General features: G+C 67.0%; 55 protein-coding genes (1 of these 55 cut by a window edge). 38 read left to right on the top strand and 17 right to left on the bottom strand.

Annotation, left to right across the window (positions count from 1 at the left end):
• Positions 1–285 precede the first annotated feature (285 nt).
• From ASF34_RS03575 to ASF34_RS03585, 3 genes are all read left to right on the top strand, one after another.
• Positions 286–1113, top strand: a complete 828-nt coding sequence (locus ASF34_RS03575) for a UDP-2,3-diacylglucosamine diphosphatase (protein ID WP_026175685.1) — start codon at positions 286–288, stop codon at positions 1111–1113.
• Positions 1110–2180, top strand: a complete 1071-nt coding sequence (locus ASF34_RS03580; protein WP_026175684.1) for a glycosyltransferase family 4 protein — start codon at positions 1110–1112, stop codon at positions 2178–2180. Before ASF34_RS03575 ends, ASF34_RS03580 begins: the two co-directional genes overlap by 4 nt.
• A gap of 119 nt (positions 2181–2299) precedes the next feature.
• Positions 2300–2926: a ribonuclease HII gene (locus ASF34_RS03585; RefSeq protein WP_056158649.1), complete on the top strand. Its 627-nt coding sequence runs from the start codon at positions 2300–2302 to the stop codon at positions 2924–2926.
• Here ASF34_RS03585 and ASF34_RS03590 read toward each other — a convergent pair.
• Together ASF34_RS03590 and ASF34_RS03595 are read right to left on the bottom strand one after the other, a co-directional pair.
• A complete protein-coding gene (locus ASF34_RS03590) occupies positions 2913–4046 on the bottom strand; it encodes a PA0069 family radical SAM protein (protein ID WP_056158975.1) in 1134 nt (377 codons plus the stop codon). The two genes, ASF34_RS03585 and ASF34_RS03590, sit on opposite strands and share 14 nt — an antisense overlap.
• Positions 4043–4378, bottom strand: a complete 336-nt coding sequence (locus tag ASF34_RS03595) for a VOC family protein (RefSeq protein WP_056158651.1) — start codon at positions 4376–4378, stop codon at positions 4043–4045. Before ASF34_RS03595 ends, ASF34_RS03590 begins: the two co-directional genes overlap by 4 nt.
• A 215-nt stretch (positions 4379–4593) precedes the next feature.
• On the opposite strand from ASF34_RS03595, the gene ASF34_RS03600 reads away from it, so the two are divergent.
• On the top strand, positions 4594–5115 hold the full coding sequence (locus ASF34_RS03600; RefSeq protein WP_018042389.1) for a hypothetical protein: 522 nt from the start codon (positions 4594–4596) through the stop codon (positions 5113–5115).
• On the opposite strand, the gene moaB is transcribed toward ASF34_RS03600, so the two are convergent.
• The 3 genes from moaB to ASF34_RS03615 form a co-directional block, all read right to left on the bottom strand.
• Positions 5116–5673: a molybdenum cofactor biosynthesis protein B gene (moaB, locus tag ASF34_RS03605; RefSeq protein ID WP_056158654.1), complete on the bottom strand. Its 558-nt coding sequence runs from the start codon at positions 5671–5673 to the stop codon at positions 5116–5118.
• A gap of 173 nt (positions 5674–5846) precedes the next feature.
• Entirely contained in the window at positions 5847–6755 is a 909-nt protein-coding gene (ypfJ, locus tag ASF34_RS03610; protein ID WP_018042387.1) for a KPN_02809 family neutral zinc metallopeptidase, read from the bottom strand.
• A 131-nt stretch (positions 6756–6886) separates the two neighbouring features.
• A complete protein-coding gene (locus ASF34_RS03615) occupies positions 6887–7816 on the bottom strand; it encodes a uracil-DNA glycosylase (RefSeq protein WP_056158657.1) in 930 nt (309 codons plus the stop codon).
• Positions 7817–8036: 220 nt separating this feature from the next.
• On the opposite strand from ASF34_RS03615, the gene ASF34_RS03620 reads away from it, so the two are divergent.
• The 3 genes from ASF34_RS03620 (at position 8037) to ASF34_RS03630 (ending at position 12638) form a co-directional block, all read left to right on the top strand.
• Positions 8037–9689 (top strand): electron transfer flavoprotein-ubiquinone oxidoreductase, encoded by a 1653-nt coding sequence (locus tag ASF34_RS03620; RefSeq protein WP_056158659.1) that lies wholly within the window; start codon positions 8037–8039, stop codon positions 9687–9689.
• 126 nt (positions 9690–9815) lie between these two features.
• Entirely contained in the window at positions 9816–11672 is a 1857-nt protein-coding gene (locus ASF34_RS03625; RefSeq protein WP_018042384.1) for a tetratricopeptide repeat protein, read from the top strand.
• Between the two features lie 90 nt (positions 11673–11762).
• Positions 11763–12638 carry a 4-(cytidine 5'-diphospho)-2-C-methyl-D-erythritol kinase gene (locus tag ASF34_RS03630; protein WP_056158662.1) on the top strand — a complete coding sequence of 292 codons (876 nt, stop codon included), beginning with the start codon at positions 11763–11765 and terminating at the stop codon, positions 12636–12638.
• A gap of 51 nt (positions 12639–12689) precedes the next feature.
• Here ASF34_RS03630 and ASF34_RS03635 read toward each other — a convergent pair whose 3' ends face one another.
• On the bottom strand, positions 12690–13712 hold the full coding sequence (locus tag ASF34_RS03635; protein ID WP_056158663.1) for a polyprenyl synthetase family protein: 1023 nt from the start codon (positions 13710–13712) through the stop codon (positions 12690–12692).
• A gap of 206 nt (positions 13713–13918) precedes the next feature.
• On the opposite strand from ASF34_RS03635, the gene ASF34_RS03640 reads away from it, so the two are divergent.
• Both ASF34_RS03640 and ASF34_RS03645 read left to right on the top strand, forming a co-directional pair.
• A complete protein-coding gene (locus ASF34_RS03640; RefSeq protein ID WP_018042381.1) occupies positions 13919–14143 on the top strand; it encodes a putative signal transducing protein in 225 nt (74 codons plus the stop codon).
• Positions 14136–14915 carry a tRNA1(Val) (adenine(37)-N6)-methyltransferase gene (locus ASF34_RS03645; RefSeq protein WP_056158666.1) on the top strand — a complete coding sequence of 260 codons (780 nt, stop codon included), beginning with the start codon at positions 14136–14138 and terminating at the stop codon, positions 14913–14915. The genes ASF34_RS03640 and ASF34_RS03645 overlap by 8 nt, the downstream gene beginning before the upstream one ends.
• A gap of 59 nt (positions 14916–14974) precedes the next feature.
• Here ASF34_RS03645 and ASF34_RS22015 read toward each other — a convergent pair whose 3' ends face one another.
• On the bottom strand, positions 14975–15343 hold the full coding sequence (locus tag ASF34_RS22015; RefSeq protein ID WP_081612617.1) for a hypothetical protein: 369 nt from the start codon (positions 15341–15343) through the stop codon (positions 14975–14977).
• A 199-nt stretch (positions 15344–15542) separates the two neighbouring features.
• Here ASF34_RS22015 and ASF34_RS03650 point away from each other — a divergent pair, with 199 nt between their 5' ends.
• Positions 15543–16421, top strand: a complete 879-nt coding sequence (locus ASF34_RS03650) for a S49 family peptidase (protein ID WP_056158668.1) — start codon at positions 15543–15545, stop codon at positions 16419–16421.
• Positions 16422–16425: 4 nt separating this feature from the next.
• Here ASF34_RS03650 and ASF34_RS03655 read toward each other — a convergent pair whose 3' ends face one another.
• A complete protein-coding gene (locus tag ASF34_RS03655) occupies positions 16426–16680 on the bottom strand; it encodes a hypothetical protein (protein WP_056158671.1) in 255 nt (84 codons plus the stop codon).
• 216 nt (positions 16681–16896) lie between these two features.
• Here ASF34_RS03655 and ASF34_RS03660 point away from each other — a divergent pair, with 216 nt between their 5' ends.
• The 3 genes from ASF34_RS03660 to ASF34_RS03670 all read left to right on the top strand — a co-directional run bounded on the left by ASF34_RS03660 (position 16897) and on the right by ASF34_RS03670 (position 20502).
• Positions 16897–17844: a glycine--tRNA ligase subunit alpha gene (locus tag ASF34_RS03660; RefSeq protein ID WP_018042376.1), complete on the top strand. Its 948-nt coding sequence runs from the start codon at positions 16897–16899 to the stop codon at positions 17842–17844.
• Positions 17845–17980: 136 nt separating this feature from the next.
• A complete protein-coding gene (glyS, locus tag ASF34_RS03665; protein WP_056158673.1) occupies positions 17981–20158 on the top strand; it encodes a glycine--tRNA ligase subunit beta in 2178 nt (725 codons plus the stop codon).
• 104 nt (positions 20159–20262) lie between these two features.
• Positions 20263–20502: a hypothetical protein gene (locus tag ASF34_RS03670; RefSeq protein ID WP_026175680.1), complete on the top strand. Its 240-nt coding sequence runs from the start codon at positions 20263–20265 to the stop codon at positions 20500–20502.
• Positions 20503–20626: 124 nt separating this feature from the next.
• Here ASF34_RS03670 and ASF34_RS03675 read toward each other — a convergent pair whose 3' ends face one another.
• Positions 20627–21115, bottom strand: coding sequence for a GNAT family N-acetyltransferase (locus ASF34_RS03675; RefSeq protein WP_056158676.1), 489 nt, complete (start codon positions 21113–21115; stop codon positions 20627–20629).
• Entirely contained in the window at positions 21112–22680 is a 1569-nt protein-coding gene (locus tag ASF34_RS03680; RefSeq protein ID WP_056158679.1) for a glucan biosynthesis protein, read from the bottom strand. The genes ASF34_RS03675 and ASF34_RS03680 overlap by 4 nt, the downstream gene beginning before the upstream one ends.
• 844 nt (positions 22681–23524) lie before the next feature.
• Between ASF34_RS03680 and ASF34_RS03685 the strand changes: the two genes are divergently transcribed.
• Both ASF34_RS03685 and ASF34_RS03690 read left to right on the top strand, forming a co-directional pair.
• Entirely contained in the window at positions 23525–24691 is a 1167-nt protein-coding gene (locus tag ASF34_RS03685) for a type III PLP-dependent enzyme (RefSeq protein ID WP_018042371.1), read from the top strand.
• A gap of 140 nt (positions 24692–24831) precedes the next feature.
• A complete protein-coding gene (locus ASF34_RS03690; protein ID WP_056158978.1) occupies positions 24832–25377 on the top strand; it encodes a GNAT family N-acetyltransferase in 546 nt (181 codons plus the stop codon).
• Positions 25378–25380: 3 nt separating this feature from the next.
• Here the strand turns inward: ASF34_RS03690 and ASF34_RS23055 are convergent, their stop codons facing one another.
• Positions 25381–25548 (bottom strand): hypothetical protein, encoded by a 168-nt coding sequence (locus tag ASF34_RS23055; RefSeq protein ID WP_187273294.1) that lies wholly within the window; start codon positions 25546–25548, stop codon positions 25381–25383.
• Between the two features lie 329 nt (positions 25549–25877).
• Here ASF34_RS23055 and ASF34_RS03695 point away from each other — a divergent pair, with 329 nt between their 5' ends.
• The 5 genes from ASF34_RS03695 (at position 25878) to ASF34_RS03715 (ending at position 31509) form a co-directional block, all read left to right on the top strand.
• A complete protein-coding gene (locus tag ASF34_RS03695; protein WP_056158682.1) occupies positions 25878–27323 on the top strand; it encodes a homospermidine synthase in 1446 nt (481 codons plus the stop codon).
• Positions 27324–27548: 225 nt separating this feature from the next.
• A complete protein-coding gene (locus ASF34_RS03700) occupies positions 27549–28115 on the top strand; it encodes a Uma2 family endonuclease (RefSeq protein WP_056158685.1) in 567 nt (188 codons plus the stop codon).
• Between the two features lie 35 nt (positions 28116–28150).
• Entirely contained in the window at positions 28151–28492 is a 342-nt protein-coding gene (locus ASF34_RS03705) for a hypothetical protein (protein WP_056158688.1), read from the top strand.
• 125 nt (positions 28493–28617) lie between these two features.
• On the top strand, positions 28618–29466 hold the full coding sequence (locus ASF34_RS03710; RefSeq protein ID WP_443136516.1) for a DUF1206 domain-containing protein: 849 nt from the start codon (positions 28618–28620) through the stop codon (positions 29464–29466).
• A 75-nt stretch (positions 29467–29541) separates the two neighbouring features.
• Entirely contained in the window at positions 29542–31509 is a 1968-nt protein-coding gene (locus tag ASF34_RS03715; RefSeq protein WP_056158690.1) for an SDR family NAD(P)-dependent oxidoreductase, read from the top strand.
• Here the strand turns inward: ASF34_RS03715 and ASF34_RS03720 are convergent.
• The 3 genes from ASF34_RS03720 to ASF34_RS03730 all read right to left on the bottom strand — a co-directional run bounded on the left by ASF34_RS03720 (position 31506) and on the right by ASF34_RS03730 (position 35654).
• Positions 31506–32435 (bottom strand): NAD-dependent epimerase/dehydratase family protein, encoded by a 930-nt coding sequence (locus tag ASF34_RS03720; protein WP_056145937.1) that lies wholly within the window; start codon positions 32433–32435, stop codon positions 31506–31508. The two genes, ASF34_RS03715 and ASF34_RS03720, sit on opposite strands and share 4 nt — an antisense overlap.
• On the bottom strand, positions 32432–33442 hold the full coding sequence (locus ASF34_RS03725) for an MraY family glycosyltransferase (protein ID WP_056158693.1): 1011 nt from the start codon (positions 33440–33442) through the stop codon (positions 32432–32434). The genes ASF34_RS03720 and ASF34_RS03725 overlap by 4 nt, the downstream gene beginning before the upstream one ends.
• A gap of 151 nt (positions 33443–33593) precedes the next feature.
• A complete protein-coding gene (locus ASF34_RS03730) occupies positions 33594–35654 on the bottom strand; it encodes a protein meaA (protein ID WP_056158695.1) in 2061 nt (686 codons plus the stop codon).
• A gap of 394 nt (positions 35655–36048) precedes the next feature.
• Here ASF34_RS03730 and ccrA point away from each other — a divergent pair, with 394 nt between their 5' ends.
• The gene (gene ccrA / locus ASF34_RS03735; protein ID WP_018042359.1) at positions 36049–37332 is read left to right on the top strand and encodes a crotonyl-CoA carboxylase/reductase; all 1284 of its coding nucleotides are present in this window, start codon (positions 36049–36051) and stop codon (positions 37330–37332) included.
• 15 nt (positions 37333–37347) lie between these two features.
• Here the strand turns inward: ccrA and ASF34_RS23060 are convergent, their stop codons facing one another.
• Complete coding sequence (locus tag ASF34_RS23060; RefSeq protein ID WP_187273293.1) at positions 37348–37518, bottom strand: hypothetical protein; 171 nt, start codon at positions 37516–37518, stop codon at positions 37348–37350.
• Positions 37519–37730: 212 nt separating this feature from the next.
• On the opposite strand from ASF34_RS23060, the gene leuD reads away from it, so the two are divergent.
• The 3 genes from leuD (at position 37731) to ASF34_RS03755 (ending at position 40358) form a co-directional block, all read left to right on the top strand.
• Positions 37731–38333, top strand: a complete 603-nt coding sequence (gene leuD, locus ASF34_RS03745) for a 3-isopropylmalate dehydratase small subunit (RefSeq protein ID WP_056158701.1) — start codon at positions 37731–37733, stop codon at positions 38331–38333.
• An 80-nt stretch (positions 38334–38413) separates the two neighbouring features.
• Positions 38414–39604, top strand: coding sequence for a lytic murein transglycosylase (locus ASF34_RS03750; RefSeq protein ID WP_018042356.1), 1191 nt, complete (start codon positions 38414–38416; stop codon positions 39602–39604).
• 499 nt (positions 39605–40103) lie between these two features.
• Entirely contained in the window at positions 40104–40358 is a 255-nt protein-coding gene (locus tag ASF34_RS03755) for a hypothetical protein (RefSeq protein ID WP_056158704.1), read from the top strand.
• Positions 40359–40505: 147 nt separating this feature from the next.
• Here the strand turns inward: ASF34_RS03755 and rplS are convergent, their stop codons facing one another.
• Positions 40506–40961, bottom strand: coding sequence for a 50S ribosomal protein L19 (gene rplS / locus ASF34_RS03760; RefSeq protein WP_018042354.1), 456 nt, complete (start codon positions 40959–40961; stop codon positions 40506–40508).
• Positions 40962–41238: 277 nt separating this feature from the next.
• On the opposite strand from rplS, the gene ASF34_RS03765 reads away from it, so the two are divergent.
• The 10 genes from ASF34_RS03765 (at position 41239) to ASF34_RS03810 (ending at position 51504) form a co-directional block, all read left to right on the top strand.
• Complete coding sequence (locus ASF34_RS03765) at positions 41239–41805, top strand: NifU family protein (protein ID WP_056158707.1); 567 nt, start codon at positions 41239–41241, stop codon at positions 41803–41805.
• Positions 41806–41928: 123 nt separating this feature from the next.
• The gene (gene tsaB, locus ASF34_RS03770) at positions 41929–42609 is read left to right on the top strand and encodes a tRNA (adenosine(37)-N6)-threonylcarbamoyltransferase complex dimerization subunit type 1 TsaB (RefSeq protein WP_056158984.1); all 681 of its coding nucleotides are present in this window, start codon (positions 41929–41931) and stop codon (positions 42607–42609) included.
• The gene (locus ASF34_RS03775; protein ID WP_018042351.1) at positions 42606–43127 is read left to right on the top strand and encodes a GNAT family N-acetyltransferase; all 522 of its coding nucleotides are present in this window, start codon (positions 42606–42608) and stop codon (positions 43125–43127) included. Before tsaB ends, ASF34_RS03775 begins: the two co-directional genes overlap by 4 nt.
• Positions 43128–43154: 27 nt before the next feature.
• Complete coding sequence (locus tag ASF34_RS03780) at positions 43155–44027, top strand: lysophospholipid acyltransferase family protein (RefSeq protein WP_056158711.1); 873 nt, start codon at positions 43155–43157, stop codon at positions 44025–44027.
• Between the two features lie 264 nt (positions 44028–44291).
• A complete protein-coding gene (miaB, locus tag ASF34_RS03785) occupies positions 44292–45632 on the top strand; it encodes a tRNA (N6-isopentenyl adenosine(37)-C2)-methylthiotransferase MiaB (RefSeq protein WP_056158715.1) in 1341 nt (446 codons plus the stop codon).
• Between the two features lie 111 nt (positions 45633–45743).
• Positions 45744–46853 (top strand): PhoH family protein, encoded by a 1110-nt coding sequence (locus tag ASF34_RS03790; protein ID WP_156465613.1) that lies wholly within the window; start codon positions 45744–45746, stop codon positions 46851–46853.
• 5 nt (positions 46854–46858) lie between these two features.
• Positions 46859–47350 carry an rRNA maturation RNase YbeY gene (ybeY, locus tag ASF34_RS03795; RefSeq protein WP_056158717.1) on the top strand — a complete coding sequence of 164 codons (492 nt, stop codon included), beginning with the start codon at positions 46859–46861 and terminating at the stop codon, positions 47348–47350.
• Positions 47351–47386: 36 nt separating this feature from the next.
• The gene (locus ASF34_RS03800) at positions 47387–48511 is read left to right on the top strand and encodes a hemolysin family protein (RefSeq protein ID WP_056158720.1); all 1125 of its coding nucleotides are present in this window, start codon (positions 47387–47389) and stop codon (positions 48509–48511) included.
• A 117-nt stretch (positions 48512–48628) separates the two neighbouring features.
• Positions 48629–50320, top strand: a complete 1692-nt coding sequence (lnt, locus tag ASF34_RS03805; RefSeq protein ID WP_156465614.1) for an apolipoprotein N-acyltransferase — start codon at positions 48629–48631, stop codon at positions 50318–50320.
• Entirely contained in the window at positions 50317–51504 is a 1188-nt protein-coding gene (locus ASF34_RS03810) for a CynX/NimT family MFS transporter (RefSeq protein WP_244478874.1), read from the top strand. Before lnt ends, ASF34_RS03810 begins: the two co-directional genes overlap by 4 nt.
• Positions 51505–51572: 68 nt before the next feature.
• On the opposite strand, the gene ASF34_RS03815 is transcribed toward ASF34_RS03810, so the two are convergent.
• A complete protein-coding gene (locus tag ASF34_RS03815; protein WP_056158726.1) occupies positions 51573–53162 on the bottom strand; it encodes a catalase in 1590 nt (529 codons plus the stop codon).
• 148 nt (positions 53163–53310) lie between these two features.
• On the opposite strand from ASF34_RS03815, the gene ASF34_RS03820 reads away from it, so the two are divergent.
• The 4 genes from ASF34_RS03820 to ilvA all read left to right on the top strand — a co-directional run.
• Entirely contained in the window at positions 53311–54270 is a 960-nt protein-coding gene (locus ASF34_RS03820; RefSeq protein WP_056158729.1) for a LysR substrate-binding domain-containing protein, read from the top strand.
• 30 nt (positions 54271–54300) lie between these two features.
• Positions 54301–55350 carry an AbrB family transcriptional regulator gene (locus ASF34_RS03825; protein ID WP_018042341.1) on the top strand — a complete coding sequence of 350 codons (1050 nt, stop codon included), beginning with the start codon at positions 54301–54303 and terminating at the stop codon, positions 55348–55350.
• A gap of 4 nt (positions 55351–55354) precedes the next feature.
• Positions 55355–55702: a diacylglycerol kinase gene (locus ASF34_RS03830; RefSeq protein ID WP_056158732.1), complete on the top strand. Its 348-nt coding sequence runs from the start codon at positions 55355–55357 to the stop codon at positions 55700–55702.
• 145 nt (positions 55703–55847) lie between these two features.
• Positions 55848–56900, top strand: partial view of a threonine ammonia-lyase, biosynthetic gene (gene ilvA, locus ASF34_RS03835; RefSeq protein ID WP_056158735.1) — the 5' portion only. It continues 513 nt past the right edge of the window; 1053 of the gene's 1566 nt are visible here — the first part of the coding sequence; the start codon lies at positions 55848–55850; the stop codon falls past the right edge of the window.

Here is a 56900-nt window from a genome sequence, read left to right on the forward strand (position 1 = left end):
ACCTCGTCGGCAACCTTGATTCCGCCTCGCATGGGCTCCGGACACGCGCTTTCCAGCGCGATCCGGTGGGTCACCTTGATCGGGACTATGCCGGGGTTCGCCACCGAAGGAAAACGCAAAAAACTTCCCGGCCACTCAAAAAATTTGTCGCGCAGTGCAACATCCGCGCGATGCGGTTGAAGTAGTCGCATTGCAAGGCGAGCCACGGGGCGAGACAGCGCACGTCATCAAACTGATACGGGAATCCGGTTTGGCTCAATGCACCGAAGCCGTTCGGAGTGGGTCGTGGGCGAAGATACAGAGAAGACGATCCGCGTGAGGACGCTCTTCCTGTCCGATATGCATCTGGGCACGAAGGGCTGTCAGGCAGGATTGTTGCTGGAATTCCTGCGGGATTACGATGCCGACGAGATCTACCTCGTCGGCGACATCGTGGACGGGTGGCAGCTCAAATCGGGCTGGTTCTGGCCGCAGAGCCACAACGACGTGGTGCAGAAACTGCTGCGCAAAGTGCGCAAGGGCTCGACGCTGATCTACATCCCCGGCAACCACGACGAGTTCCTGCGCGATTATCTCGGCATGACGTTCGGCGGGATCGAGGTGGTGGACGACCGGATCCACGTCGCCGCGGACGGCAAGCGCTACCTCGTCATCCATGGCGACCAGTTCGACATGGTCGTGCGGCATGCCAAATGGATCGCCTTCCTGGGCGACGGGGCCTACACGTTCGCGCTCTTCATCAACACGCATCTGAACACGATCCGGCGTCGCCTCGGCCTCGCCTATTGGTCGCTGTCGGCCTGGGCGAAGCTGAAGGTGAAGAACGCCGTCAATTTCATCGGAAAGTTCGAGGAGTTGCTCAGCGCGGAGGCCAAGCGCGTGGGCGCGGACGGTGTCATCTGTGGACACATCCACCATGCCGCGCACCGGCAGATCGCCGGGCTGACCTATCTGAACACCGGGGATTGGGTGGAATCCTGCACCGCCATCGTCGAGCATTACGACGGCACCATGGAGGTGCTGCATTACCCGAGCGTGTTGCGGGCGCGGGCCGCCGCGGAAGAAGCGGAGCGCAGCGCGGTCACCGTCGGTCCGGCGCGGGCTGTCGCGTGAGGCTGTTGATCGCCACCGATGCGTGGCACCCGCAGGTCAACGGGGTCGTCCGCTCTCTCGAGAACATGGCGGCGGCGGGCCAGGAGCTCGGCTTCGAGACCGTGTTCCTGACCCATCAGGACTTCGCCTCGGTGCCGCTTCCGGGATATCCGGAGATTCGGCTGTCTTATGCGACCAAGGGCAAAATCGCGCGCCTATGGTCGGATCTCGCCCCGACTCATGTCCATGTGGCCACCGAGGGGACCGTCGGTTACGCGACCCGGCGCTATTGTCTCGCCCATGGTCGCCCTTTCACCACAAGCTATCACACGCGCTTTCCCGAATACCTCGCCGCCCGTGCGCCCGTTCCCGAAAGCTGGAGCTACGCCTGGCTGCGGCGCTTTCACGGCGCGGCGAGCGGGACGATGGTCTCGACCCCTTCCCTCGAGCGTGACCTCGCCTCACGCGGATTCGGCAACCTGATGCGCTGGACGCGGGGGGTCGATACGGACCTCTTTCGCCCCGCTGGGCCGGATGACGTCCCGCCCGATGCCCTGGTCGGATTGTCCGGACCGTTCTTTCTCTTCGTCGGCCGGCTGGCGGTGGAGAAGAACGTCTCGGCCTTCCTCGATCTCGACCTGCCGGGTACCAAAATCGTGGTCGGAGACGGCCCTGACCGGGCACGCCTCGCCGGCCTGTATCCAAAGGCCCGCTTCCTCGGCACCCTGACCGGCGCGGCGCTCGCCCGCATCTACGCGGCAGCGGACGTCTTCGTGTTCCCGAGCCTCACCGACACGTTCGGCATCGTCCTGCTCGAAGCCCTCGCCTGCGGCGTTCCCGTGGCGGCCTATCCGGTCACAGGCCCCCTCGACGTCATCGGCGGAACCGGTGCCGGAATCCTCGGACCCGACCTGCGCGAGGCGGCGCTCGCCGCCCTGTCGATCCCCCGCGAGCGCTGCCGCGCAGAGGCCCTGCGCTACACCTGGGGCGAGAGCGCGCGCCAGTTCTTCACCAACATTTCGCTGGCTCACGGCACAGGTCTTCCCACGCCCCGGCGCCGGGCGTTCCGGGCGGCAGCTGCGGTGTAGCCCGAAGCCGTGGCGATGACCTTCCGGCCTCCTCGTCCAGAGAGTTCGGCCACGCTCACACACGTTTCTCACCCAAATCCCAGTGACCGGTCTTTGGGTGAGGTATATCCAATGGTCCAATGACCAAACCATTCGCCGACCCCGTCGCCAGCACCCTCCCCGCGCTCATCGGCTGCGACGAGGTCGGGCGCGGTGCCCTGTGCGGCCCCGTGGTCGTGGCGGCGGTCTGGTTCAATCCTGCCGTGTTCCCGGCCTCCGTGCTGGCCTGCCTCGACGACAGCAAGAAGCTCGACCGGGCAACGCGCGAGCGCCTGACGCCTCTGATTCGCGAACATGCCGAGGTGGCGGTGGCGGCCGGGTCACGGCAACTCGTGGACCGGATCAACGTCCGCGCGGCGACCCTCGACGCCATGCGGCGAGCGGTGGAGAAGCTCGGCCTCGAAGCGCCCGTGGCCGTGGATGGGCGCGATGCCATCCCCGGCCTGTCCCTGCCGTGCCGGGCGGTGATCGGCGGCGATCGGCTGGTGCCCCAGATCGCGGCGGCCTCCATCGTCGCCAAGACCTTGCGGGACGATCTCATGCGGGTTCTGGCCGGCCGTCATCCGGCCTATGCCTGGGATCGCAATGTTGGCTATGGCACCGCGGCTCATCTCGCCGGTTTGGCGAGCCTCGGCCGCTCCGCGCATCACCGGGTGAGCTTCACCAAGCGTTTCGCTTCCTTCCCCGCTGTCGTCACAACAGGCTGAGCTGTGCCCCGGACGCCGCTGTAGGATCGAAGAGATCCGTGCGCAGGGAGATGCGCTCATCGGCATAGCGGAGGCGTTGCTTCGCCAGCCGCATGCGCTGGGCGATGAGATCGGCATAGGCGCCGCTGCCGGTCATCCGCCGGCCGAAGGTCGCATCGTAGGCCTTGCCGCCACGGGCCTCGCGCACGAGCGACATCACGTGCCGCCGGCGCCCCGGATAATGCTCGGCGAACCAGTCGTTCACGAGGTCGTCGAGTTCGAGCGGCAGCCGCAGCAGGACATGGCGGGCCTCGACGGCACCGCATTCCCGCGCCCGCTCCAGCACCGCTTCGATCTCGTGGTCGTTCAGCGATGGGATGACCGGGGCCATCATCACCATGACCGGGATGCCCGCGCGGCTGAGCTGACGGATCGCTTCGAGGCGCCGGTCGGGATGGGGAGCGCGCGGCTCCATCCGGCGGGCCAGGACAGGGTCGAGGGTCGTCACCGACATCGCCACCTTGACGAGACCGAGCTCCGCCATCGGCGCCAGGATGTCGATGTCCCGGGCGACAAGGTTCGATTTCGTGACGATCCCCACGGGATGGCGGAAGCGCGCCAAGACGCCGAGCACGGCGCGGGTGATACCATGGTCTCGCTCGATCGGCTGATACGGGTCCGTGGCCGTCCCGAGGGCGATCGTCTGCGGGACGTAGCCCTTCGCGGAGAGCTCGCGCTCCAGCAACTCGGCCGCGTTGGCCTTGTGGAACAGCTTCGTCTCGAAATCGAGGCCGGGGGACAAGCCGACATAGGCGTGGTTGGGCCGGGCGAAACAGTAGACGCATCCGTGCTCGCAGCCGCGATAGGGATTGATCGAGCGATCGAACGGCAGGTCCGGTGACGTATTCCGCGTCAGGATGGTGCGTGCGTGCTCGGGCCGGTCTTCGGTGCGCAGGCGCTGGGCGGCATCATCCGAAACCCAACCGTCGTCGAAGGCCTCCCGCCGGGCCGGTTCGTAGCGACCGCAGGGATTGGCCGTGGCCCCCCGCCCCTTTCTCGCATCCGCCGACAGGGTGCTCCCCCCAAGCCGCCGGTCGCGCGTGTCGAACGCCTCGTCACCCCCGTGCCCACCGGCCTTCACCGCTCGGACCACACAGCCAGTTCCGTTCCCGCCGGGTCCTTGAAATGGAAGCGGCGACCGCCGGGAAAAGCGAAGATCGGCGCCACGATCGTGCCCCCCGCCGCCTCGACCCGTGCCTGCATCGCTTCGAGATCTTGCGCATAGAGTACGGGCAAGGGCACCGCCTTCGCCGCGTCGGCATCGAACCCGCCATCGAGTCCCTCGTCAAAGGCGGCATAGCGCGGCCCGTAATCGACGAACCTCCAGCCGAAAGCGTTCCCGTAGAAGGCTTTCACCCGGTCGATTTCACCGCCCGGCAACTCGAGGTAATCGATCTTGCCATCCTGCCGCATGCCTTGCTCCCCATCCGTTTCGACGACGTGACGCAGGGACGCCCGGCGCGTCGCGCGATACCCCTCCGTTCGGGTCGCGAACATATCAGGAACATTCAGGATGTCCCTGCCCTTTTTTAGAGCAATCGACGGGTTATGCCTGCGAGGCGCGGGTTCTCGTCGTTGTTTCGGCGCCATCCGGCTTTCTCCGGGCCGAAAATACGGTATGCGCGCGCATGATTTCGGCTCTGATCCATGTAGCGATGCCGGTCGGCCCCGATGCGGTCGACCAGCTCGCCGATACTCTGGGGGCTCTCGTCGAGGGTGTTGCCGCCGGGCTCGTCGGCGACGCGGTCATCATCGCCCCCGCCCATGATGCTGCGATCGATGCCGTGGCCGAGGCCACGGGCGCGACCTTCGTCGTCCGTTCGGGCGGTACGCCGCCCTGGTCGGAGGGGGCGAGGGCCGCGCGGCGGGAATGGGTCCTGTGCCTCGAGGCCGGTGACGTGCCGGCCGAGGGCTGGATCCGCACCATCGATCGGTTCATCGGCACCGCCCGGCCGGAGATGGTCCTCGGGCGGCTGCGCCGACCCCATGCGGGGTTGCCGTCGCGCCTTGCGGCACAGGGCGAGTCCGTCATCGGCGTGCGCACGCCGCGCGCCGGAGACCTCGTACGCCGGGACCGCCTCATCGCGAGCGCCGTCTTCTCGACCCGCCTGCATCCCCGGCGGGTGAACGTGCGGCTGAACCGAGGGTAATCAGACCGGGATCGAGGCGCCGCGCCGCAGGTGTTCGTCCAGGCGCGGCATGATCTCGACGAAGTTGCAGGGCCGGTGCCGATAGTCGAGTTGCGCGGCGAGGATGCCGTCCCACGCATCGCGGCACGCGCCCGGTGAACCGGGCAGGACGAACACGAAGGTGGCGTTCGCGAGCCCCGCCGTGGCTCGTGACTGCAGGGTTGACGTCCCGATCTTGTCGTAGGAGATGCGGTGGAAGACCGCCGAGAATCCGTCCATCCGCTTCTCGAACAGCGGCTCGATCGCTTCGGGTGTCACATCGCGTCCGGTGAATCCCGTGCCGCCCGTGGTGATCACCACGTCGACAGCCGGGTCCCGCGTCCAGGATTCCACCTGAGCGCGGATCGCGGCGACCTCGTCGGGGACAATGGCGCGGCCGGCGAGGCTATGCCCGGCTGCGACGAGCCGTTCGCACAGCGTGTCGCCGGAACGATCGTCCTCGGCGACACGGGTGTCCGAGACGGTCAGCACCGCGATGGAGAGCGGGATGAAGCTACGGGTCTTGTCTGCGGCGACCATGGCTGACGGCTCTCGGCTCGGCGGTACCGACCGGTTCTAGCCGCGAATGGGGCGGCAGGTCGATCCCGCCACCCCTTGGGTGCTCCACCGCTCCGGCTGACGCGCGATGGCCTCTTTCCGAAGTCGGTCGGGAGGGACGCGATGCCGCGACAGGTTGCTTTACCGGCGCTGGGTCAGTTCCGGGCCGCCCTGAAAGTGTCGCAGGACTTGGTCTGGCCGCTCTTGTAACCTGTCATGAACCACCGCATCCGCTGGTCGGACGAACCGTGCGTGAAGGAATCCGGCACGGCGTAGCCCTGGGACTGCTTCTGAAGTTTGTCGTCGCCGATGGCGCTGGCCGCCTGCATGGCTTCCTCGATGTCGCCCGGCTCCAGGGAGTTGTACTTGTCGTTCGAGTTCTTGGCCCAGACGCCCGCCAGGCAATCGGCCATCAGCTCGACGCGAACGGAGAGCTGGTTCGACTCGACCTTGCTGGATGCCGCCTGCTGGCGACCCTGGACCTTGCCCAGGATGCCGAGCTCGTCCTGGACGTGGTGGCCGACCTCATGGGCGATGACATAGGCATAGGCGAAATCGCCCTTCACCCCGAACTTCTGCTCCATCTCCTTGAAGAACGACGTGTCGAGGTAAATCTTCTTGTCGAGCGGGCAATAGAATGGCCCCATGGCCGCCTGCGCCGAGCCGCAGCCGCTGCGCGTACCGCCTTTATAGAGCACCATGCCGGTGGGGCGGTACTGCTTACCGGTCTGGTTGGGCAGAATCTCCTTCCACACATCCTCGGTGTTGCCGAGGATCGCGGCCGCGAAGCGTCCGCTTTCGTCCGTAGGTTTGGTGTTGCGCTGCGCCTGTGTCTGCGGGTCGACCCGTTCCTGGCGCGGCTGTCCGCCGCCGCTCATCTGCTCGGCGCCGCCGATCAGGATGGCGGGGTTGATGCCGGTGACCCAGCCGATGATGCAGAGGATGACGATCGTGCCGATGCCGAGCCCGCCGGCGCCGCCACCGGGAAAGCCGCCACCGCCTCCGCCGCCCTCTCCCCGGCGGTCCTCGACATTGTCCGAAGAGCGGAAATCTTCCCAGCGCATGATCTCGTCACCCTTCGTGGCGTGGACTCAACCCGAAGCCGGCCGCCCAACGCATCTCTGTCTTGAGCCTCGTGTGCCCGAACTAATCCGGCGGTGAAAGATACAGTTCCGCTTCCGCCCCGCCTTTCGCCCTACGCCTTGCCGTCCAGTGTCGCCCGCAACAGGCGGAAATCGCGCCAGGCCAAGCGCTTCTGCAGGGGCTGGCGCAGGAGATAGGCCGGGTGCAGGGTAGCCAGGGTCTTCACCTCCCGGTCGCCCACCCGATAGGGATAGAACCGTCCGCGCGCCTTCAGAATGCCGTCCTTCGTGCCGGTGATCGCCTGCGTCGCCGGACTGCCGAGGCAGACGATGACGTCCGGGTCGGCGAGTTCGATCTGGCGCTCGATGAACGGCTTGCAGATCGACACCTCCTGCGGGGTCGGATTGCGGTTTCCCGGCGGCCGCCACGGCACGATGTTGGTCACGTAGGCTTTCGTCCGGTCGAGGCCGATCGCCGCCATCATCCGGTCTAGAAGCTGGCCCGAGCGGCCCATGAACGGCTTGCCGACGCGGTCCTCGTCGGCGCCAGGGGCCTCGCCGATGAACATCAGTTTCGATGCCGGGTTGCCGTCGGCGAAGACGAGGTTCTTGGCTGTGAACTTCAGCGGGCATCCGTCGAAATCGGCGAGCAGCGCTTCCAGCTCTTCGAGGGTCCCGACATCCCTGGCCCTCGCCCTGGCATCGCCCGCGGCCTCGCCTGGCTTGGACGCCGCGGATTGCCCGTAGGTTCGTGCGGGCGATGTGGCGGGCCCCTCGCCGCGCGGCGGCAATTCACGACGGGGGGGCACGGGATCCGCCTGCGGTCGCTCCCGAGGGGCGGAGATTTGCGAGGGACGATCAAGGTGGGGCAGGTCGTGCGTCGGTAAGCCGTGCCGCGCCGGTGCCGGGCGCCAGGGTGACGCCTCCTCGACTTCGGAGAAGCGGTCGTGCGGCCGTTCGTCGAGACAGAGATCGACGCCGGCTTCCACGTGGAAGTCCAGTTCGGCGATCACGTCGCGCTGATGGTCGGGACCTTGGCTCATGGTTCTCGATGTGGATCCTGACTGGCCTGTGGACAACACTTCGCCGGACACGTTACGCGGCCATTGGTACGGCGGCGAGACGGCTCAGACCATGCTGAGACCATTGGCAGGCTTGCGTTCCCAGCTTGGAGTCGGTTGAGAGTGTTCGCAATCATAACATCGCGCACGCGCTGACCGGTCTCGATCGGTCCAGGCTGGGGCGGCAGGAGGAGTTCACAGGATGGCGTTGCCGGAACGCGAGGGTATGGATTTCGACGTGGTGATCGTCGGCGCGGGGCCCGCCGGCCTCGCCGCTGCGATCCGCCTCAAGCAGATCGCCGCCGATCTTGCCGTCGTGGTGGTGGAGAAGGGGTCCGAAGTCGGCGCGCACATCCTCTCCGGCGCGGTGATCGATCCGCTCGGGCTGGACCGCCTGCTTCCCGAGTGGCGCCAGGACGAAGCCCGGCCGCTCAAGACCGAGGTCGAGCGTGACGAGTTCCTGTTCCTCACCAAGAACAGCGGCATCTCGCTGCCGAACTTCGCCTTCCCGAAATTCATGTCGAACCACGGCAATTTCGTCGGCTCGCTCTCGAACGTGACGAAGTATCTCGGTGCCAAGGCCGAGGCGCTCGGCGTCGAGATCTATCCCGGTTTCCCGGCCTCGGAAGTGCTCTACGACGATGCCGGCACGGTCATCGGCGTGGCCACCGGCGATCTCGGCATCGGAAAATCCGGTGAGCCGCGTGACGATTACACCCGCGGCATGGAGTTGCGCGGAAAGTACACGATCTTCGGCGAGGGAGCGCGCGGCTCGCTCACCAAGACGCTGATCGACCGCTTCCAGCTCAACCGGGACAGCGACCACCAGAAATACGGATTGGGCGTCAAGGAGCTCTGGCAGCTGAAGCCCGAGACGTTCGAGCCCGGTCTCGTGCGCCATACCATGGGCTGGCCGCTCTCCAACAAGACCGGCGGCGGTTCCTGGCTCTATCATTTCGACGACCACCTGCTCTCGGTCGGCTTCGTCACGCACCTGAACTACGAGAACCCGACCCTGTCGCCGTTCGAGGAATTCCAACGTTTCAAGACCCACCCGATGATCCGCGACGTGTTCGAGGGCGCCAAGCGCATCGGCTACGGCGCACGCGCCATCATGGAGGGCGGCTGGCAATCGGTGCCGAAGCTCGTCTTCCCCGGCGGCTGCCTCGTCGGCTGCTCGGCCGGCTTCGTCAACGTGCCGCGCATCAAGGGGTCGCACAACGCCGTTCTCTCCGGCATGCAGGCGGCCGAGGCCATCGCGGCTGCCCTCACCGCCGGCCGGCAGGGCGACGAGCTCACCGATTACGAGGCCGGTTGGCGCGACAGCGACATCGGTCGCGACCTCAAGCGCGTGCGTAACGTCAAGCCGCTCTGGTCGAAATACGGCACGCTCGTGGGTGTGGGTCTGGGCGGCCTCGACATGTGGTCGCAGACGATCCTCGACGCCTCGCCCTTCGGCACGCTCAATCACGGCAAGCCGGATCACGCCGCCACGAAGCCGATCTCGGAGGTGACGCCGATCGTCTATCCGAAGCCCGACGGCAAATTGACCTTCGACCGGCTCTCCTCGGTCTATCTTTCGAACACCAATCACGAGGAGGACCAGCCGCCGCATCTCAACGTCAAGGACGCGGCGCTCCAGAAGTCCTCGGAGCACGACATCTATGGCGGCCCCTCGGCGCGGTACTGCCCGGCGGGCGTCTACGAATGGGTGCAGGAGGGCAACGGCGTCCGCTACCAGATCAACGCGCAGAACTGCGTCCACTGCAAGACCTGCGATATCAAGGACCCCAACCAGAACATCAACTGGGTGACGCCGGAGGGTCCGGGCGGGCCGAACTACCCCAACATGTGAGGACGCACCGGACCCTAAGTGCCCGCCATCCTTTCGCCTTGCGAGGATGGCGGGAAGAGTTCAGTGTCCCCGCCCGATCGGCATCGGTCCCTGACGGACGATGCGCTACAAACGCGACTGGTGCCCATGAACGGAAACGCCGCGACCCGCCGGACCCTCTCGGCTCTCGCCCTGTGCCTCGCCGCCTCAGTGGCGACGTCGGTCACGGCCCTGGCCGCCCAGCCTCGGGAATCCGCCCCGGTGACGGAATACGAGCCGGCCGAGTCGCTGGAAGGCAACTTCCTCTCCGCTTATATCGCCGGCGCCTCCAAGGACACCTCCGCCGCGGCGAGCTTCTACCGCGAGGCGGTGAAGGCCGACCCACGCAATGCCGAATTGCTCGAGCGCGCCTTCGTGTCGCTGCTCGCCGACGGCGCTCTGCCCGACGCCTTCCGTGCGGCCGAGCGCCTCACCGCCCGCGACGGATCGAACGGCCTCGCCCAGCTCAGCCTCGGAGTCCGCCAGATCAAGGCCGGCCAGTTCGCGCAGGCCCGCCAGAACTTCGCCCGCAGCGGACGGGGTGCTGCTGCCGATCTCACCAGCACCCTCCTGACCGCCTGGGCCTATGCCGGTGCCAATGACGGCAAGCGCGCCCTCGAAGTGGTGAACAAGCTGAAGGGCGAGCGCTCCTACAACACTTTCCGCGACTTCCATGCCGGGTTGATCGCCAACCTCGTCGGCGATCAGGCGGAGGCGGAGCGCCGGCTCAAGGCTGCGTACGACGCGGACCCGAACACGCTGCGCATCGTCGATGCCTATGCCCGGTTCGAAGCGCAGGCCGGTCGGACGGACCTGGCGATCCAGGCCTACACAACCTTCGATCAACTGCTGCCGCGTCACCCGATCGTGCGTGACGCCCTCGACAAGCTCAAGGCCGGCAAGCCCCTGACCCGCCTGGTCAACACGGCACAGGAAGGCGCCGGCGAGGTGCTCTACGGGCTCGGCTCGGCCGGATCGACCCAGGGCGACGAGTTGCCCGCCGTGGTCTATCTGCGCCTTGCCCTCTATCTCGCCCCCGAACACGCCCTCGCCCGCCTCACCCTCGCCGATACGCTCGACCGGATGAAGCAGACCGAGCGCGCCAACGACGCCTATGCGCAGATGCCGGCAACCTCGCCGCTGAAGCTCAACGCCGACATCCAGATCGGCCTCAATCTCGAGCAGCTCGGCAAGGGCGAGGAGGCGATCCAGCTCCTCGACGCCGCCATGAAGGAGCATCCCGACAGCATCGACGTCGTGACCGCCCTCGGCAACGTGCAGCGCTCGCGCAAGAAATACGAGGAGGCGGCGGCCACCTACAGCCGCGCCATCGAACTCATCGGCAAGCAGCCGGCCTCCAATTACTGGACGACGTTCTACTTCCGCGGCACCGCCTACGAGCGGGCCAAGCAATGGCCGAAGGCCGAGGCGGACCTGAAGAAGGCGCTGGAACTGGTTCCGCCGAACCAGCCGGCGGCGCGGGCGCAGGTGCTCAACTACCTCGCCTATTCCTGGGTCGACCAGAACATGAATATCGACGAGGCCTTCACCATGCTGAAGCAGGCCGTCGATGCGAGCCCGCGAGACGGCATGATCATCGACAGCCTCGGCTGGGCCTATTTCCGCCTCGGCCGCTACGATGATGCCGTGCGCGAGTTGGAGAAGGCCATCGAGCTCAAGCCCGGCGACCCGACCATCAACGACCATCTCGGCGATGCTTACTGGCGTTCGGGACGGCGGCTCGAAGGCAAGTTCCAGTGGCAGCACGCCAAGGACCTGAACCCGGAGCCGGACGATCTCGTCAAGATCAACGCCAAGCTCAAGGACGGCCTGCCGGAACTCGAGAAGCCCGCCGCCACCGCCGAGAATCCTCCCGAGGCGGAGAAGGTGAATCCCGATCTGCCGAAGGGCGCTCCGGCTCCGAGCGAGCCCCCTGGCGCGGCCGACAAGAAGACCGGCGGCTGAGACCCGGCTTGACGGGCGGGGGATCGCGGGGCCAGACCGGCCGCGCATTCCCGCGGTCGACAGACCCGCCCCTCTCCGACAGAGCAAGCCGTGCCCAGCCTCGTCACCCGCGCTCCGGCGAAGATCAATCTGACCCTCCACGTCCTCGGCCGTCGTGAGGGGGATGGCTATCACGAGCTAGAAAGCCTCGTGGCCTTCACCGGTTCGGGGGATACGCTGAGTCTGATGCCCGGCGGTGAGCTGACCCTCGACGTTTCAGGATCCACCGCCGGACCGGCCGGTCCCCTCGACGACAACCTCGTGATCCGCGCCGCCAGAGGGCTGGCCAAGGCGATCCCCGGTCTACGTCTCGGCCGCTTTCACCTGGTCAAGCGTCTTCCCGTGGCGGCGGGGATCGGCGGCGGTTCGTCGGATGCGGCCGCAGCCCTGCGGCTGCTGGCGCGCCTCAACGACCTTTCCCTCGATCACCCCGCTGTCGTCCAGGCCGCCCGCGCCACCGGGGCGGACGTTCCCGTCTGCCTCGATCCACGCGGCCGGATGATGCGCGGTGCCGGCGAGGATGTCGGGCCGGCGCTGGGTTTCGCGCCTTTGCCGGCCGTGCTGATTAATCCTGGCGTGCCGGTCGCCACCGCACCGGTCTTCAAGGCGCTGGGGCTGACGGTGGGACAGCGCCATGCAGGCGAGGCCCACCCGCTCCTCGCGCGAGGTCTCGGCTTCGGCGAGATCCTGGCGGCGGTGACGCCGGCTCGCAACGATCTGGAAGCGCCGGCGCTCACGGTCGCCCCCGTCATCGCCGATTCGCTCACGGCCCTGCGCGACCAGCCGGGATGCCGGCTCGCCCGCATGTCCGGCTCCGGCGCGACGGTGTTCGGCTTGTTCGCCACCCGATCCGATGCGGTTCATGCCGCGGTCGCTATCCGGTCAGCACAGCCTTCCTGGTGGGTTCGGGCAGCCTTGCTACGGTGACGGCCCACCCCGGCTCGCGAAACGAACCGGGGTGGGCGAGGCGCTGTCGGCTCAGTGAGCCCGGGCGATGCAGAAATCCACCACCTGCAGCAGGGCCAACTTCATCGGCCCGTTGGGGAACAGCGCCAGGGCATCGCGGGCGATAGCGCCGTAATGGCGCGCCCGGTCGATCGTGTCCTCCAGGGCCCGGTGTTTCCGCAGGATGGCGAGGGCCGTGTCGAGATCGGACTCTTCGACCCGACCGTCTTGGAGTGTACGACGCCAGAAGGTCCGCTCCTCTTCGCTGCCCCGCCGGAAGGCCAGGACGATCGGCAGGGTGATCTTCCCCTCGCGAAAGTCGTCGCCGACATTCTTCCCCATGGAGGCACTGGTGCCGCCGTAGTCGAGAACGTCGTCGATCAACTGGAAGGCGATCCCGAGATTCATGCCATAGGAGCGGCACGCCGCCTGCTCCGCCCTCGGGCGGTCGGCGATCACCGGGCCGACCTCGCAGGCGGCGGCAAACAATTCCGCGGTCTTGGCGCGGATGACCGCGAGGTACTCGTCCTCGGAGGTCTCGGTGTTCTTGGCGGCAGTGAGCTGCATCACCTCGCCCTCGGCGATGACGGTCGCGGCGGCCGAGAGAATATCGAGGGCGCGTAGCGAACCGACCTCCACCATCATGCGGAAGGCCTGGCCGAGGAGGAAATCACCGACGAGCACGCTCGCCTCGTTGCCCCACTTGATCCGCGCCGCGACGCGGCCGCGCCGCATATCGCTCTCGTCAACCACGTCGTCATGCAGAAGGGTCGCCGTGTGCATGAACTCGACGCTGGCGGCGAGCTTCACCGCGCCATCTCCGGCCCCGTATCCGCAGAGATCGGCGGTGGCGAGGGTGAGGATGGGGCGCAGGCGCTTGCCCCCGGAGGCGATCAGGTGATTGGCCACCTCCGGAATCATCGCGACGTCGGACCCGGTCCGCGACAGGATGGTCGCGTTCACGCGTTCCATCCCCTTGGCGACCAGGGCCACAAGATCGTTCAGGCTCGACTCCGGATCGGAGCGGCCCTCATCGAAGGAAACGACGACACCCAAACGCGATGCCTCCCGAGCTTTTTACACCGGGCAGATTCCGGCGGCGTACCCGCCGCTCGGGCCGATCCGCTCGACCGGGCAATCTCCCGTGACCAACATCCACGCGGGCACCCCTTCGCATGCGCGCCGAGGCGCTGCAACATCCCGCGTTTCTCCCTGTATACAAAGGGCGGCGGCGGGAAGCCGCCGATGAGGCGGGTGGACGCATGAGAGAGCTGATCCGGAGCAACGACATCGTCCTCATGGGCTTTGCCGAGTCGCTGCTGCAGGGGGCGGATATCCCGGTCCTGATCGCCGACACACATATGAGCCTGCTCGAAGGCTCGATCGGCGCGTTCGCCCGCCGTCTGCTCGTGCCCGACGATCATGCGTCCGATGCGCGACGTCTGCTGGAGGACGCCGGTCTGGCGCACGAACTGCGCGATGCGTGATGTGAGCATCGAGGAAGCGGTCCCCGAGGCCGTGACCGCCGATCTGTGGCTCGGCGGCCGTCTTTGCCTGTATCAGCCGCCGCGCGGGGACCATCGCGCCGGCACGGATGCCGTGCTCCTGAGCCGAATCGTGCGACCGCCACCGGGGGCGGTCGTCATCGATGTCGGCGCGGCCACCGGGGCGGTGGGGCTGGCGGTGGCCACCTACCAGGCGGCGGCGAAGGTCATCCTGGTTGAGCGTGATCCGGACCTCGTCGGCCTCGCGGCGAGGAACATCCACGGGAACGGTCTCGATGGCCGGGTCGGGGTAACCGCCGCCGACATTCTCTCGGTCGAGAGCCGGAGGGCAGCCGGCCTATCGTCGAACATGGCGGATCTGGTCCTGACCAACCCGCCCTTTTTCGAACCCCGGCGTCACAGGCCATCGCCGATCCCGGGAAAGGCCTCGGCCCATACGTTTTCCGACGGTGATCTCGAAGCCTGGATCAAAGCCTGTCTCGACCTCCTGAAGCCGGGCGGGACGCTCGGCCTCGTGCATCGCGCCGATGCCCTGCCGGATTGCCTCGCCGCCTTGCAGAGGCGCTTCGGAGGGATCGTCGCGAGGCCGGTCCAGGCTCGAATCGAGCGGCCCGCGATCCGGGTATTGATGACGGGAATCAAGGGAAGCCGCGCGCCGTTCACTCTGGCGCCCCCCCTCATCCTGCAGGAAGCCGACGGTGCGATGACACCGGAGGCGGATGCACTTCACCGCGGGCTGTCCTGGCCACCCTGATGATCTTCGCGGCGAGGAAGGACTTCCTCGCCGCGAACCGCTTGTTTCAGAGCATCTGCTCAGTAGAAACGGCGCCAGTGATGATGGCGGCGGTGCCAGTGATGGCGATGCCAGTGATGACGCCGGTGCCAATAAGGCCGGCGCCATCCATAGGCCGGACGGTGGTAGCCATAGATCGGGCGGTAGTAGCGCGGCCGCCAGTAGTGCCGGCGGTAGCCGTAATGCGGACGGTGCCAGTAATGGCGCCGGTGCCAGTGATGCCGGCGGTGCCAGTGGTGCCGACGCCAATGCGCCTTCTCCACGAGTTCCGTTCCGGCGGCTCCCGCGACGGCTGCGATGGGTAGCGGCGCCGCGCGGGCCTGGGACAGGGACCCGTAGGCCCCTCCCAGCACCCCGACCAGAACGATCATCCACGTCACGATACGCATGATGGTCAGTCTCCCTGTTTCAGCGGTCCGCATCTCGGTGGCCGTCGGCCTGCGGCCGAGTGCTGCGATACCGGACGAGTGAAACAGCGAAGCCTGTAAAATGGTTCGATCGTCTCCATTTCGTGGTGTCTGGACCGGAAGCGAGGGCCGTCCCACGCTTCCATGCCGACGACCTCCCCGTTCAACCGAGACGAGACCGATGCCTCTGGCCCTACCGCGCTTCCTTCACCCGCTCGTCCCGAAGGCATGGCGTGGCCGCAAGCCCATGGTTGCGGTCATCCGCCTCAGCGGTGTCATCGGCGCTGCGTCACCCCTGCGGTCCGGCCTCTCCATGGCGACGGTGGCGTCCAGCCTGGAAAACGGCTTCGGAATGGCGGGCGTGTCCGCAGTGGCGCTCGTCATCAACTCGCCCGGTGGCTCGCCAGCGCAATCCCACCTCATCCACCGGCGCATCCGCGCGCTCGCCGTGGAGAAGAAGCTGCCCGTCTATGCCTTTGTCGAGGATGTGGCCGCCTCCGGCGGGTACATGATCGCCTGCGCGGCTGACGAGATCATCGCCGATCCGACGTCGCTGATCGGATCGATCGGGGTGGTCTCGGCCGGTTTCGGCTTCGACAAGCTCATCGAACGGATCGGCATCGAGCGCCGTGTCCATACCCAGGGCGAGGCCAAGGCCATGCTCGATCCGTTCCGCCCTGAGAATCCCGAGGACATCGTGCGCCTCAAGGCGATCCAGGCCGACGTGCAAGATCTCTTCACCTCGCTCGTCAGCGAGCGAAGGCCCGCCGTGAGGGCGGGTGGCGAGAACCTTTTCACCGGTGCCGTCTGGACGGGGCGCCAGGCATTGCCCCTGGGGCTGGTCGATTCGTTGGGAGACGTGCGAACCACGCTGAGGGCCAGATTCGGAGACGATGTCGTCCTGAAGTTGATCGCCGAGAAGCAGGGCTCGTTCATTGGCCGGCTGCTGCGCCGGGCCGTGCCGGGCTCGACCATCACCGGACTCACCGGCAACGGTCTTGCCGCCGACGCCCTCGCCGTGATCGAGGAGCGCGCCGCCTGGGCGCGCTACGGGCTGTGAGCACTCAGCGGAGCGCGACCGTGCAGGCCGAAGGCGGTGCACCGTAGCCGGAGTAGACCACCCGGACCTTGCGGGTGCAGGTCTCGGTCGCAGCGGGGGCCGGCACGGAGGACACCTCGATCGCCGTCACGGGCGCCGGCATGGCGACGATGTCGGCCTTGTCGGTGGTCGCGAGGGCGTTCGAGGCTCCGACGACGAAGGGCGTAGCGGCCAAGGATGCTGCGAAGAGTGCGGCGAATACAGTGATCGACTTGCGCATGGTCCGACTTCCGCAATGCTCGCCGCTCTTTGCGAGCCGGCTGATCCCTTGATTTGTGCTAAGAACCAGCGACAAGCGAGACAGTTCCGGCGATAAACCCGATCGTGGCGAAAATGTGTGCCGCCGCGCACCCGCATTCGCGGAACGGCTCGGCTTGACTCCGCAAGCCCGCCTCTTAAACGCTGCCGCCCTTTCCCGCTGACCGGAAGCTTCCCCATGTCGAGCGCACAAGCCCTGCCGAGCGCTGTCGATCTCGCACCCAGGACCTCGTTCCAGGGTCTGATCCTGACGCTGCAGAATTTCTGGGCCGCGCAGGGCTGCGTGATCCTCCAGCCCTACGACATGGAAGTGGGGGCCGGCACGTTCCATCCCGCCACCACCCTGCGGGCGCTCGGCCCCAAGCCCTGGAAGGCGGCCTATGTCCAGCCCTCGCGACGCCCGAAGGACGGCCGCTACGGCGAGAACCCCAATCGGCTGCAGCACTATTACCAGTTCCAGGTGATCCTGAAGCCGAACCCGCCGAACCTGCAGGAACTCTACCTCGCTTCCCTCGACGCCATCGGCGTCGACCTCAAGCTCCACGACATCCGCTTCGTCGAGGACGATTGGGAGAGCCCGACCTTGGGGGCCTGGGGGCTCGGCTGGGAATGCTGGTGTGACGGCATGGAGGTGAGCCAGTTTACCTATTTCCAGCAGGTCGCCGGGATCGAGTGCGCGCCGGTCGCGGGCGAACTCACCTACGGTCTCGAGCGCCTCGCCATGTACGTCCAGGGCGTCGAGAACGTCTACGACCTGAACTTCAACGGCGGCACGGGCGACGACAAGGTCACCTATGGCGACGTCTTCCTCCAGGCCGAGCAGGAATATTCGCGCCACAATTTCGAGGCGGCGGACACCGCGATGCTGTTCCGCCAATTCACCGACGCGGAGAAGGCCTGCCGCACCTATCTCGATGCCGGCGCTCCGGAGGATGACGCGGGGCGGCACAGGATGGCGCAGCCGGCCTACGACCAGTGCATCAAGGCGAGCCACGTCTTCAATTTGCTCGATGCCCGCGGCGTCATCTCGGTGACCGAGCGCCAAAGCTACATCCTGCGGGTGCGGGAACTGGCCAAGGCCTGTGGCGCGGCGTGGCTGAAGACGGCGGGTGGCGGCGTGGCGTGAAAGGATAGGTAATTTATAGTGATCGGTCATTTTCTGAAAGATACCCAATCACTTCCATACCCTAGCTGACAGATCGATGGCCGCAACAGTCGCGCCAACGACATCCTGACTATCAATTCGGACGCGACCTGAACCCATGCCTGATCTCCTCCTCGAACTGCGCTCCGAAGAGATTCCCGCCCGCATGCAGCGGCGGGCCGCGGAAGACCTGCGGAAGCTCGTCACCGACGCGCTGGTGGAGCGCGGCTTCCTCTACGAGGGCGCCAAGGCCTTCTCCACGCCGCGCCGCCTCGCCTTGCACGTGGCCGGGCTGCCGCCGCGCGGGAAGGACGTGCGCGAGGAGCGCAAGGGGCCTCGCGTCGGCGCGCCGGACGGGGCGATCCAGGGATTCCTGAAGAGCGCGGGCCTGACGAGCCTCGATCAGGCGACCACCGTCACCGACCCGAAGAAGGGCGAGTTCTACGTGGCCGTGATCGAGCGTCCCGGCCGGGACACGATCGACGTGCTGGCCGAGATCCTGCCGGCGATCATCAAGAGCTTCCCCTGGCCGAAATCCATGCGCTGGGGCGCGGCCTCGGCCCAGCCGGGCTCCTTACGCTGGGTGCGCCCGCTGCAATCGATCGTGGCGACCTTCGGCCCCGAGACCGAGACACCCGAAATCGTGCCTTTCTCCGTGGACGGGATCGCGGCCGGCACCACCACCTACGGACACCGCTTCCTGGCCCCGGACGCCATCGAGGTGCGGCGGTTCGACGATTACATCCAGGCCCTCGAGCGCGCCAAGGTCGTCCTCGACCCGGAGCGGCGCAAGGACATCATCCTGCACGATGCCCGCGACCTCGCTTTCGCGCGCGGCCTCGAACTCGTGGAGGACGAGGGGCTGCTCGACGAGGTCGCCGGCCTCGTGGAATGGCCGGTGGTGCTCCTCGGGACCTTCGATCCGAGCTTCCTCGACATCCCCGCCGAGGCGATCCGCGCCACCATCCGGGCCAACCAGAAGTGCTTCGTGCTCCGCGAGTCCGGCTCCGGCACCCTGGCTCCCGCCTTCATCCTGGTCTCGAACCTCGCCGCCAGCGACGGCGGCATCGCGATCACGGGCGGCAACGAGCGCGTGGTGCGCGCCCGCCTTTCGGACGCGAAATTCTTCTGGGAGACCGACAAGGCGATCCGCCTCGAAGACCGGCTGGCGAAACTCGACAGCATCGTTTTCCACGAGAAGCTCGGGACCCAGGGCGAGCGGGTGGCGCGTATCGCGGCGCTTGCGCGCGGCATAGCACCGATCATCGGCGCTGATGTACAACTCGCCAGTCGCGGCGCTCGGCTCGCGAAAGCCGATCTCGTTACCGAGATGGTCGGCGAGTTCCCGGAACTGCAGGGGCTCATAGGGCGCAAGTATGCGACGTTGCAGGGCGAGCATCCCAGTGTCTGTGCGGCGTTGGAAGAGCACTACAAACCTGTGGGTCCGTCGGACCGCGTGCCCACCGATCCTGTTTCCGTCGCCGTCGCCTTGGCCGATAAGTTCGATACTCTTGCCGGCTTCTGGTCGATCGATGAGAAGCCCACCGGGAGCAAAGACCCCTATGCACTTCGACGGGCGGCCCTCGGCGTGGTCCGGCTCATTTTGGAGAATGGCCTGCGCCTAAAGCTCCGCGACGACGTGCTGAAGGACGCTTTCTATGTTCAGAACAAACGCCACGTCGCCGTCATATCCCTCTCCGGGGATGACGGCCGCGATATGGCCGCGCCGGACGACCACGGGAACCTAGAAGATCCTCTTCCGGGCGATCTCCTCGTTTTCTTCGCAGACCGCTTGAAAGTTTACCTCCGCGACCAGGGCGCCCGCCACGACCTGATCGACGCCGTCTTCGCCCTGCCCGGCCAGGACGACCTCCTCATGGTCGTCCGCCGCGTCGAGGCGCTTGGCCAGTTCCTCGAGACGGACGACGGCAAGAACCTGCTCGCCGGTTACAAGCGCGCGGCCAACATCCTCCGGATCGAGGAGAAGAAGGACGGGCGCTCCTACGAGGCCGAGCCCGACCGCGCCGCCATCGCGGCTTCCGGTGAGCCGGAGGAACAGGCCCTGTCCGAGGCGCTGGTGGCCGCGCGTGACGCCGCCTCCGCGGCCGTGGCGGCGGAGGATTTTTCGGGGGCCATGCGCGCGCTCTCGATCCTGCGCGCGCCGGTGGATGCCTTCTTCGAGAAGGTCATCGTCAATGCGGACGATCCGGCCTTGCGCGAGAACCGCCTCGCCCTGCTCAATGCCCTGCGGGCGGCCACCCGCGAGGTCGCCGATTTCTCGAAGATCGAGGGATAGCCCGTCGCGAGACGCAAGCGGGAGAATTCGGCAATTCAGGATCGAAGACGGGAACGGTCTAGCTCGCCCCGTCGTTGGGGCGCATGGTTTCGAAGGAGATGTCCATGCGTCAATCGATCCTCACCACCGCCGCGTTGCTGACTCTCTTCGGCGCCTCGGCGGTCCAGGCCCAGACCACCATCATCGAGCGTGAGGTGCCCGAGCGCGTCATCGTCGAGCGGCCGGAATCCGAGACCCGTACCGTCGAGACCCGTGAGACCCGAGACGGCTGTCGGGTCAAATCGGTGACCCGCGAGAATGAAGAGGGTGACCGCAAGACGGTGACCCGCGAATCCTGCGACTGAGCCGCTACTAAACCGTTCGCTGTCTCGGATAGGACAACGAACCCCCGTCCGTCGTTCCGGGTCCTGCCATGCGGCCCGGGATGACGGTATGGGAAGGCATGAGGTCGATGCCCGCGACGGCTAACTACAAGGCCTTCTCGTAGCGCCACGCTTCCATGCCGTCCTCGTAATAGTCTTCGAGGATGGCGAACCGGGCGTAGCCATGGCGCTCATAGAGGCGAATGCCGGCGCCGTTATCGGCCCTCACCTCCAGCCGCAACATCATGCAGCCATGCGCTTTTGCATCGGCCTCGGCTGCGTCCAGCATGATGCCGCCGAGCCCCTGGCCGGCGCGTCCGGGGGACACCGCGATGGAGGAGAGTCGGCAACTGCGGCTTCCCTTGCGGCGCTCCAGCGCGGCCGCCGCCACCAAGATCGAGCGGTCTTCGGCGTCAAGCGCCACCAGCAACGACATTGATGGAGAGCCGATGGCGTGGCGGATCGCCCGCCGTTCCGCCCGGTCTCCGGAAAACGCCGCGTGTTCCAGCGCGACCAGGGCATCGAGATCGCCCAACGTCGCCGGGCGGATCGTGACCGGAGCGACCGTCTGCCGTTTATGGGCTTGGACGCTCACGCTGCGGTCCAGGGATAGACCCAGGTTTCCGACAACGCTCGACCGCCGGCGCGCAGGAAGGCGCGGAGATCGGTTGACTGATCCGCCGCGTCGAGGGTGATGTCGATTGCTGCCCGCAACCCGCCAATATGAGGATTCGGGGTGATCGAAGTGGCGGTGATCCGTCCCCGCGAGGCATCGGCCACCACCTCCACCTTGCTCGGGTCGGGGAGATAATAAGGCAGTTCGCCCCCGGCGAAATCGATGAGGAAGCGGCGGCTCAGCGTCCCTTTGGCCTCCTCCCCCTTGGCGGCACCGCTGGCGCTGGTGGCGGCCAGGAAGGTATTCGCCACATACCCGCCCGGATGCAGCCTGGTGTTCGAACTCCTGGCGCGCACCCGGTACGACATGCGGACCGGTTCGCCGGCCGGATAAGGCTGCTTCGGACGCCAATAGGCGACGATGTTGTCGTTGACCTCGGTGTCGGTCGGCAGTTCCATCAGGGTCACGGCGCCCTCGCCCCAGCCGCCTTCGGGTTCGACGAAGTAGCTCGGCCTCCGTCCATAGGAAGCCTCGAGATCCTGGTAGGATTCGAAGGCGCGGTCCCGCTGCATCAGTCCGAACCCCTTCGGATCGCGATCGACGAAGGACGAGATGCGTCGCGCCTTCGGATTGTCCAGGGGGCGCCAGAGCCATTCGCCCGATCCGGCCGCGATCTGAAGACCATCGGAATCGTGGAGCTCGGGCCGGTAATCGTCGGAGTGGTGCCGGTCGTTCTCGCCGATGAAGAACATCGAGGTCAGCGGCGCGACGCCCACCGATGGGAGCGCGACCCTTGGGATCAGCGTCGAGCGAACGGCGACGCTGGTCTCGTCGCCGGGCTTGACGGTGAAGGCGAAGGCCCCGGTCACCGAGGGGCTATCGAGGAGGGCATGGACCAGCAGGGCGTCGGCGTTGGTCTCCGGCATCGTCACCCAGAATTCGCGGAAGACCGGGAATTCCTCCGGGGCGCCCTCCCCCTCCACATTGAGGGCGAGGCCCCGAGCCGAGAGGCCGTAGAGCTGATCGCGCCCGAGGAAGCGGTAATAGCTGGCGCCGAGAAACACGATGAGTTCGTCGAGCAGGTTCGGCTTGTTGAGGTAGCTGTGGAAGCGGAGGCCGGCAAAGCCGAGATCGACGGGCAGAGGCTTGTCGAGCTTCGTCCGACCCATGTCGAACAGGCTCGACTGATAGGCGATAGGAGTCGCGATTCCACGCCGCACGAGGTTCACGGTGACAGGGCGCGTGTAGAGAAAGCCGACATGGAAAAGCTGCAGCCGGAACGGGCTGTTCTCGCCGCCGAGAAAGGCCTTGTCGGGCTTGAAACGAATGTCACGCCAAGCGTCGTAATCGAGCTTTGCGATGGGAGCCGGAAGGGGCGGTACGCGGGCATCGTAGGCGACCTTGGCGAGTTCCTCGGCGCGCCGTTCCACCTCCTCGAAATCGAAGGGTTTGGGTGCGCGTCCCTCCTGCGCCGTCGACGCGGTGCCGGCGACGGACAGGGCGGCGATCCCGGTGAGAAGCGCGCGGCGGGTGGGCTCGGTCATGATCCTGCGGCTCCGGCCGGTGGTGAGGGACGATCGGGCTTCCCCGCACGGCCCCATCCAACCACCTCATCCTGGGATGCCCGTCTCGGAGGGCCTCGAAGGAGCCCTCCAGAGGCCGCCATGCGTGCTGGAGCCCTCCTTCGAGGCCTCCGCAGCACTCCGTGACCCCAGGATGAGGAAGTGGATTGGAATGGTTCGATCAGCATGAAAACCGCTTGCTCAATGACCCGTTCGCGGCCCCTTGAAAAGAGCTCGCGCGATGGAGTGAGCCTTCGCGGCCACAATGCCGGGGAACGGCGGTGTTTTTGCGGGCTCGGGACCGTTTTTCCTTGTTGCGGAGTCGCATGAGACGTATATGCGCCTTGCCCAATTTCGCACGTGCCTGTGGCCGCGTGTCGGTTGGTGGGCATCCGGCCAACTGCCGGACAGCCGCCAGGGGTCTTAAAGGATCGATGGTCGACAGGGTGGATTCCCTCCGGCCGGCATCCAGGTGGCAACACCGGACCCCGACAACAACCGGCAGCCGGAGGCGAAACCGGCGAACCCCGCTCTCCACGGGGGACGCAGCTTAAAGCAACGACGAACGGGCTTTTTTGGTCTCGTCGGCCCTCCAAAGGCCGGCACCGAAGAGGCTTGTTTCTCTTTGCCCGGCGTGCGGTGGGGATCTCCCTTCCAATCCACGGCAGCTTCCGGGTGCTGATGCGCCCGCGGTCGACGACGTGTCTCCAAAGCACGCCGCCCATCGCGTTGCATCGCCCCCCGACGCCGGACGGCTGATCGCCGTCCCGATTTCGACAGCGCGCCCCACGAACGGGCGCTCGCGAACCTGTGGGTTGGAACGACCATGACCGATCGTATCCGCGATTTTCTGCGCGCTCGCCGTGACATGGGCCAGGACGAAGGCCCGGTGATGGTGCTCGACCTCGATGTCGTGCGCGACAACTTCACGGCCTTCGCCCGCGCGCTGCCCGATACCCGCGTCTTCTACGCGGTGAAGGCGAACCCGGCTCCGGAAGTGCTGCGTCTGCTCGCCGAGATGGGCTCCTGCTTCGACACGGCCTCCGTGGTCGAGGTCGAGATGGCGCTTGCCTCCGGCGCCACGGCCGACCGGATCTCCTTCGGCAACACCATCAAGAAGGAGCGCTGCATCGGTCGCGCTCTCAAACTCGGCGTGCGCCTGTTCGCCGTCGATTGCGAGGCCGAGGTCGAGAAGATTTCCCGCGCCGCCGATGCGGTCGGTATCGAAGCCGGCGAGGTCCAGGTGTTCTGCCGCATCCTCTGCGACGGTGCAGGCGCCGAATGGCCCCTGTCGCGTAAGTTCGGCTGCGTGCCGGAGATGGCCGTCGACGTACTCGAGCATGCCTGCCGCCAGGGCCTGCACGCCTATGGCGTGTCGTTCCATGTGGGCTCGCAGCAGGGCAACATCGAAGCCTGGGACGGGGCGCTCGCCTCCGCCTCCACGATCTTCCGCGAATGCGCCGATCGCGGCATCGCCTTGTCCATGGTCAATCTCGGCGGCGGCTTTCCCACCAAGTATCTCAAGGCCGTGCCGGGGGTCGAATCCTACGGAGACGCGATCTTCCGCGCGCTCACCAAGCATTTCGGCAACCAGCTGCCCGAAACCATCATCGAGCCCGGTCGCGGCATGGTCGGCAATGCCGGCATGATCGAGGCCGAGGTGATCCTTGTCTCGAAGAAGTCCGATGCCGAGGACGAGATCCGCTGGGTCTATCTCGACATCGGCAAGTTCGGCGGGCTCGCCGAGACCATGGACGAATCGATCCGCTACGCGATCCGCACCGAACACGACGAGGATCGCATGTCTCCCTGCGTGCTCGCCGGCCCAACCTGCGATTCCGCCGATGTGCTCTACGAGAAGGTGCCCTACCCGCTCCCCGTCTCGCTTTCCATCGGCGACAAGGTGCTGATCGAAGGAGCCGGGGCCTACACCACCACCTATGCGGCGGTGGCGTTCAATGGGTTCCCGCCCCTTCAGCAATACGTCATCTGACCGCGATATCATCGTCGGCCGAACGGCTCCATGGTCGTTCGGTAGCGGACGCGGACGGTTCCGTCGCCCATCTCCGGCGCAGAACCGCCCGCCGTCACGTCAGTTGGGTTACCCGGCAGGACCTGGGAAAGGGCATGGCCTTGATCGAAATTCGCGACGAACGGCCGACCGATCTATCGGCTCGGGAGCAGCTGCTCGATACCTGCTTCGGACCGGCGCGATTCCTTAAGGCCTCCGAGCGTCTGCGCGAGGGACGCCTACCTGCCAACGGTCTGGCACTGACCGCGGAACTGAGCGGCCGAGTCGTCGGCACCGTTCGTTTGTGGCACGTGGAGGCAGGGCTCGGGCGGCCTGCCCTGCTGTTGGGGCCGCTCGCCGTCGATCCCTCGCTTCGGGGCCACGGCCTCGGCAGCACCCTGATGTGGGCCTCCATCGGCAGGGCGCGCGCCCTCGGTCACGGCGCCATCGTCCTCATGGGCGATGCGCCGTATTATGCCCGTTTTGGTTTTTCCGGTGATCTGATGACCGGGCTGTCCATGCCCGGCCCGTTCGAACGGGCACGGTTCCTCGGTCTCAATCTCCGCAAGGGCGCCCTCGACGGGGCGAGCGGCATTCTCTCCGCTTCAGGCACCCTCGAAGAGGCTGCCTGTCCGGAGAGATTGGATGCACGACGACAGGCGGCGTGAGCGCTAGATGGCGGTGGTGGTCGTCGCCTGGTCGCAACGGCGGCGGAAGGCTGCATCGTGCTGGCGGCGCACGGCGCGGATCAAGGCCGCAGCGAGGGTGATGACGCCGGGATCGCGATCGATCGGCTCTTCGGCCGGCGCGGGGGTGTTAGCGATAAACAAGGATAACATCGGAACTCCGTCATTTGGCGTTCTGGCGTTTTCCGTCCCTTCAGGTGTGTCTCTGCCGTGTTTGTTGCATCGCAATATCGGTGCGGCGCCGACCGTTCGCAACGGCATCCAACGGGAGGGCGACCCGCGTCTGAATCATGTGTCGACGTAACTTCATGTTAATGATCTTCCCGCTTGGGCCTCTCGTGGTCCACGAGGCGGTAGGCGACGACGTGGTTGACCGCACGCCCTCGACCGGCCACTAGCCCGTCGCCTGACCGTCATTTCCGCCGACTAAGGACGTGCCTCGCTCGTGAGTTCGAGCGGGGCCGAGAAGAAGGATTGCCCGCATGACCGAAGCCGCCACCTCCTGGCCCGTCCACGGCCGCATCAGCGGTCCCATCGTGATGATCGGCTTCGGCTCGATCGGTCGCGGGACCCTTCCGCTCATCGAGCGTCATTTCGAATACGACAAGGCGCGCTTCACCGTCGTCGAGCCCTCCGATGCGCATAAGGCCCTGGCCGATCAGCATGGCCTGCGCTTCGAGCAGGTGGCGCTGACCAAGGACAATTACCGCGAGGTCCTCACGCCCCTCCTCACCGAGGGCGGCGGCCAAGGCTTCTGCGTGAACGTGTCCGTGGACACCTATTCCCGCGCCATCATGGAATTGTGCCGCGAGCTCGGCGCCTTCTACATCGACACCGTCGCCGAGCCCTGGCCCGGTTTCTACTTCGACAAGTCCAAGAGCCAGGGCGACCGCACCAACTACGCCCTGCGCCAGGATATCCTCGATGCGCGCGCCGCCAATCCCGGCGGCACCACCGCCGTCTCGTGCTGCGGCGCCAATCCCGGCATGGTCTCGTGGTTCGTCAAGCAGGGGCTTCTCAACGTCGCCTCCGATCTCGGCCTGACCACGCCCGAGCCGAAGACCCGTGACGAGTGGGCCGCCCTCATGCGCGAAGTCGGCGTGAAGGGCATCCATATCGCCGAGCGCGACACCCAGCGCGCCAAGGGCCCGAAGCCCATGGGCGTGTTCGTCAACACCTGGTCGGTGGAAGGTTTCGTCTCCGAGGGCAACCAGCCGGCCGAGCTCGGCTGGGGTACCCACGAGACCTGGCGCCCGGACAATGCCCGCGACCAGGAGAAGGGCTCGCGCTGCGCGATCTACCTGCTCCAGCCCGGCGCCGACACCCGCGTTCGCTCGTGGACCCCGACGGCCCAGAGCCAGTTCGGCTTCCTCGTGACGCATAACGAAGCCGTGTCGATCTCCGATTACTACACGGTGCTGGAGGGCGAGCGCGCCGCCTACCGCCCGACCTGTCACTACGCCTACCACCCCTGCAACGACGCCGTGCTCTCGCTCCACGAGATGTTCGGCAAGGCCGCCGAAGTGCAGGAGAAGCACCACATCCTCGACGAGAACGAGATCGTCGATGGGATCGACGAACTCGGCGTGCTCCTCTACGGCCACGAGAAGAACGCCTATTGGTTCGGCTCGCAGCTCTCCATTGAGGAGACTCGCCGCATCGCTCCCTACCAGAACGCCACCGGCCTTCAGGTGACCTCGGCCGTGCTCGCGGGCATGGTCTGGGCACTGGAGAACCCGGAAGCCGGCATCGTCGAGGCCGACGAGATGGATTTCCGCCGCTGCCTCGAAGTGCAGATGCCGTATCTCGGCCCTGTCGTCGGCGTGTACACCGACTGGACGCCGCTCACCGGCCGTCCGGGCCTGTTCCCCGAGAACATCGACGAGACCGACCCCTGGCAGTTCCGGAACGTCCTCGTTCAGAGCTGAACGGACGAACGGGGCGCGGGATCGTACTCCCCGCGCTCCGTGCCCTCTGCTTGGCGCCGAGGGTCAGGCCATGGTCGGCGAGGACCATCGCCACGTCTTTCCTCAGGCCTCGCTGTGGAGCCCGGTATCCCGCCCGAGCACGACTGCATAGCGGCTTGCTCTGCACGGATGTTGCAGGGTTCCGGCGGGATGCTACCATCCCGTATCCGATCGGGAGCCCCCGCCATGGCCGTCGCCGCGCGCCGCGATACCCGCATGACCGTCGCCGAGTTCCGCACCTGGGCCGAGCCCCGGCCCGACGAGGAACGCTGGGAACTGATCGACGGCATAGCCCTGCCGATGTCGCCGCCCTCTGCGCGCCACCAGCGCATCGTTTCCAACCTGATCCGGCGCCTCGACGAGCTCGCGGAACGCCGGGGCTGCAACGCGCTTCCCGGCCTCGGCGTGCTCAGCGCGGCGATGGACGATTTCGCGCCGATCCCCGACATCGTCGTGACCTGCGGCCCGCTGGGTCAGGACGGCTATACCAGCGACCCTTTGCTGGTGGCCGAGGTCCTGTCGCCGAGCACGATGAGTCTCGATCGTGGCCGCAAGACCGATTTCTACCGCTCTGTGCCGAGCCTGCGGACCTTCCTCATCGTTTCGCAGGACGAGGTCAGAGTCGAGGCTTGGCGCCGGACCGAGGCGGGGAGCTGGACGGTCGAGGCTCTGTACCGTGACGACAGCCTCGACCTTCCCGAACTCGGTGGCGCCGTGCCAGTCGGCACCCTCTATATCGGACTGCCCCTCTGAGCTTCCCATCGCCCTCGCCGCGTCAGGTCCCGCCCTTGCCCCACTTTGAAGATTTCTACGCCGACAAGCTGCGCGGTTCTCTGGGAGTCACCGATGCGGAATCCGTTCTCGACCTGCGCGGGACGAATCGTCCGACGGCCGAAGCATCCTTGAACGACATGCTGGAGCGCAGTCGCTTCGGCAAAGGCAAGACCGTGGCGATCCGCTTCGATCCCCCGCCGGAAGGAGGCGGAGAGACCTTGTTCCAGCCCGTTGGGCGGCTGTTGCTCGATGCGAAGCGCAAGGGGATCGTAGACAGGCTCCAGACCCTTCCGGCCGGAGACGGCCTCGGATTCTATGTGGCCCTCGCCGGGAAGACGACGCGTTCGAACGAGTAGGAGGAGCGGGTCTCGCGCCCGCAATGAAGTGAGGGCCATGCCGGAGCGGTCCGAGACCGATCGGCGTTGAGGATGGTACGGCACATTCGGCCGTCTCCGAAGCACGCCATCGTGAAGGGCACCTCGTGAATCGACTGGGCCGCAATACCATCGAGCGTCTGGCGCGCATGGGGTTCGGTGCGCGAGGCATCGTCTACTGCATCGTCGGCGGGCTGGCGCTTCTCGCGGCACTAGGCCACGGCGGTCGAGCGGGCGACAGCGAGAGTGCGATCCGCTGGGTCTTCCTCGGCCCGTTCGGGGTCATCCTCGTCGGCCTTATCGCTTTGGGTCTGTTCGGCTTCGCGACTTGGCGCCTCGTCGAATCCGTTACCGACGCCGACTGCCATGGGACTTCTGCGAAGGGGATCGTGGTTCGTCTGGCCCATTTTGGCAGTGGCATCGTCGCAGCCGGCCTCGGCATCACCGCGGCGAGCCTTGCCCTCGGCCTGGGCCGAAGCGCGGGTGGCGGCGACGGCTTGCAGGACTGGACCGCCTGGCTCCTGGCGAAGCCGTTCGGTCCCTGGCTCGTCGGCCTGATCGGCCTCGGAATCATCGGCGGCGGGATCGCCTTTCTAGTGAAGGCCTGGAAGGGCGATGTCACGGATCGACTCGCCCTTGACGAAGCCCATTGCCGATGGGTCAAGCCGCTCGGCCAGTTCGGTTATGGCGCTCGCGGGATCGCGTTCCTCATCATCGGCGGCTTCGTCATCGTCGCTGCCTGGTACCAGGCCTCCTCGGAGGTAAAGGGTCTGGCCGGCGCCTTCTCGGCCCTGCGGTCTCAACCCTATGGTGCGGCTCTCCTCGGCGTCGTTGCGGCGGGGCATCTCGCTTTCGGCGTGTTCGGTCTCATCCAGGCACGGTATCGGCACATCGACGCGCCGGACCTGGACGAAACCGACGATGCGGTCAGGAGTGCGGTGCAGTCCTTGACGTGATGGGCGGCTTCTCGGTTCGCGGATGCGTTGACAGAGAGGCATCCCGTCGCCGATACCGCGCCCGGCCCGGAGCCCATGAAGCAGCGCATCTACAAGTCGGCGGTGATGGTGGTCCACGATTGCGTGGCGACCGTCCTGGCCGTGACCCTCACCTTCGTCTTTCGGTTCAACGGTGAGTTGCTCTCCGAACGCTTGCACGCGCTCCCGATTCTTCTCCCGCCTTTCGTCGGCTTCGCCGCGCTGGTCTACAGCTGGTTCAAGCTCTACCGAACCAAGTGGCGCTTCGCCTCGCTCCCCGATCTTGCCGGGATCGTACGTGCGGCCAGCGTGCTTGCCCTGACTCTTCTCGTGGTCGATTACGTGCTCGTTTCCGCGAGCATGTACGGTTTCTACTTCTTCGGAAAGATCGCCATCGCCCTGTATTGGGTGCTGCAGATCTTCCTGTTGGGCGGCACCCGGCTTGCCTTCCGCTACCTGAAATATTCTCGCTCGCGGCAGAGCCAGGCTCGCGGCGCCACGACCCCGACGCTGCTGCTGGGACGCGGCAGGGATATCGAGCTTCTCCTTCGGGCCATCGAAGCGGGCTCGGTGCGACACCTGTCCCCCAAGGGCATCCTGTCGCCGCGCAGCAACGAGACCGGACAGATCATGCGCGGCGTCCCGGTGCTCGGTGGATTTTCGGAGCTCGAACGCGTCGTCGCGAACCTCGCCGCCGAGGGATCTCCCGTGCGCCGCCTCGTCGCCGTGCCCAACGCCCTGACGCCCGAGGCCGGCCCCGACGACCTGATCGCCCGCGCCCGGCGGCTGGGCGTCCCGCTCTCTCGGGTCACGAGTCTCGGCGAGGGGATGCGCGATGCCGAACTGGCGCCCCTGGAGATCGAGGATCTGCTCCTTCGGCCCACCGTGTCCATCGACCGGCCGCGCCTGGAACGATTCCTCAAGGGAACGCGCGTCATCGTCACCGGAGGCGGCGGCTCGATCGGCTCGGAGATCGTCGCCCGGGCCGTCGCCTTCGGCGCGGCTTCGGTCCTGGTCGTGGAAAATTCCGAGCCAGCCCTCCACGGCATCCTGAGCCAGCCAGCCATCGCGGCGGCAGATGTGACCGGCGCTCTGTGCGACATCCGCGACCGGGAGCGTCTGCAGGGCGTCTTCGCCGACTTCCGGCCGGATTACGTGTTCCACGCCGCTGCCCTGAAGCAGGTGCCGTATCTGGAGCGGGACTGGCCCGAGGGCATCAAGACCAACGTCCTCGGTTCCATCAACGTGGCGGATGCGACGGTCGCCGCCCGCGCCCGCGCCATGGTGATGATCTCCACCGACAAGGCCATCGAGCCGGTCTCCCAACTCGGCGTCACCAAGCGTCTGGCGGAGATGGTGGCTCAGGCTCTCGATGCCGAGCAGGCCGTCGCGCCGCAGGAAAATCCGACCCGGCTGATCGCGGTGCGGTTCGGCAACGTGCTGGGCTCCGTTGGGTCGGTGGTCCCGGTGTTCAAGGCGCAGATCGCGCGGGGCGGCCCGGTCACCGTCACCGATGCGGAGATGGTGCGCTATTTCATGACCGTGCGCGAGGCCGCCGACCTCGTTCTCACCGCCGCCTCCCACGGCGACCGCGAGGGACGCTGCCTCTCCCTGACCACCCCCGAATCCGACCAGCGCGCGGCGGTCTACGTGCTGAAGATGGGCCAGCCCGTGCGCATTCTCGATCTCGCCGAGCGCATGATCCGGCTCGCCGGATTCGAGCCCGGCGAGGATATCGAGGTGGTCTTCACCGGATCGCGGCCGGGAGAGCGCCTGAACGAAATCCTGTTCGCCCGCGAGGAGCCGCGTGTCGCCCTCGACGGGATCGACGGCGTCATGGCGGCCAAGCCCGTCTTCGCCGACAGGTCCGTGTTGGAAAGCTGGATCGCGGCGTTGAAGCGGGCGGTGGAGACCCATGACAGGGCCGCCGCCGACCTGGTGTTCGAGACCGCCATTCCGGATTATCGCAACCGGCCGAAATGCGTCCCCGAGCCGAAGCCGGCCCCGGTGACCGTGCCGGCTTAAGCTGCCGTATCGCCGCGGGACAGGGCGGCGAGCCCTTCGGAGGAGGTCTGAGCGGGCGTCCACCCCAGCGCCGACAGCCCGTCGGAACATGCTACGAGATCCCCCGACAGGCGCTCGAAGACCTCTCCCCGACCCGTCACCCGGCAGGCCAGGCCGAGCAGGCTCGGCGGACAGGGAACGAGGCCGGCGCGCCGGCCCAGGCCCGCCCTCAACGCTGCGATCATCTCGGGCAATCTCAGCGCGTCGGGTTCGGCCGCCACCAGGGAACGGCCGAGCGGCCCTCGGTGGCGCAAGACCGTAACGATGGCGGCCGACAGGTTTTCCACCGAAATCAGCGACCGGCGCCCCGTCAGACTCGCGAACGGCAGGGGATAGGGCGTGCGTGCGAGCCGCAGGAGTGCTGCCATGTTGCCCTTCACCCCCGCGCCGTAGACGAGGACCGGACGCAGGGCGACCCAGTCGATCCCGATCTCGGCCAGGGCTGCCTCGGCGGCGAGTTTCGAGCGGCCATAGGCATCCGTGGGATTTGGCCGATCGTTTTCAGTGATGGCTCCCGCCGCGCTGATTCCCGTCTGTGCCCTGATCGAGGAGAGAAACACGAAGCGCCCGACCCGCGCCTTGGCTGCGGCTTCGGCGAGACGTCGCGTCGCCTCGATGTTCGAAGAGCGGTAATCGTCCTCCGGCGTGCCGGACATGGCATGGGCGAGGCCAGCGGAATGAACGATGGCGTCGACGCCGGACAACGCCGCCGCCATGTTCATGGGACGGCTCAAATCGCCCACTACGGCCCCGCTGGCGCCGGGAGGCAGCTCGACCGGGCGGCGCAGAAGCACCCGTACCCGGTAGCCCTGATCGGATAGAGAGCGCAGCAGGTGGCGGCCGATGAAGCCGGTGGCACCGGTGAGCGCGATGACGTTTCCGCTCAAGGGGCTTTTCCTCTTTGCATCGTCGAGAACTGCCGCAGCACCAGGGCGACGAGGGCCGTGCCCGCGCCCATCGCAATGAGCGTGACGAGCGGGGACGGCCAAAGCAAGGTCGTCCCCGCAAGGATCGCCAGGGCGACGTCGAGCAGGAAGACCCGGGTGACGACCTCCATCACCGAGAAGCCGTTCGTGGTGGCGCGCTGGTAGAAATGGCTGCGATGCGCCTGCCAGACTGGCTCGCCCTTGGTGGCACGGCGCAGCAGCGTCAGCGTGGCATCGGCGAGGTAGTAGAATGGAAGCAGGATGGCGGCCGCCAGCCCGCCCTGCAGGCTCAACCGATACAGAAGCCACGCCACGAGAAGGCCGATGGGAAGGGAGCCGACATCGCCCAGGAACAGGCGGGCCACCGGGCGATTGAAGGGCGCGAATCCGATCAACGCACCGAGGAGGGATGCGGCGACGAGGGTCGGCAACGGCGGCAGACCGCCAACGAGTCCGAGGAGCATGAGCGCGCCGGTGACCGGCACCATGGCCGAGACCGTCATCCAGTCGAGCCCGTCCATGAAGTTCGTGAGGTTCACGAACCACACGCCGGCCAGGACCGCGAAAGCCCGTTCGGCGGCGAGCGGCACGTCCGGGAGCAGCCGGCCATCCACGGACAGGACGAGAGCTGCCACGACGAGCGTCTGGAGACCAAGCCGGAGGGAGGCCGGCAGCGGCCGGATGTCGTCCACGGCGCCGACCACGGCGAGGATCAGGGTCGCGTGAGCCAGGACCAGCGCTTCCATCGCGTCCGGCATCGGCGGCGTCAGCGACGCAAGAAGCCCGCAGGCGGCAAGGATCGCGAAGACGATGGCGATGCCCGCACCCTGGGGCGTCGGGACGCTATGGCTCGACCGAGCGATCGGACGCGCAAGGGCGTATCGCTGTAGGAGTGGTTTCAGAAGGACAATCAGCACCGCGCTGAGGCCGGCAGCCAGCGGTACGGCGACGAGCGGCGCGAAGGGCATTGTCGTGTGAGGTTCCGCTGGTGTCGACGGGTCGTGCGCACGCCGTACTTCGCCTCACCTCGGGAGAGAAGTGCCCCGTGCTCGGGACCGGCACCTCTCCCCCGCCCGTTTCGCAGACGCCCTCCCCCAAATCGGAGAGGGATATGCGGCGCTAGAATACCGTCTCACCACCCCTGACGGAGGAGCCGCCGATCCCGGCGGCGGCGTCCGCCTTCTCGGCGGCGCGCTTGTCGAGGGCGCGGCCCACCACCTTGGCGATGCCGATCATGATCGTGTCGAGGATGTAGTCCTTCGGCGTGTAGACCGCCGTGACACCCATGTTCTTGAGCACGAGTTCGTCCTCCGGCGAGATGATGCCGCCGACGACGAGGGGGACGTGGTCGAGGCCCGCCTCCCGCATCTTCGCCTTCACGTCGCGCACCAGGGGAACGTGGCTGCCGGACAGGATCGACAGGCCGACCACGTGGGCGCCGGTCTCCTTGGCTTTCGCCACGATCTCGGCCGGGGTCTGGCGGATGCCGTCATAAGTCACGTCGAACCCGACGTCGCGGGCACGAAGCGCGATCTGCTCGGCGCCGTTCGAATGGCCGTCGAGGCCGGGCTTGCCGACGACGAGCTTGGGCGTCTCGCCCAGGCGCTCGCCGAGATCGGCGATGAGGAGCTTGGCGTCCTCGGCGGCACCCGAGGAGATCGTCTCGAGGCTGACGCCGGTGGGGGCGCGGTATTCGCCGAAGACCTGGCGCAGGCGCGTGCCCCATTCGCCGGTGGTGACGCCGGCCTTCGCCGCCGCGATCGAGACCGGCATGATGTTGGCGCCCGAGCGCGCGGCGGCTTCGAGCTCGTCGAGGGCCTCCTCCACGGCCTTGCCGTCACGCTTGGCCCGCCAGTCGCGGATGCGCTGCTCGGCTTCCATCTCCACCGTCTCGGAGACCGTGAAGATGGCGCCCTCCCCGGCCGTGAGGGGTGAGGGCTCACCGGCCTGGAACTTGTTGACGCCGACGACGACCTGATCGCCCGCCTCGATGGCCGAGATGCGCTTGGCGTTGGATTCCACAAGGGCGCGCTTCAGCGCCCCGGTCTCGACCGCCGCCACCGCGCCGCCAATGCCGCCGATCTCCTTAAGCGCCGCGCGGGTCTCTTCCTTGAGGGATTCGACCTTGGCGTCGATGACCTTCGAACCGTCGAAGATGTCGTCGTATTCGAGGAGGTCCGTTTCGAAGGCGAGGATCTGCTGCATGCGCATGGACCATTGCTGGTCCCAGGGGCGCGGCAGGCCGAGAGCCTCGTTCCAGGCCGGCAGCTGCACGGCACGGGCGCGGGCGCGTTTCGACAGGGTGACGGCCAGCATCTCGATGAGGATGCGGTGGACGTTGTTCTCGGGCTGCTGCTCGGTGAGCCCGAGGCTGTTGACCTGAACGCCATAGCGAAAGATGCGCTTCTTCGGGTCGGTGATGCCGTAGCGCTCCTGGGCGATCTCGTCCCAGAGTTCCGAGAACGCCCGCATCTTGCAGATCTCGGTGACGAACCGCATGCCGGCATTCACGAAGAACGAGATGCGGCTGAACACGTCGGCGAAGCTCGCCTCGTCGAAATCGGGGTCGTCGCGCACCGTGTCGAGCACTGCGATGGCGATAGCCAGCGCGTAGGAGAGCTCCTGCACCGGCGTCGCTCCGGCCTCCTGCAGGTGGTAGGAACACACGTTCATCGGGTTCCACTTCGGCACTTCCTTGGTCGTGAACAGGATCACGTCCTTGGTCAGGCGAAGCGAAGGCGCGGGCGGGAACACATAGGTGCCGCGCGAGAGATACTCCTTGATGATGTCGTTCTGGGTCGTGCCCTGGAGGCCGGCGAAGGGCACGCCCTGCTCCTCGGCCACCGCGAGATAGAGCGACAGCAGCCACGGCGCCGTGGCGTTGATCGTCATCGATGTGTTCATTTGCGAGAGCGGGATCTGGTCGAACAACGCCCGCATGTCGCCGAGATGCGCGATCGACACGCCGACCTTGCCGACCTCGCCGCGCGCCAGTTCGTGGTCGGGATCGTAGCCGGTCTGGGTCGGCAGATCGAAGGCCACCGACAGGCCGGTCTGACCCTTGGCGAGGTTGCCTCGGTAGAGGGCGTTCGATTCCTTGGCGTTGGAATGGCCGGCATAGGTCCTGATGATCCAGGGCTTGTCGCGCTTGACCTCGGCGACGGTCGCACTCGCGCTCATTCCACTGACTCCACTCGATTCCAACGGCCGCGCCATCTCGCGCTTATTGTGCGGCACCCTATCCAAGCCTCGGGCGTCCGTCATCTGGCCGAAGGTCGGACTTCTCGGCTCATGGCTCAGAATGTTTCGAAAAATTCTAGACGCCAGGATCAAGCGAATTAAAGGACGCCGCACGACAAGGCAGATGCGAAGTCGCTCTAAAGCATTGATTTCGATGCGTAATGCGCCGAGTTTGCCAGTCTGTTGAAGCAACAATATTTTGAATACACACATTGACCCGGCCGACGGCTCCGGTGCGGAAGCGTGGTGACGAGTCATGGCCATTTAGGGGGCCTTGGAGCAGTTCAGGTTCGTCGATATAGGGTCGCTCAGAAGAATAACCGGGAGAGCCAAGATGTCGGCGAGTGCGGCCTTGAATACGACCGAGGGCAAGGACCTCTACGAGTTGGGCGAGATCCCGCCCCTCGGCCACGTTCCGGCGAAGATGTATGCCTGGGCGATCCGGCGCGAGCGTCACGGTCCGCCGGAGGAATCGATGCAGGTCGAGGTGGTGCCGACCTGGGAGATCGGCGACGACGAAGTGCTGGTCTACGTCATGGCCGCCGGTATCAACTACAACGGCGTGTGGGCCGGGCTCGGCGAGCCGATCTCCCCCTTCGACGTGCACAAGGCCGATTACCATATCGCCGGTTCGGATGCCTCGGGCATCGTCTGGGCCGTGGGCGCCAAGGTGAAGCGCTGGAAGGTCGGCGACGAGGTCATCGTCCATTGTAACCGCGACGACGGCGACGACGAGGAATGCAACGGCGGCGACCCGATGTTCTCGCCCTCGCAGCGGATCTGGGGCTACGAGACGCCGGACGGCTCGTTCGCGCAGTTCTGCAGGGTGCAGTCGCGCCAGCTGATGAAGCGGCCGCAGCACCTCACCTGGGAGGAAGGCGCCTGCTACACGCTGACCCTCGCAACCGCCTACCGCATGCTGTTCGGCCATGCTCCCCATACGGTGAAACCGGGCCAGAACGTGCTGATCTGGGGCGCCTCGGGCGGTCTCGGCGTGTTCGGCGTCCAGCTCTGCGCCGCCTCCGGTGCGAACGCCATCGCGGTGATCTCGGACGAGTCGAAGCGCGACTACGTGATGAGCCTCGGTGCCAAGGGCGTCATCAACCGCAAGGACTTCGATTGCTGGGGCCAGTTGCCGAAGGTGAACTCGCCGGAATTCCACGCCTGGACCAAGGAAGCCCGCAAGTTCGGCAAGGCGATCTGGGACATCACCGGCAAGGGCAACGACGTCGACATCGTCTTCGAGCATCCCGGCGAGGCGACCTTCCCGGTCTCGGCGCTGGTGGTGAAGCGCGGCGGCATGGTGGTGTTCTGCGCCGGCACCACCGGCTTCAACATCACCTTCGATGCCCGCTACGTCTGGATGCGCCAGAAGCGCATTCAGGGTTCGCACTTCGCCCACCTGAAGCAGGCCTCGGCCGCCAACCAGTTCGTTCTGGACCAGCGCATCGACCCGTGCATGAGCGAGGTGTTCCCGTGGGACAAGATCCCCCAGGCGCACACCAAGATGTGGAAGAACCAGCACCCGCCCGGCAACATGGCCTGCCTCGTCAACGCTCCCCGCGCCGGCCTGCGGACGCTGGAAGACGTGATCGAGGCCGGTCCCCTGAAGCGCTGAGGTCTAGAACCGTGCTCAGCGCTTGCCGCCCTCGGCGGGCAGGTGCTGGGCATAGGCCTCGCGCTCTTCGCGCTCCTTGATCAGATCGGCATAGGCCTGGCGCATTTCCGGTGACACGGAAACGCTCCGGGCCTTTTCCTTTTTGCGCTTGGGTGCTTTCTTGAACTGATTCGCGGTCTCGTTCATCGCGTCATCCCGGTCATTGATCGCGGCTACCATAAGCGGCTTCGACGACTGCGGCGAGACAGGCTTACCGCCAACCGCACGCGATGCTAAACATCGCTCTGGATTCTTTTCGGCCGACGAAAGCACCGTGTGCCCTGCCCTTCCACCTCAGGACGAGGTTCATAGCCGGGGAGACGAGCGCGGAACTCTCAACCACCCGGACTTCGAGCATCATGGAAAAGTTCACGACCCTGACCGGCGTTGCCGCGCCGATGCGCATCACCAACGTCGATACTGACCGGATCATCCCGAAGCAGTATCTCAAGACGATCAAGCGCACCGGGCTGGGCAAGGGCCTGTTCTCCGAGATGCGCTACAACGACGACGGCTCCGAGAACCCGGATTTCGTCCTCAACAAGCCGGCCTATCGCAACGCCAAGGTGTTGGTGGCCGGCGACAATTTCGGCTGCGGCTCGTCGCGGGAACACGCCCCCTGGGCGCTCGCCGATTTCGGCATCCGCTGCATCATCTCCACGAGCTTTGCCGACATCTTCTTCAACAACTGCGCCAAGAACGGCATCCTCGCCATCATCGTCTCGCCTCAGGATCTGGAGAAGCTGTTCGACGATGCCGAGCGCGGCGCCAACGCCACCCTGACGATCGATCTGGAAAGCCAGACCATCAAGGGGCCGGATGGCGGCACCCTGCATTTCGACATCGATTCCGGGCGCAAGGAGAGCCTGCTCAACGGGCTCGACGAGATCGGCCTGACCCTCAAGCGCGCGCCCAAGATCGACGCCTACGAGGAGAAGCTCGCCGCGCGCGGATTTGCCTGAGCGCCAGCATCATCACGGTTCGTTTACCATGCGCGCGGCTTAAAGGTCGGGAAACGCCGAAACCCGCCGGGAGACCGCCCATGACGTCGCGCGCGAAGCTGACCGCCCTCCTCTGCCTCGCGAGTGCGGCAGCGTCCGTACCCGCCAAGGCCGACTTCCGCTCCTGCCTCGCCTCGCTTCAGGCGGAGGCGGCCTCGCAGGGGATCTCGGCCCAGACCTTCCGCGCGGCGACCGACGGCATCGCCTTCGACGACAAGGTCATCGAACTCTCCCAGGCGCAGCCCGAATTCAAGACGCCGATCTGGGACTACATGGCTGCCCTCGTCGACGAGGAACGCGTGGACGACGGCAAGGCGGCGATGAAGCAGCACGGCCAGGCCCTCGCCAATGCCGAAGCACGCTATGGCGTCGACCGCTACACCATTGCCGCCGTCTGGGGTGTCGAATCGAACTTCGGCAAGAACCTCGGCAAGATGCCGCTGGTTCAATCCTTCGCCACCCTGATCTGCTCGAATCACCGCCGCGCGGGCTTCTTCAAGGGCGAGCTGATGGCGACCCTGAAGATCATCGAGCGCGGCGACATCGACCCGTCCCGCCTCACCGGGTCATGGGCGGGCGCCTTCGGCCAGACCCAGTTCATGCCCACCACCTACCAGCGCCTCGCCGTCGACGGCGACGGCGACGGGCGCCGCGACCTCGTGGATTCGGTGCCCGACGCGGTGGCCTCCACCGCCAACTTCCTGCGCGTGGCCAAATGGTCGAACGGCCAGCCCTGGGGCTACGAGGTTCGGGTGCCGAAAGGCTTCAATGCCGGGGCCGCCGGGCGCAAGAACAAGCACGCGGTGGCGCATTGGGCCTCCATGGGGGTCACCCGGATCGACGGACGCCCGCTTTCCGGGGACGGCCCTGCCGGCATCCTGCTCCCGGCCGGCATCAACGGTCCGGCTTTCCTGGTGACCCGGAATTTCGACGCGCTCTATTCCTACAATGCCGCTGAATCCTATGGTCTCGCCATCGCGGTGCTGTCCGACCGCCTGCGCGGTCGCTCAGGCGTCCAGGCGGGATGGCCCACCGACGATCCGCCCCTGTCGCGCGCCGAGCGACGCGATCTTCAGACCCGACTGGCGGCTCGGGGCTATGACGTGGGCGAGCCGGACGGCAAGGTCGGCGCCAAGACCCGCGACGCGATCAAGGCCATCGAGCGCGAGCTCGGCATGCCGCAGACCGGGCGGCCGGGCGGCAAGGTGCTTGAGGCTTTGCGCCGGGGATAGTGGTGCGAAGGGGTCGGGACATCCTCGTTCGATCGGCCGACCCGACCTCCGATGCGCCCTTTCCGGGACGCTGATGAAGCTGACCCCTCATCCGAGGCGGCGCCGGTCGCTGCCTCCGGGTGTGGCGCCCAAGGCTTCGGCCGGAAGGAATGTTTCCGACGACGTCTTCTCATCACTTGAACTCAAGCGGCGTGATCGCTTTTGTAAGATGACGCCGATATCTACCGTTATTTATCGAGATCGCTTCCGGAAGTAAAAACTCGATTTTCTTTGCTATGTGCCGTCATCTTACCGATGATCTTTGTTATTGTGCTTTGGCGGGACCACGTTCGGATCGAGTCATGCGGTTAATCCGCCTCTCCGAACGCAATGTCTCGCATTTCCTCATGGCCCGTGTGACGCCGCACCCTGTTCGCGGACTGGGCTGTTTGGCGTAGGATTAGGCATTATTGGACGCTCGTTGATCCTTATGTAGCTGAAACATGCACTAAGGAAAATCATGTTGTATAAAAATGTAGCAATTGCCGCCGTGCTCATTCTAGCGACGGCTTCCTCGGCCGCGGTTGCCCAGATGGCGGGGAAGCGCGGCGTTCAACAGCGTCACCAAGATATCGACGCGACTCATGCGATTGACCAGCGCTATGAGCCGTCGCGGATGTTGAGCCCTGCGCCGAAGCAAGACATGAAAATGATCCCCTTCCCCCGTGGCGGGCGGATGGAAATGATCCTCGTGCCGGCCAATCCGTCTTCGTAACTGTTGCAATCGAGGATGGGGTGGGTCGAGCATGTCTCGGGATACGAGACTGGTTTGGGATGGATGCCGATGCGGCGTCCATCCGCAAACGAAAAAGGCCGGGCAATGCCCGGCCTTTCGCAATTCTGACGGGTCGCGCCGAAGATCTTACTCGGCGGCGGTCTTTGCGGCGGACTTTGCGGCCTTCTCGGCCTTGCGGGCGTCCTTGTTGGCCTTCGAGGCATCGGCCTTGGCGGCCTTCTCGGCGGGACGGTCGGCGCGCTCGACGATACGGGCCGACTTACCGCGACGGTCGCGCAGGTAGTACAGCTTGGCGCGACGCACCTTGCCGCGACGCACGACGGCGATCGAATCGATCATCGGCGAGTAGACCGGGAAGACGCGCTCGACGCCCTCGCCGTAGGAAATCTTGCGGACGGTGAAGCTCTCGTTGAGGCCGCCACCGGAGCGCGCGATGCACACGCCTTCATAGGCCTGCACGCGGGTGCGCTCGCCTTCCTTCACCTTCACGTTCACGGTCACCGTGTCGCCGGGCTGGAAGTCGGGAATGGTCTTGCCGAGCGCAGCGATCTGCTCCTGCTCGAGCTGCTGGATGATGTTCATGGTCAAGTTCCTGCCGGTGCGCGCCCGCGATCCCAGGAGGGGAATGCGTGCGTCAGGATTTCGGCATCCTGTTTTGAGTTGCCGCGGGCCATACAGGAAGCATCGAGGCTTGTCGACATCCCACACAGCGAAAGCGCGTCTGCGGGCATGACCGCGGAGGTGTGCTGGTTGAGAAAATCCCGCGCGCGGTCCACATGAATACAGAGGCGCGGGCCATTCCCCGCGCCCTTCCCGGCCGGCCTTGAACCGGCGCAGCGGACGAGGATACATCAAAGCCATGTTCATCCAGACCGAAGCCACCCCGAACCCCGCCACCCTGAAGTTCCTTCCCGGCCGCGTGGTCCTGCCCGAATCGACTTTCGAGGCGCGCGACGTCGAATCCGCCGCGCGCTCTCCCCTGGCGCAGCGCCTATTCGACGTACCCGGAGTCGCGGGCGTGTATTTCGGCCATGACTTCATCTCGGTGACGAAGATCGAGAACGAGCATGGCTGGCCGCAGGTGAAGCCCGCGATCCTCGGTGCGATCATGGAGCACTTCCAGTCGGGCGCCCCGGTCCTGGCCGAAGGCGTCGTCCTCGGCGGCGACGATGCGGAGGAGTTCTACGACGAGGCGGACCACGACACCGTCGTCACCATCAAGGACCTCCTCGAGACTCGCGTGCGCCCGGCCGTGGCCAGCGATGGCGGCGACATCACCTTCCGCGGCTTCAAGGAGGGCGTGGTCTACCTGGAAATGAAGGGCGCCTGTTCCGGCTGCCCGTCCTCCACCGCCACCCTCCGGCACGGCGTGCAGAACCTGTTCAAGCACTTCCTCCCCGAGGTGCGCGAGGTCCAGGCGGTCTGATCGCCGTCGCAAGCGCGCAACACCCCGCGTCCTTCGTCTCTTTCGAGGCCGCCCCGCGCTGACGGGGCGGCCTTTTCCGTCGTAAACTCATGCGCCCGACGGGCATCCCGATCTGGAGTGACGTTGCGTATCCTGGCTATCGACACGGCGCTCGACGCCTGTTCCGTCTGCATCGCGACGGATCTCTCCGACGATCTCCTCGCCGAAGAATCCATGACGCTGGCCCGTGGCCATGCCGAGGCGCTGCTTCCCATGCTCGAACGCGTGATGGCGCGGGTGGATGGTGGGTTCGAGAGCCTCGACCGGGTCGCCGTCACCGTCGGTCCCGGGAGCTATACCGGTCTGCGCGTCGGCCTGTCGGCCGCCCGGGCCGTCGGGCTCGCGGCACAGATTCCGGTGGTCGGCGTCACCACCCTCTCGGGCCTCCTGGCACCGCTCCTCGCCACGAACGGCCAGGGCCTGATCGCGGCCGCGATCGATGCCCGGCACGGCTCCGTCTATTTTCAGGCCATGAACATGGCGGAAGGCATCGTCGTGCCTCCGAGCCTGTTGCGGCTCGAGGAAGCGGCCGATCACGTCGGCCGTGATGCCGTCACCCTCGTGGGGTCCGGTGCGCACGCTCTGTCGGGCTTGCTCAGGTCCCGCGGCATCGCCGCGACGGTCAGCGATGCCGGCCCGCCGCAGATCGCCTGGATCGCCTCCCTCGGCATGCTGGCCGACCCCGCCCAAGCCCTGGCACGCCCGCTCTATCTGCGCGGACCGGATGCCACTCCCCAGGATCACGCGAGGCTGGCCCGTCGATGATTCGTCCCGTCTCTCCGCTCTGGGCTCTCGATTGGTGGCTGGCCTGGTGGGACGCCTGGGGTGGCGAGCCCTATGTCACGCCCCTGCGCGATTCCTCCTCCGCCGCCGCCCTCGCCCGCCTCCATGCCACCGCCTTCGCGCGGCCGTGGGACGCCCACGAATTCGAGCGGATGCTGTGCGAGCGCTCCACCGAGGCCCATGCCCTGTGGCGGGCCGGTTCGATCCAGGGCTTCATCCTCTCGCGCCGCGTGGCCGACGAGGCCGAGATTCTCACCGTCGTCCTGGCGCCTGCCGTGCGCGGTGGGGGACTGAGCCACAAGCTCGTGCGCGAGCATCTCGGGCATCTGGCATTGAGCGGCGTGCGCAACGTCCATCTCGAGGTCGACGAGGGCAACGCCGCCGCCCTGAAGCTCTATGCCCGTCACGGGTTCAAGCAGGTCGGCGAGCGGACGGGGTATTATGCCCGCCCCGATGGCAGCCGCGCCACCGCCTTCACCATGACGGCGTCCCTGTCGTGAGCCGCGATTCGTGATTGGCTGCGGGCGATGACGCGTCTCGGCACCGTCTTCCGGCTCCTGATCTGCGTCCTCGCCTTCGCGGTGCTGGTCGGGCCGCACCTCCTCAGCCTCAGGTTCGGGCGGGGGCGCATCGCCGCGCATACGCCGACCTACTTCCACCGGATCTTCCTGGCGCTGTTCTCGGTGAGGGTGACGCAGAGTGGCACGCCGCCGGCCCTCGGCGAGCCGGCCCTCGTCCTGTCCAACCACATCTCCTGGCTCGATATCCTCGTCCTCGGGTCGCTGCGGCCGCTCTCTTTCGTGGCGAAATCGGAGATTTCCCGCTGGCCCGTGGTGGGAACCCTGGCCCGGCTCCAGCGCACCGTCTTCATCGACCGGGCGCGCCGTGCGGCCACCGCGAGCGTCAACGCCACGGTGGCGAGCCGGTTGACCGACGGCGATCTCATCGTCCTCTTTGCCGAAGGCACCACGGGCGATGGAACGCGGCTGCTGCCGTTCCGCTCCTCCCTGGTGGGTGCCGCCCGCGCCGCCATCGATGCCGAAGGTGGCACCCGCGACAGGGTGCGGCTCCAGCCCCTCGCCCTCACCTATCCGCGCCGCAACGGCCTGCCCGTGGTCCGCTCGGAGCGGCCGGGCATCGCCTGGTACGGCGACATGGAGCTCGCGCCGCATCTCGCGGTCTTCCTCCGGGACGGTCCGATCGACGTCCACGTGGTCTGGGGCGATCCCATCGCCTTCGAGGCCGGCACCGACCGCAAGCGCGCCACCGCCATGGCCGAGGCCTCGGTGCGCAGGGCGATGCAGGCCTCGGTGACGGGACGGTGGGAGAGCGGGGCGGCGGTTCGGTCGGTTCCGCCACCTGGCACCGAGACGTTGCCTGCCTCGAATATCGCCGCCTGAAACCCTTCAGGCGCCGGTGATCGACGGTTCCATGGCCGCAAAAGCGTCGGCATCCCGAGATCGTTCGGCCAACGATGTTGATGGTCGCCATGCGTGTTTGCGGCGCAGCAAGACGTCACGGCCTTCGTCCAAGGTCAGTCTTTGTCGCGGTCGCGCGTAGAGTGTCGTGGGGAAGCGACGGGCCGGGTGAAACGTGGTAGCACCCACGACAGCAATGGGCGTCCGAGCGACGCCCGGGGTTCATACGGTGCTGGAACGGTCGCGTTGAAGAAAGCCTTCGTCAAATCCTACGGCTGCCAGATGAACGCCTACGATGCGGGCCGCATGTCGGACCTGCTCGCCAGCCAAGGCTATGCCGCCACGGAGAGCGTCGAGGAGGCGGATGTCGTTGTCCTCAACACCTGCCACATCCGCGAGAAGGCCGCCGACAAGGTCTATTCCGAACTCGGGCGCCTGCGCGTTCTGAAGACGGCCCGCGCCGAGGCCGGCCTGGACACCCGGATCGTGGTGGCCGGCTGCGTCGCGCAAGCCGAAGGCAAGGAGATCCTGGCGCGGGCGCCCTCGGTCGACGTGGTCGTCGGCCCGCAGAACTACCATCGCCTGCCCGATCTCCTCACCCGTTCCGCCTCGACGCGCGTGGTGGACACGGAGTTTCCCGTCGAGGACAAGTTCGACCATCTGCCCATCCGGCGGACGGCGGCCGTATCCTCCTTCCTCACCGTGCAGGAAGGCTGCGACAAGTTCTGCGCCTTCTGCGTCGTGCCCTATACGCGCGGGGCCGAGGTCTCGCGCTCCGTGGAGGCGATCCTGGACGAGGCGCGCAAACTCGTTCGGGGCGGCGCGCGCGAACTCACGCTGATCGGGCAGAACGTCAACGCCTATCACGGGGCCGGGGCCGACGGCGTTCCGGTGACGCTTCCCGCTCTGATGCGCGCTCTCGAGTCGATCCCCGGCCTCCTGCGCCTGCGCTATACCACGAGCCACCCCAACGATATGGCCGATGACTTGGTCCGGGCACATGGGGAGATCGCCGCTTTGATGCCCTACCTGCATCTCCCGGTGCAGTCGGGCTCCACCCGCGTACTGCAGGCGATGAACCGCAAGCATACGGGCGACGAGTATCGCCGGCTCATCGAGCGCGTGCGCCGCGTCCGGCCGGATATCGCCCTGTCCTCCGACTTCATCGTCGGGTTTCCCGGTGAGACCGACGTGGAGTTCGACGAGACGATGCGCCTCGTGGCCGAGATCGGCTTCGCGTCGGCCTATTCGTTCAAGTACAGCCCGCGCCCCGGTACGCCGGCCGCCGAGCGCGAGGACGCTGTGCCCGAGGCCGTGAAGTCCGAGCGCCTCGCAGCCCTCCAGGCCCTGCTCGATGACCAGCGCCACGCCTTCAACGCGTCCGCCGTGGGCCATGTCGTCGAGGTGCTGGTGGAGAAGGCCGGCCGCCATCCGGGGCAGGTCGCCGGCAAGACGCCGCATCTTCTGCCCGTCCAATTCGATGCTCCGGCCGCTACCATCGGTACGGTCGTGCCCGTGCGCGTGGTCCGGGCCGGGTCGAACAGCCTGTTCGGCGAAGCCGTCACCGACGAGGCGGCGGCCGCTTGAAAGCGCGCATGCCACGGAATCGCACCTCCGCCCCGGGCGACGGGCCGGCCGCGTCATGCCGTTCTCAATTCACTCGCAACACTCGCGAGACCCACAGCAAGGAGACTCTGCGTGCCGGCATCTGACGGTCTGAGTGGACGGGGGGCGCCCTTGCGGGGGCGTGGGCCAGCGGCGCGGATAGGTGAGATCGTGGAGACGGTGGACGTATCGCTGACCTTCGACGACAACCGGCTCGCGAGCCTCGTCTTCGGCCAGTACGATCAGAACGTGGCCCATATCGAGCGGCGCCTCGCCGTCACCGCCACGGCCCTGGGCAACCACCTCGTGGTGAAGGGGCCGCCGGATTCCGCCGAGAAGGCGCGCAAAGTCTTCGAGCGGCTTTATGCCCGCGTGACGGCGAGCGGCACCGCTCTGACCCTCGGCGATGTCGACGGAGCGATCCAGGAGACGACGCTCCAGGGCAACCTCTTCCCCACCGCCGAAGTGAGTGCCGAGCCGGACCGTCCGCATTTCGACCAGATCGCCACGCGCAAGCGCGGCGCCGTCCGGGCCAGGAACGCGGCGCAGGACACCTACATCAAGCTCCTGCGCAACCACGAACTCGTCTTCGCCGAAGGCCCCGCCGGCACCGGCAAGACCTGGCTCGCGGTGGGCTACGCGGTGTCCCTTCTGGAACAGGGCCATGTGGAACGGCTGATTCTGTCCCGCCCCGCCGTCGAGGCCGGTGAGCGCCTCGGTTTCCTGCCCGGCGACATGCGCGAGAAGGTCGATCCCTACCTGCGTCCGATCTACGACGCGCTCTACGACTTTATGGAGGCGCGGCACGTGGACCGGAGCCTGCAGACCGGCGTCATCGAGATCGCGCCCCTGGCCTTCATGCGCGGCCGGACCCTGACGAACGCGGTGGTCCTGCTCGACGAGGCCCAGAACACCACCTCGATGCAGATGAAGATGTTCCTCACGCGTCTCGGCGAGAACTCGCGCATGATCATCACCGGTGATCCGAGCCAGGTCGATCTCCCGCCCGGCCAGAAATCCGGCCTCGTCGAGGCCGTGAACATCCTCGACGGCGTCGAGGGGATCGGCCGGGTCACCTTCCGCGACGTCGACGTGGTGCGCCATGACCTCGTTCGCCGCATCGTGACGGCCTATGAGACCGCCGCCCATGGCGAGGGCGGCGCGGATCGCTCGCCCGCGTCCCGCCGCCGTCCCCTGGCCTGACGCCGATGCCCGAGATCGAATCCGAGATCGACGTCGCCGTCGAAGACCCGCGCTGGGAATCCGTGGTGCCGGACCTCGAAGCCTTCGTCGTCCGCGCGGTCGAGGCGGGGATCGCCATCGCCCCGGACGCGCCGGATCATCCGGTGGAGGTGAGCGTGCTCCTCACCACCGACGCCGTGGTCCAGGACCTGAACCGCACCTGGCGCGGCAAGGACAAGCCCACCAACGTCCTGTCCTTTCCTGCCCCGCCGCAACCCGCCCATGCCGGTGTCGCGGTGCCCCTCGGCGATGTCGTTCTTGCGTATGACACGATGCTGCGCGAGAGTGCCGAGCAGGAAAAACCGCTTCAAGATCACCTCGCGCACCTTCTGATCCATGGCACTCTTCATCTTCTCGGCCAGGACCACGAGACCGGCGACGCGGATGCGAACGCCATGGAGGCCTTGGAGACCGAAGCCCTGCACGGCCTCGGTATTCCCGACCCTTATGCCGACTGAGGGGCGATTCCGCCCGCAATCCCAGATCAGAGAGACATGACGAACGATCGAAGTCGCGGCGCGGCTCTGGCTGCGCCCAGTAGCAGTGACGGTGAGGCGCAGGCGCGAGAGCCCTGGTACGACCGCCTGCTGCACGCCTTCCATCTCCGGCCGCGCGATTCGTTGCGCGACGACATCGAGGATGCGCTGGCCGAACCCGATTCGGGCGAGAACGTGTTCTCCCCCCTCGAGCGGGCCATGCTCAAGAACGTCCTCGGGCTGCACAAGGTTCGGGTGGACGACGTAATGATTCCGCGTGCGGACATCGTCGCCGTCTCCATGGAGACGAGCCTCGGCGATCTGCTCAAGCTCTTCCGTACCGCCGGCCATTCGCGGCTCCCGGTCTACGGCGAGACCCTCGACGACCCGCGCGGCATGGTCCACATCCGCGACTTCGTCGATCACATCGCCGCCAAGGCCGAAGCGACCCCCCGTCGTCCGAGCGCCGCCGTCGCCAGTGCCCTCCCCGACACGTCGGGCGATGTCGTCGCCGTCGTGCCCCCGCGCCCGCGCCGGAGCACCCGCGCGTTGAAGGCGCTCAACCTCGGCAATGTCGATCTCTCGGCGACCCTGGCTTCGACCCGGATCCAGCGTCCCGTCCTGTTCGTTCCGCCGTCCATGCCCGCCATCGACCTCCTGGTGCGAATGCAGGCGACGCGCACGCATATGGCCCTGGTCATCGACGAATATGGCGGGACCGACGGGCTCATCTCCATCGAAGACCTCATCGAGATGGTGGTCGGCGATATCGAGGACGAGCACGACGTGGCCGAAGGCCATCTGGTTCAGCGCGTCGAGGGCGATGCCGACGTGTTCATCGCCGATGCCCGCGCCGGACTCGCCGAGGTATCCGAGGTGAGCGGCGTCGATCTCGTCGCCGCGGTGGGCGAGATGGCCGAGGAGATCGACACGATCGGCGGCCTCATCGTCACGCTCGCCGGACGCGTACCCTCGCGGGGCGAACTCATCACCGGGCCGGGCGACCTCGAATTCGAGGTGCTCGACGCCGACCCGCGCCGGGTGAAGCGGCTGCGGCTGCATCGCGGCCCGATGAAGATCGCTCCGCTGATACCCCTGGCCCTTCCGCCGCCGAGCAGCGGTCCGATCGCCGAAGCCTCGTAGCGCCTCGTTCCGGATCGAGCGCCCCGGATCCTGCGCCAGGCTTTCGTCTCACATCAGCTTTTCCCGAAACGTGACGGTCACGTCTCGGGCTGATGCTTCAGCCGGGATGACCCGAAGATGAGCTACGCCTTCGACGGTGCCGGGTCGCCCCAAGCGCCTCTGCGCGGAAGCGCGACGGGGCCGCTCGCTCACCTCGCGCAATGGATCATGCTCACCTCCGGCTGGCGCCGCCTGCTCGTTGCGGCCGCCGCGGGCGCCGTCGGCGCATTGGCGATGCCGCCTTTCGGTGCCTTGCCCGCCCTCGTCGTTTCGCTGAGCATCGCCGTCTGGCTGATCGACGGGGCGGCGACGGGGCGGCGGGGCAATCGCGGTGCCGTCCTCGCCTGCGCCGTCATCGGCTGGGCCTGGGGCTTCGGCTATCTCACCGCAGGCCTGTGGTGGCTCGGCTCCGCCTTCCTGGTGGAAGCCGACGAGTTCCTGTGGGCCCTGCCCCTCGGTGTCATCGGCCTGCCTGCCCTACTGGCGCTGTTCTATGCGATGGGGTTCGCGCTGGCGCGGCTCCTCTGGTCGTCTGGACTGTCGCGTATCGCCGCCCTCGCCATCGGCCTTTCCGCTTGCGAATGGCTGCGCGGCCACCTCTTCACCGGGTTTCCCTGGAACACGCTCGGCATGGCGCTCGGGCAGAACCTGTGGCTGATGCAATCCGCATCGGCAATCGGGCTCTATGGACTCACGCTTCTGGCCGTCCTGATCGGAGCCGCGCCCGCCACCCTCGCCACGGGCGAGACGGCGCGCGGGCGCTACGGTCCGGCCCTGGTCGCCTGTGCCGGACTGGCGGTGATGGCCCTCATCGGCGCCGCGCGCCTGCCCGCGACCCCTACGGCCACGGTGCCGGGGGTGCGTCTGCGGCTGGTGCAGCCGAACCTCAACCAGGACGCCAAGTTCCGGCCCGAGAACCGGGCGGACATCATCGACTGGTACATCGGCCTCAGTGATCGCGCCGCCGCCCCGGACCGGAGCGGCATCGCCGACGTCACCCATGTGATCTGGCCGGAATCGGCGTTTCCGTTCCTAATCCAGCGCGACCCGGAATCCCTGGCAAGAATCGCCGCCGCCTTTCCGGCCGGGCGGCAACTCATCACCGGCGCGGCCCGCGCCGAGGAGCCGTTGCCCAACGAGCGCCCGCGCTTCTTCAACTCTATCCTGACGATCTCGTCCGGTCCGAAGCTCGGCGACATCTACGACAAGGTTCATCTCGTCCCGTTCGGCGAGTATCTGCCGGGTCCCCTCGACGCCGCCCTGAGGGCAGTGGGCCTGCGCCAGTTCGTAGCGATCCCCGGCGGATTCACGCCCGGCAGCCGCTCCGGCCAGCGTCTCCTCGACGTGACCGGGCTTCCCCCCGTCGTCGCCACCATCTGCTACGAGGCGATCTTTCCGGGCGAGATACTGCCCGGACACGCGCCCGACGGTCCGGCGCCCGTGCCGGGGCTGATCCTGAACCTCACCAACGACGCCTGGTTCGGTGATACGCCGGGTCCGCGCCAGCACTTCGCACAGGCGCGGTTGCGGGCCGTGGAGGAAGGATTGCCCCTGGTGCGCGACGCCAATACCGGCATCTCGGCGGTGGTCGACCCGTATGGACGCATCACCGCGAGCCTGCCCGTGGGTGTCGAAGGCATCCTCGACGCGGACCTTCCCGTCCGATTGCCCGGCCGCACAGTCTACGCCGTTCTGCGTGACCTGCCCTTCACCGGGATGCTTGCCGGCCTCGGCCTCATCGCCCTCCTGGTAAGGCGCCGCATCGCGTGACCGAACCCACATTCCGAAACGCCCGCCCGGTCCTCGTCGGGCTCGGGATGATGCTGGTCGCGTTCAACATGCGCCCTGCCCTCACCAGCGTCGGCCCCCTGCTCGATTCCATCCGCGCCGAGACTGGCCTGACCGCCGCGGGGGCGGCGTTCCTGACGACCCTGCCGGTCCTGTGCCTCGGCCTCGCCTGCGTGCTCGGCCCGGTCGTGGTGCGGCGGACGGGGGCGGAGCGTGGTGTGCTGGTCGCGATCCTGGTCATCGCCCTCGGCTCGGCCCTGCGCGGGCTCGGAGGGCTCCCTCCCCTCTTTGCCGGGGCCTGTATCGCGGCCGTCGGAATCGGCCTTGCCGGCGTCCTGTTGCCCGGTTTGGTGAAGCGCGACTTCTCCGGGCAGGCCGGGTTGATGACCGGACTCTACACGATGGTCCTCTGCCTCGGCGCCGCGACGGGCGCCGGATCGGCGGTGCCCCTGGCCGATGCCTTCGGAGGCTGGACGCGGGCGATGGCGGTCTGGGCCGTGCCGGCCGTGGCGGCGGCCATCGCCTGGATCGTCTTCGTGCCGCACCGCGAGAAGGGGCCGCCGCCCGCCCGCCGCCGGCCGCTCTGGCGCGATTCCCTAGCCTGGCAGGTCACCGGGTTCATGGGCCTGCAATCGTCCCTCGCCTACATCACCTTCGGCTGGCTTCCGGTCGTGCTGCAGAGCCGTGGCCTGTCGGCGGTGGAGGCCGGATTCGTCACCTCCATCATGAGCATCGGGCAGGCGCCGAGTGCCCTCCTCGTGCCGGCTTTCGCCGCACGGCTGCGGGACCAGCGCGGTATCGCGATCGCCCTTCTGATCCTGTCGGCGGCGAGCTTCCTCGCCCTTGTCGATGGACCGGTCGCACTCGTTCTCCCGTTCGGCATCGGCCTCGGTCTCGGGATCGGCGGCTTGTTCGGCCTCGCCCTCACCATCGTGGTGTTGCGCGCCCGTGACGCCGTCGGCGCGGCCGATCTCTCGGCGATGTCCCAGGCGGTGGGCTATTCCATCGCCGCCCTCGGCCCTCTGGGATTCGGCTTGGCGCACGACCTGTTCGGCGGCTGGCGCGTCTCGGCCGGCCTGTTCTGCGCCATCGCCCTGGCGTCCGGCATCTTCGCCCTCGGCGCGGGCCGCGACCGGAAGGTCGGAGCGCCTCCCGCCGCGGAATGACCCCATAAAAAATCCCCGCGATCACGGAGATCGCGGGGAGGTCATGGCTCAGTCCTAGCGCGCTGAGCTTACTCGGCTGCGACGCGGTGGGCGTGGCTGCCGTCCGTGTAGGTCTCGGCCTGGAGACGTTTGCCCGGAGCCGCGCGGCCCGGAAGCGGCGGCAGGGCCTTGGCCTTCTCCAGATCGATGCCGGCACCTTCGGCGACGCGACGGCCGTAATCCTCGTCGGCATGCCAGAAGTGCCAGACCATCCGCAGCTGGATGGGCTCCGGGCACTGCTTCATGTCGCCGACGAGATTGGCGATCAGGTCGTCACGCTCCCAATCCTGGAAAGAACGGTAGCGGACGCCGGCCTGGGTGTAATCGTCTTCGGTACGCGAGGTCTGGTAGCGGCCGAGCTGGCCCTGGACCGGCTGGTGATAGTCCTTGGCGGGCTTCGGAGCTTCGCGCAGGCCCTCGGCCAGGGTCGAGGGCTCGTAGTTGATGTGCCGGTTCGGGCCGGTGCCGTCGACCGAATAGGTCATCTGGCCGTCACGCTGGTTCGAATAGACCTTCACGCCGGGCTGCGGCGCATTGATCGGCAGCTGCAGGTAGTTGGCGCCGACGCGGTAACGCTGGGTGTCCGAGTAGGACAGCGTCCGGCCCTGGAGCATCTTGTCGTCCGAGAAGTCGATGCCGTCCACGAGCACGCCGGTGCCGAAGGCCGACTGCTCGACTTCCGCGAAGAAGTTGTCCGGCACGCGGTCCAGCACCATGCGGCCCACGGGCAGAAGCGGGAAGTCCTCGACCGGCCAAAGCTTGGTGTCGTCGAGGGGATCGAACGACAGGTGGTCGTTCGGGCCGTCCGGCATGATTTGCACGCAGAATTCCCACTCGGGGAAGTTACCCTTGGAGATGTTGTCGTAGAGGTCGCGGGTCGCGTGACCGACATCCTTGGCCTGGATCTCGGAGGCCTGGGCCGAGGTCAGGTTGCGGATGCCCTGCTTGGGCTCCCAATGGAACTTGCAGAGCACGGCTTCGCCCTGGTCGTTGACCAGCTTGTAGGTGTTCACGCCCGAGCCCTCCATCTCGCGATAGTTGGCGGGAATGCCCCAGGGCGACTTCAGATGCGTCACCATGTGGATGGCTTCGGGATGCTGAGACACGAAGTCGAAGAAGCGCCATGGCTCCTGACGGTTCGTCACCGGGTCCGGCTTGAACGCATGGATCATGTCGGGGAACTTGATCGCGTCGCGGATGAAGAAGACCTTGAGGTTGTTACCCACGAGATCCCAATTGCCGTCGACGGTCTTGAACTTCACCGCGAAGCCGCGCGGGTCGCGCTCGGTCTCGGGGCTCTCCTTGGCGCCGGCCACGGTGGAGAAGCGCACGAACATCGGCGTCTTCACGCCGGTCTCGTTCAGCACGCGGGCACGGGTATACTTTGAAGCCGGCTCGTTGCCGATCTTGCCGTAGGCTTCGAAATAGCCATGGGCGCCGGCGCCGCGGGCATGGACGACGCGCTCGGGAATACGCTCACGGTCGAAATGAGTGATCTTCTCGATGAACTGATAGTTCTCGAGGGTCGCCGGTCCCCGCTCGCCGACCGTGCGCGTGCTCTGGTTGTCACGGACCGGATGGCCCTGGCGGGTGGTCAGTATCGGGCGTTGATCGCTCATGCGGGATTCTCTCCTAAAATGTCGGGACGATCCGGATCGGGCATGCGGCGCCGCGTCGCCATCCTGGAATCGTTCTGAGACACCCTTATGAACCGCGCAGGATCGTTTGGCTAATGCATCGTCGCAAAGGCTGCGATAGATAGAGCCTATGAACGTATCGGGTCTGTCCCTCCGGGATCTGGAATATGCCGTGGCCGTGGCCGACGAGAGCCACTTCGGCCGGGCGGCCGAACGCTGCAACGTCAGTCAGCCCACGTTGAGCGTGCAGGTGCGCAAGCTCGAAGAGGCCCTGGGCCTCGTCCTGTTCGAGCGCGGCAACCGGCGGGTCATGCTGACACCGGCGGGACAAAGCATCGTCCGGCAGGCGCGCACGGTTCTGGCGGAGGCGCAGCGGTTGCTTGCCCTGGCGAGCGAAGGGCGCGGCGCGCCGCTCACCGGCCGCCTCGTCCTCGCGGCGATCCAGACCCTCGGCCCCTACCTGTTCCCCCTCGTGCTTCGGACATTGAGGCAGGAATTTCCCGTCCTGTCCCTGGCGCTGAGCGAGGCCAGGACCGCGGAGATCCTGGAAGGCCTGCGTGACGGGCGGATCGATGCCGCGTTGATCTCCCTGCCGGTACCGACCTCCGGTCTCACCGTCTCGCCTCTGTTCATCGAGCCGTTCCTGCTGGCCTGCCCCGCCGACCATGCCCTCGCCCAGGGGGGAGCGTTGCGGGCGACGGATATCGCCGGGCCGGACCTGCTTCTCCTCGACGAAGGCAACTGCCTGCGCGATCAGGCGGTCGCCGCGTGCGGCGCTGGCTCGGCGGCGGGCCGCCACGCCACCTCTCTCGAGACCCTGCGCTCGATGGTGGCCGCCGGCGCAGGCTACACCCTCCTCCCCGCCCTCGCCGTGCCGGCCGGGGCCGATGCCAGCGGCCTCACCGTGACGCGCAGCTTCGATGTGGATGGACCGGGCCGCACCATCGCGCTCGCCTGGCGGTCCAGCGATCCCCGCGCCGCCGGCCTGTCGCATCTGGCGGGCTTCTTCAGGGCGCATGCCCCCGCCGGGACCGCGGCGTTTCGCGACGATGCCGGGGCGAACCGTGACAGTGGCGCCGATCCGGTGTAACGGCGGGCACTTCCCAACTATCGGTTTCCCGTGCTCAGCCCGCGCTCCCTCGGCCTCTGGACGGCGCTCGTCGCCGCCTCGGCCGCCATCGCCTACGGCCTCACGCTGGCACAGTTCCCGGCGGCGCTCCTCCTGGGGCCGATGCTCGTGGCCATCGCCTTCGGGGTCGGCGGGGCGAGCCTGTCACTGGCGCGGCCCGGGTTCCAGGCGGCGCAGGCCATCATCGGCTGCCTCGTCGCCAAGGCGGTCACCGCCGATATCGTCGGGACGCTCCTCGATGACGGATTGCTGATCCTCGCCGTGGTGCTCGTCACCGTGATGGCCGGCGCCCTCGTGGGCTGGGCATTGACCCGCCTGCGGATCCTTCCCGGCAGCACCGCCGCCTGGGGCTCCTCCCCCGGTGGGGCCGCCGCCATGACGGCCATGGCCGAGGAATACGGCGCGGACCCGCGCCTCGTCGCCTTCATGCAATACGTCCGCGTCGCCGCCGTCGTCCTCTCGGCCTCCGTGGTCGCCCGCATCCTCACCGATACGTCGACCACCGCGAAGGCCGCGTCCCTGGCCGATACCGGCATCCTGCCCGTTCTCGCCACTCTCGCGGTCGCCGGGATCGGCGTCGCGCTGGCCCGGCTCCTGCGCCTGCCGGCGAGCGCCCTCGTCGGGCCGATGATCCTGGGCGCCGTCCTCCATGCCACGGGCCTCGTCTCGATGGCCCTGCCCGAACCGCTCCTCGACCTCGCCTATGCCTGTATCGGCTGGTATGTCGGTCTGCGCTTCACGGCGCAGACCTTGCGCGAGACATTCGCCGCCCTGCCGGGCATCCTCGTCGCCACCTTCGCCGTCATCGCCCTGTGCGGCGGCTGGGCCTACGGCCTTACCTTCCTGCTGCCGGTGGACTTCCTCACGGCGTTTCTCGCCACCAGTCCGGGCGGGCTCGATTCCGTGGCAATCATCGCGGTGGGCTCCAAGGCCGACGTGTCCTTCGTCCTGGCCGTGCAGACCCTGCGCCTGTTCGTGGTGCTCCTCACCGGCCCCCTTCTCGCGAAATGGATCGCCCGCGGCGCTCCCGCGGACCGCTGACCCCATGCACGCGCTCTATCTCGCCTTCCTCAATTCCTGGCGCGGCCTCGTCTTCGGCGCCCGGACCGAACGGGCCCTGCGCCTTGAACTCGTTCTGCTGGTGATCGGAATTCCCGCCGCGTTGGTGATGGGGGCGACGCTCTGGGTTCGCGTGGCGCTGCTGGCGAGCCTGCTCGTGATGCTGGCGGCGGAGTTTCTGAATACGGCGATCGAGAAGCTCTGCGACCACCTCCACCCCGATCGCCATGTCAGGATCGGCGTCGTGAAGGACCTCGCCTCCGCGGGCGCCTTCATGGCGCAGGCTCTGGTGGCCCTGGTGTGGCTGGCGGCCGCCATCGACAGGTTGTTCTAAAACCGTCCCTCCCTCGCCATCTCCGCGACGGGTGGCGCCTTGTCCCACCGGGCCGGGGGATCGCCCCTCGCTTCTTCCGTCCCACGGGCGTATCCCGAGGCTCATCCGAAACCGATTCCAGACCTGCGACGGAGCACGCGTCTCCTTGACCGACTACATCCGCATGATCCTCACCGCCCGCGTCTACGACGTCGCCATCGAGAGCCCGCTCGATCCCATGCCGCGCATGTCTGCGCGTCTGGGGCGCCCGGTCCTGCTCAAGCGCGAGGACCTGCAGCCGGTGTTCTCGTTCAAGCTACGCGGCGCCTACAACAAGATGTCGGGCCTCTCGTCCGAGGTGCTGGCGCGCGGGGTCGTCTGCGCCTCGGCCGGGAACCATGCCCAGGGCGTTGCTCTCGCGGCGGCTCGGCTCACTGTGCGTGCCGTCATCGTGATGCCGCGCACGACCCCCGTCATCAAGGTCGATGCCTGCCGCGCGCGCGGGGCCGAGGTCGTGCTGTTCGGCGATACGTTCGACGAGGCGCTCGGCCATGCCCGCCAGTTGGAAGGCGAGCAGGGGCTCACCTTCCTCCACCCGTTCGACGATCCCGATGTGATCGCCGGCCAGGGCACCATCGGCATGGAGATTCTGACCCAGCATTCCGGGCCGATCGAGGCGATCTTCGTGCCGGTCGGCGGCGGCGGTCTCGCCGCCGGCATCGCCACCTTCGTGAAGTACCTGCGGCCCGAGACCAAGGTCATCGGCGTCGAGCCGGACGATGCCGCCTGCATGGCGGCGGCCCTGGCCGCCGACGAGCGTGTCGTGCTGCCGACTGTGGGATTGTTCGCCGACGGCGTCGCCGTGCGCCAGGCCGGTGAGGAGACCTTCCGCCTCTGCCGCGAGCATCTCGACGGGGTCATCACCGTGGATACCGACGCCATGTGCGCGGCGGTCAAGGACATCTTCGACGATACCCGCGCGGTCTCCGAGCCCTCCGGCGCGCTGGCTCTGGCCGGTGCGAAGGTCTACGCGGCGCGCGAGGGCGGCTCGGCCGGGACGCTGGTGGCGATCTCGTCGGGAGCCAACCTCAACTTCGATCGTCTGCGCCACATCGCCGAGCGTGCCGAGATCGGCGAGCAGCGCGAGGCGCTCCTCGGCGTTACGATCCCCGAGCGCGCGGGCGCCTATCGCGCGTTCATCCGCCATCTCGGCCCGCGT

This window comes from Methylobacterium sp. Leaf106 (assembly GCF_001422895.1).
In the GTDB taxonomy this organism is placed as follows: domain Bacteria; phylum Pseudomonadota; class Alphaproteobacteria; order Rhizobiales; family Beijerinckiaceae; genus Methylobacterium; species Methylobacterium bullatum.

Bases quoted from the DNA above. Each gene is read 5' to 3' on its own strand.
- ASF34_RS03585 (WP_056158649.1), top strand. From the start codon at position 2,300: ATGACCAAACCATTCGCCGACCCCGTCGCCAGCACCCTCCCCGCGCTC.
- ASF34_RS03595 (WP_056158651.1), bottom strand. From the start codon at position 4,378: ATGCGGCAGGATGGCAAGATCGATTACCTCGAGTTGCCGGGCGGTGAA.
- ASF34_RS03600 (WP_018042389.1), top strand. From the start codon at position 4,594: ATGATTTCGGCTCTGATCCATGTAGCGATGCCGGTCGGCCCCGATGCG.
- moaB (WP_056158654.1), bottom strand. From the start codon at position 5,673: ATGGTCGCCGCAGACAAGACCCGTAGCTTCATCCCGCTCTCCATCGCG.
- ypfJ (WP_018042387.1), bottom strand. From the start codon at position 6,755: ATGCGCTGGGAAGATTTCCGCTCTTCGGACAATGTCGAGGACCGCCGG.
- ASF34_RS03615 (WP_056158657.1), bottom strand. From the start codon at position 7,816: ATGAGCCAAGGTCCCGACCATCAGCGCGACGTGATCGCCGAACTGGAC.
- ASF34_RS03620 (WP_056158659.1), top strand. From the start codon at position 8,037: ATGGCGTTGCCGGAACGCGAGGGTATGGATTTCGACGTGGTGATCGTC.
- ASF34_RS03625 (WP_018042384.1), top strand. From the start codon at position 9,816: ATGAACGGAAACGCCGCGACCCGCCGGACCCTCTCGGCTCTCGCCCTG.
- ASF34_RS03640 (WP_018042381.1), top strand. From the start codon at position 13,919: ATGAGAGAGCTGATCCGGAGCAACGACATCGTCCTCATGGGCTTTGCC.
- ASF34_RS03645 (WP_056158666.1), top strand. From the start codon at position 14,136: ATGCGTGATGTGAGCATCGAGGAAGCGGTCCCCGAGGCCGTGACCGCC.
- ASF34_RS22015 (WP_081612617.1), bottom strand. From the start codon at position 15,343: ATGCGTATCGTGACGTGGATGATCGTTCTGGTCGGGGTGCTGGGAGGG.
- ASF34_RS03650 (WP_056158668.1), top strand. From the start codon at position 15,543: ATGCCTCTGGCCCTACCGCGCTTCCTTCACCCGCTCGTCCCGAAGGCA.
- ASF34_RS03655 (WP_056158671.1), bottom strand. From the start codon at position 16,680: ATGCGCAAGTCGATCACTGTATTCGCCGCACTCTTCGCAGCATCCTTG.
- ASF34_RS03660 (WP_018042376.1), top strand. From the start codon at position 16,897: ATGTCGAGCGCACAAGCCCTGCCGAGCGCTGTCGATCTCGCACCCAGG.
- glyS (WP_056158673.1), top strand. From the start codon at position 17,981: ATGCCTGATCTCCTCCTCGAACTGCGCTCCGAAGAGATTCCCGCCCGC.
- ASF34_RS03670 (WP_026175680.1), top strand. From the start codon at position 20,263: ATGCGTCAATCGATCCTCACCACCGCCGCGTTGCTGACTCTCTTCGGC.
- ASF34_RS03680 (WP_056158679.1), bottom strand. From the start codon at position 22,680: ATGACCGAGCCCACCCGCCGCGCGCTTCTCACCGGGATCGCCGCCCTG.
- ASF34_RS03685 (WP_018042371.1), top strand. From the start codon at position 23,525: ATGACCGATCGTATCCGCGATTTTCTGCGCGCTCGCCGTGACATGGGC.
- ASF34_RS23055 (WP_187273294.1), bottom strand. From the start codon at position 25,548: ATGTTATCCTTGTTTATCGCTAACACCCCCGCGCCGGCCGAAGAGCCG.
- ASF34_RS03695 (WP_056158682.1), top strand. From the start codon at position 25,878: ATGACCGAAGCCGCCACCTCCTGGCCCGTCCACGGCCGCATCAGCGGT.
- ASF34_RS03700 (WP_056158685.1), top strand. From the start codon at position 27,549: ATGGCCGTCGCCGCGCGCCGCGATACCCGCATGACCGTCGCCGAGTTC.
- ASF34_RS03715 (WP_056158690.1), top strand. From the start codon at position 29,542: ATGAAGCAGCGCATCTACAAGTCGGCGGTGATGGTGGTCCACGATTGC.
- ASF34_RS03725 (WP_056158693.1), bottom strand. From the start codon at position 33,442: ATGCCCTTCGCGCCGCTCGTCGCCGTACCGCTGGCTGCCGGCCTCAGC.
- ASF34_RS03730 (WP_056158695.1), bottom strand. From the start codon at position 35,654: ATGAGCGCGAGTGCGACCGTCGCCGAGGTCAAGCGCGACAAGCCCTGG.
- ccrA (WP_018042359.1), top strand. From the start codon at position 36,049: ATGTCGGCGAGTGCGGCCTTGAATACGACCGAGGGCAAGGACCTCTAC.
- ASF34_RS23060 (WP_187273293.1), bottom strand. From the start codon at position 37,518: ATGAACGAGACCGCGAATCAGTTCAAGAAAGCACCCAAGCGCAAAAAG.
- leuD (WP_056158701.1), top strand. From the start codon at position 37,731: ATGGAAAAGTTCACGACCCTGACCGGCGTTGCCGCGCCGATGCGCATC.
- ASF34_RS03750 (WP_018042356.1), top strand. From the start codon at position 38,414: ATGACGTCGCGCGCGAAGCTGACCGCCCTCCTCTGCCTCGCGAGTGCG.
- ASF34_RS03755 (WP_056158704.1), top strand. From the start codon at position 40,104: ATGTTGTATAAAAATGTAGCAATTGCCGCCGTGCTCATTCTAGCGACG.
- rplS (WP_018042354.1), bottom strand. From the start codon at position 40,961: ATGAACATCATCCAGCAGCTCGAGCAGGAGCAGATCGCTGCGCTCGGC.
- ASF34_RS03765 (WP_056158707.1), top strand. From the start codon at position 41,239: ATGTTCATCCAGACCGAAGCCACCCCGAACCCCGCCACCCTGAAGTTC.
- ASF34_RS03775 (WP_018042351.1), top strand. From the start codon at position 42,606: ATGATTCGTCCCGTCTCTCCGCTCTGGGCTCTCGATTGGTGGCTGGCC.
- ASF34_RS03780 (WP_056158711.1), top strand. From the start codon at position 43,155: ATGACGCGTCTCGGCACCGTCTTCCGGCTCCTGATCTGCGTCCTCGCC.
- ybeY (WP_056158717.1), top strand. From the start codon at position 46,859: ATGCCCGAGATCGAATCCGAGATCGACGTCGCCGTCGAAGACCCGCGC.
- ASF34_RS03800 (WP_056158720.1), top strand. From the start codon at position 47,387: ATGACGAACGATCGAAGTCGCGGCGCGGCTCTGGCTGCGCCCAGTAGC.
- lnt (WP_156465614.1), top strand. From the start codon at position 48,629: ATGAGCTACGCCTTCGACGGTGCCGGGTCGCCCCAAGCGCCTCTGCGC.
- ASF34_RS03815 (WP_056158726.1), bottom strand. From the start codon at position 53,162: ATGAGCGATCAACGCCCGATACTGACCACCCGCCAGGGCCATCCGGTC.
- ASF34_RS03820 (WP_056158729.1), top strand. From the start codon at position 53,311: ATGAACGTATCGGGTCTGTCCCTCCGGGATCTGGAATATGCCGTGGCC.
- ASF34_RS03830 (WP_056158732.1), top strand. From the start codon at position 55,355: ATGCACGCGCTCTATCTCGCCTTCCTCAATTCCTGGCGCGGCCTCGTC.